Raw genomic sequence first — 57,671 nt, forward strand, 5'->3', positions numbered from 1 at the left:
AAGCTGCCGGTAAGCCGGCGGTTCCTAGCCTCGCGGTTGAGCGATCGCGCTCCCGAGGAGGAACTGTGGAACCGTTGCGCAGGTGGGTGATCCGGCACCGGGTGCTGGTGCTGGCGGCCTGGCTGGTCGTCACCGTGGCCGGCGTCGTCGTGGCGCCGAGCGTGTCGAGTCGGCTGGTGCCGGGAGTTCACACGAACGGGTCGGCCTACGCGGCCGATACGCGGATCGCCGCGCAGTACGGCGGTGCTACCTCTGACCCGGGCGTGCTGGTGCTCGGGCTGCCGCCGGGCGAGACGGTGGGCGCCGCAGCTGTCGGCGCTCAACTACGGGCGGTGGACGCTGCTATCACCAGGGCCGCTCCGCAGCTCCGGCTGGTCTCGTACGCGTCGACCGGCGCCCGGGCACTCGTCGGGACCGGCGGCGCCAGCACCATCGTGCTGGCCTATCCGCCCCACGACGGCGATGACATGACGACCGACCAGGTCGACACGTTGACCGCGGCGGCCAAGGCCGCAGTGCCCTCGCTGAGTGTGAACGGCACGAGCGTGCGGGCACTGGAGGCCGGAAACGCGGCTTCGGGCGGAAACTCGACGGTCACCAGCGAACTCGTCTTCGGAGCGGTCGGCGCGCTGATCGTGCTGGTCTGGGTGTTCGGGTCGCTGCTGGCCGCGCTGCCCATCATCATGGCGCTGATCTCGGTGCTGACGATGCAGCTGCTGATCTACGGACTGACCTACCTGATGCCGTCGTCCTCGCCTCTGAACCCGGCGGTGCAGTACATCGTGGCACTGCTCGGTCTGGGCCTGTCGATCGACTACTCGCTGCTGGTGGTCACGCGCTGGCGGGAGGAACGCGCCTCGGGCAGGAGCAATGACGAGGCGGTGCGGGCGGCGGTCGAGCGCGCCGGGCACTCGGTGTGGTTCAGCGGTCTGGTCGCCTCACTCGGCCTGTTCGCGCTGATCGTCGTGCCGAACTCGGTGGTGCGCGGGATCGGCGTTGCCGGGTTGTTCATTCCGTCGACGGCGACGCTGGTCGCGCTGACGCTGCTGCCGGCACTTCTGTCGAAGGTCGGTGCGCGGGTGGACTGGCCCCGGCGGCGCTCGGCGGGCGCGGCGAGCCGATTCTGGACCTGGTGGGCCGGCCGGGTGATCCGGTTCCGGGTGCTCGCCGCCGTTGTGGGTCTCGGGATCCTCGGCACGCTCGCCGGTGTTGCCGCGACGATCGACATCGGCCTGCCGACCACCTCCCATCTGGCCGGCAGCGGTGCCTACACCGACGGCCTGCGCGCGCTGGAGGCGGACGGCTTCCCCTCCGGGACACTGACCACGGTCCCGGTGTACCTCCCGCACGCGGCGGATGCCGCCTCGGTCGCCTCCTCGCTGGACTCGGTGGCGAGCGTGCGCGGCGCCGTCGCTCCCGCCGGAATCCCTTGGCAGCAGGGCGGGAGTGCGATGGTGTTCGTCATCCCGCAGCACGAGGTGGGCACCTCGCTGGGCGGGACCTCGCTCGCCGACCTCCAGCACACGGTTCCGCGCGGCGTACTCGTCGGAGGCGAGGGTGCGGTCAACATCGATCTGACCAACTCCACCTACGGCGCGTTCCCGGGCCTGTTCGCCGTCGTCGCGCTCGTGACGTTCCTTCTGCTCGCGCGTGGCCTGCGCTCGATCGTGCTGCCGGCGAAGGCGGTGCTGCTGAACATCGCGTCGGTCGCCGCGTCCTACGGCATGCTGGTGCTCGTCTTCCAGCACGGCTTCGGGATGCAGACCCTTTGGGGTGCGCGCGGCTACGGCTCGGTGGACACGCTCGCACCGGTGCTGATCTTCGGGTTCCTGTTCGGGGTCTCGATGGACTACGAGGTGTTCATCCTCGCCCGGGTCCGTGAGGGCTACCAGCGCACCGGCTCCACGGGGGAGGGGCTCGTCGAGGGGATCTCACGGACCGGACGCCTGGTCACCAGCGCCGCGCTGATCCTCTTCCTCGCGCTCGCCTCGCTCTCCACGGCCAACGACATCACCGTGCGGCAGATCGCCGCGGGCCTGGCCTGCGGGGTGCTGCTGGACGCCGTGGTCGTGCGGATGCTGCTGCTTCCCGCACTGGTCTCGTTGCTGGGCCGGCTGAACTGGTGGATGCCACGGAGCGCCGCCCGGCTGCTGAGGATCAAGGAGGAGGCGCCCGGGCCTACGTCCGAGCAGGAGCAGGAGCGTACCGCGATCCCGATCGGGGATGCTGGTTAGATGCGCGTGCTGGTGGTCGAGGACGAACCGGACATGGCCGAGTCACTCGCGTGGGGACTGGAGGCCGAGGGTTACGTCGTGGATGTCGCGTTCAACGGCACCGACGGGCTGTGGAAGGCCCGCGAGACGTCCCCCGACGTGATCATCCTGGACGTGATGCTGCCCGGCATGGACGGCTACCAGATCTGCCGGGCCCTGCGTGAGCAGGGCCGGTGGACCCCGATCCTGATGCTCACCGCCATGGACGAGGACCTCGACCACGCCGAGGGGCTCGACAGCGGGGCCGACGACTACCTGGCCAAGCCCTTCTCCTACCCGGTGCTTCTCGCGCACCTGCGCGCGCTGACCCGGCGCGCCATGGGAGCCAGGCCGACGGTGCTCACCACCGTCGGCCTGGCGCTGGACCCGGCCAGCCGCACGGTGACCCGCGAGGGCGAGGCACTGGATCTGACCGTCCGCGAGGTCGCGGTCCTCGAACACCTGCTGCGCAACGCCGGACGGGCGGTGTCCAAAACCGAACTGCTGGAGCACTGCTGGGACGTCAACTTCGAGGGCGGACCCTCCGTGGTCGAGGTCCACGTCCACCGGCTGCGGCGCAAGCTCGAGGCGGGCGGCAGCCCTCCGGTCATCGAGACGGTGCGCGGCCAGGGCTACCTGATCCGTCTGGTGGACCGGTGAACGGCCCGGCGGCCGGAGAGCCCGGCGCGGTAGGACCGCGCCCGGGCCCGCACACTGCCCGCGCGGGCAGTGTGCGGGCCCGGGTCACCGCGGTCGCCGGACTCGCGCTCACGCTGGCCGTGGCCCTCGGACTCGTGCTGCTGTACCTCCTTCAGACCGGCTCGGCGCACCGGACCACGGACGACCAGCTGCGTACCTACGCCGCACAGATCGAGCAGTCCGGCCAGGCGGGGGCCTGGCCGCGCCCGTTGCCGCCTTTCGCCCTGGACGCGAACGCCCAGGCCCAGGTCCTCGCCCCGGACGGTACGGTGTTGGCGGCCACCCACGCCCTGGACGGCATCGGCGCCCTCTACACGTTGGCCCCCGGCTCGGACACGCTGGTGCGTCAGAAGGCCGCCCCGGCGCTGTCCGGCGAGGTGCGCGCCGTCGGGACCAGGGCGACCGTGGACGGACGGCCGGTGGACGTCGTCGTCTTCACCACCACCGACCTGCTCGCCCAGGTCAACGAGACCTTCGCCCGGCTGCTGCTGATCGGCCTGCCGGTCATCCTGCTGCTGGCCTGCGGCACCGTCTGGCTGGTCGTGGGCCGGGCGCTGCGTCCCGTCGAGCGGATCCGCCGCTCGGTCACCGAGATCACCGCCGCCGACCTTTCCCGACGGGTCCCCGAACCGGCCGCCCGCGACGAGGTCGGTCAGCTCGCCCGCACCATGAACGACATGCTCGCCCGGCTCGACGACTCGGCCACGAGGCAACGGCGGTTCGCCGCCGACGCCTCGCACGAACTACGCAGCCCGCTTGCGGCGATCCGCACCTCGCTCGAGGTGGGCCTCGCACACCCGGACACCGCACCCTGGCCGCAGATCGCTCAGCGTGCAGCCCGTCAGTCCGCCCGCCTGGAGAAGCTCGTCCAGGAGCTGCTGCTGCTCGCCAGGAGCGACGACCGGCAGTTGGTCGCGCACCGGGCCCCGGTGGATCTCGCCGAATTGATCGAGGAGATCCGCGCGACGACCCCGTCCCCCCGCGTGGAGGTCGCGACTGCGGGCCACGCGCCGGGGGAGCCGGTGGTGCTCGGCGACCGGGAGCACCTGGGCCGGATGGTGCGCAACCTCGTCGACAACGGGGTCCGCTTCGCCCGGCACACTGTCCTGATCGCCGTAAGGGCCCTGCCGAGCGGAGAGCTCGCCATCGAGGTGACCGACGACGGGCCGGGCATTCCCGCCGAGGAGCGCGAACGCGTCTTCGCCCGCTTCGTCCGCCTGGACACCAGCCGCGAACGCGCGAGCGGATCGAGCGGCCTGGGCCTCGCGATCGCGAAGGAGATCGCCACGGCACACGGCGGGCACATCACCATCGCCCAGGCCCCGAGCGGCGGCGCACTGGTCAGGGTCACCCTGCCACGTGCCGCCGATTGAGCGTCCCGGGCGGAGGGGCCACGCAACCGGCGTAGGTCGATGCGGGCGCAAGCAGACCGAAAGGTCGCGGCTCCCAGCGTGACGGTAGGGACCTGTTCGCGCCGCGCTGTACGCCGGCTCGACCCCCTGGACGGCGACGGCCCGATGAACCGCCCCATCACCCGACCCTCGCACGAGCGCCGCCGAGCACAAGTCGGCGGTAGTCCGGGTCGCCGCGGTGGTAGTTGACTGCTCGCCAACCGGTGCTGCCGACCTTGACCAGGGGTGGCGGGGTCAGCAGGAGCCCGATGACGGTTCATGGCGGCGGTGCGCGACGCCACCGCCGACCTGTTCCCGAATGCCGGTCTTCCGGGGCCGGGGATGGTCCAGCGGCCGAAGAGGTGCTGCGACTCGGCGGCGGAAAGCGCGTTGCCGAAGCCGAGGCGGAACTGCTTGGGTCACGATGCCGCTCGAACGCCGGCCTGTCCCACCCCCGAACACCGGCTCGCCGCTGGGTCGCGGTCGGCTGCTCGCGGGTCAGCCCAGCACTTCTCCGATCGGGGCGTCGGCGTCCACGTAGCGCACGAGTTTGCGGTTTGCGAATTCCACGATGCCCACATCGCCGAGTTCGCGACCGTAGCCGGAGCGCTTGATGCCGCCGAAGGGCAGCTCCGGACGGGACGCGGTCGGGTGGTTGATCCACACCATGCCCGCCTCCAGCCGGTCCGCGACCCGGCGGGCACGCTCCGGATCGGCGGCGAAGACCGCGCCTCCCAGGCCGTAGGGGGAGGCGTTGGCCAGTGCCACGGCCTCATCCTCGTCAGCGACCCGGTAGACCGTGGCGACGGGACCGAAGAGCTCTTCCCGGTAGGCCCGCATGTCCGGTGTGACATCGGTGAGCAGGGTTGGCTCCACGAAGGCGCCCGGCAGTTCGGGCCGCCCGCCGCCCAACACGACCGTGGCTCCCTTGTCCGCCGCGTCACGAACCTGCTCCAGCAGTAGGTCGGCCGCAGCCTCGGAGGACATCGGGCCGAGCGTGGTGGCGGGTTCGAGCGGATCTCCCGGTTGCAGTTCGCTCAGCCGGTCACGCAACCCGGTGAGAAAGGCCTCGTAGACATCGGCAAGGGCGATGAAGCGCTGGCCGCCACGCAGCACTGCCCGGTGTTGCCCATCCGTCCGAGGAACGCGGCGTACACGGTGCGCTCGAGGTTGTGGCCGTCCAGCACGATGAATGGATCACTGCCACCCAGCTCGAGGACGGACTTCTTGACATTGCGGCCGGTGGTCTCACCCAGGCTCACGCCCGCCCGCTCGCTTCCGGTCAGTGACGCTCCCTGCACGCGAGAGTCGTCGATGATCTTCCCGACGTCTCTGCCCCGCACAAAAAGATTCGTGTAGACCCCGCTCGGCACACCCGCATCCGTGAACAGTCGTTCAAGTGCCAGTGCGGACTGGGGACAGCTACTCGCGTGCTTGAGCAGGATCGTGTTGCCGAGGACGAGGTTGGGAGCCGCGAATCGGGCTACCTGGTACAGCGGAAAGTTCCACGGCATCACGCCGAGAAGGACGCCGAGCGGTTCGTTCACCAGCACAGCCGTGCCCTCGGGCACCGGCAGCGATCGCTCCTCCAGCAGCTCGGGGCCGTGCTCGCCGTAGTAGGTGAGGATGTCGGACGCGAGGTCGACCTCTGCGCGGCTTGAGTTGATCAGCTTGCCGACCTCAAGTGTCAGGAGGTGCGCCAGTTCCTCCTTGCGCTCCCTCATGAGCCGGCCGGCGCATTGCATGTGGGCCCCCCGGTCGGCCGTCGACCGGGCACGCCAGTTCGGAAAGCTACGGTGGGCCGCGTCGATCGCGCGCCCCACCTCCTCCGCGCTCAGCGCCGGGAACTCACGAAGCCTTTCACCGGTGTACGGGTTGACCGTGGCGATGGGGTTGCCCTGGGCAGTGACATGGGCGTCCATGACGCCTCCCTGGAGTCGGGGCACATCGGGTTCCGCGCCGGGACCTGCTCACACCTGCCGAGGCTGTTCCGCTTCGCCGGGGTCCCGCCGGCAGAACCGAACGGAATGGGTCCGGCGGCGGGAAACCCCGGCGGCGCAATCCTCGACGTCTGTGGTGCAGCTACCCGTACAGGTGGTCGCATTCAGCATCGCCCGCCCAGGATGATCTTCCAGACGCGCGTTGCCACCTGCAGATTGAGCCGCGTGTCCACATCCGCGAGGTCGTGGTCGCTGATCTCGCGAATGCGCTGCAGTCGGTAGCGCAGGGTGCTGCGGTGGACGGTCAGCGCGGCGGCCGCATCGTCGTAGTTGCCTCCGCAGTCGAAGTAGCGCGAGAGTGTCTCCACCAACTCCGTGTTGTGCTCGGCGTCGTAGTCGATCAGCCGGCCAAGCCACTCTCGCACGAAGAACTGCAGCTCCCGGAGATCGTTGCCGGGCCCCAGGATCCGGTACAGCCCCAGATCGTCGAAGAAGGTCGTCCCGCTACGTTGGCGGGAGTTCTGACGCACTTCCAGCGCCCGTAGTGCTTCCAGGTAGCAGCGATGAATGTCGCTCGGTGAGACGCTTCGAGTGCTCACCCCGATCGCTCCCTCGGGCGTCCCCAGTTCCTGGGCCAGCGCCGCATGCACGGCAGGTTCGTTGGGCCTCGCTTCGGACAGCACGACCACTCGGTCGCCGCGACGGGTGATCAGCGGACGGATCGCTGCGGTGGCCATCGCTCGCTCGACAGCACGGGTGCAGGAGTCGTCTGCGGCGTTGCCCGGCCAGTGCACCACGACCACGTAGTGAGGACGTCGCAGGTCATGGCCGAGGGCTTCGGCTCGGGTGTAGGCGTCCGTGTCGTCAGCCCCTTCCAGCAGGTCGTCCATCAGCTGACGGCGCAGACGCAGTTCGACCGCGGTGAGTTCGCGCACACGCAGGAGTTCCTGGGCAAGTGACCGCAGAGCGTGATCCAACGCGAACATCGTGTGCTCGTTGGCCGTCGCTTCCGGGTCCTCGAGGGCGAGTACGCCGAGGAGGTCGCCGCGCGGCTGGGCCAGGACGATCAGCCGGTCCCTGACTTTGACCGGACCCGCCTCGCGCGCGACCCGCCGAAGCATCTCCTCCTGGTCGGACGCGGAGCGCACCGGATAGGGGTCGGGCCGACCGGGACCCGACCAGGACCTCAGGTTGCCGAACCGGTCTTCGATGAGCGAGGGCAGCCCGGTGAGCTCGTACAGCGCTTGGGCGATGGCGTCCTCGCCACCGCCCAGGGCGGCCACGTGGGCGAGGGACTCGTGCACGGTCGTCTGAAAGTGCAGCTCAGAGCGCACTGTGTCCAACTGCTGCAGTGCGGTGTCCCGTTCGCTGCGGAGTCGGCTCAGCTCGTCGGCCGGGTCGTGCCGCGCGGGGCGCCGGACCGCCAGTGAGACGGCTGCCGCCGTGAGCTCCACAAGGGTCGAGAGGAGGAAGTACCCCTGCTCACCGGGGTCGGAGTGGGAGGAGACCACGATGCAGCCGAGCCGACCGCCGAGCCCGTGCAGGCCGAACGCCCAGTTCCAGAAGCGCCCGGGAAGAGGTGCGGGGCCGTCAGCCTCGCCCGCCTCCTCCATCCGTGCGTCGTCGACCGTCGGTGCTCCCGCGTCATCGAGGAAGACGCGGGACAAGCCGTCGCCCGTCCCTAGATATCCGGCCTCTACGTGGTAGGGGCCGAGGGTGCTGACGTGTCGCATGGCCGACCGCACGATCTCACTCTGCTCCACGCAGGTGAACAGCGTGTGGGACAGCGCCAGCAGCCCGTGTGGGTCCAGCGCCGCGAGTCGGGGGGCGTGCTGTTCGGTGCCCCCGGTGTTGCTCGCGTGGCCGGTCACCGCCTCGTGGGAAACGTGAGCGGACAGCCTTTGTGACGGAGGGGAGGCCATAGATCACTCCGTTCTCCTCCGGTCATCGGAGGTGACCGAGCGACTCGTGGGTCCGTGCCTACCCAGCCTGGGCTAAATCAACCGGTTTGTTCGAGTTTACGGCTTGTTCTCGTGGACCGATCAAGTGTGTCGCTTTCTGACCTGCCGGGTGCAGGTGGCGCGCGCCGCTCTCGTGCCAGTCTGGGTCTTTCACGGATCGTCGGACGCGCCGCCAGCCGTGGGAGCACCTTTCGATCAGGGGTTTCCCGTTGTGAGGAGGGCGGCCGTCGGACGGAGTGCGACTTCGGGCTGCTGAACTGGCTGGGCGCGAGCAGCCGAGGAAAGGCCCCCGGTCACCCCGGCAAGTGCGCGAGCCCGAACGACTCCGAGGGAGAACGGGCCGTCGCGGAAGGAGTTCCTCATGGCCAAGGCAGTAGGGATCGACCTCGGCACCACGAACTCGGTGATCGCCGTGTGGGAGGGTGGCGAGCCGACGGTTGTCCCCAACAGCGAGGGCAACCGCACCACGCCGTCCGTGGTGGCCTTCACCGACGCCGGCGAGCGCCTGGTGGGCCAGCTGGCCCGCCGCCAGGCGATCCTCAACCCCAAGGGCACCATCTACTCGGCCAAGCGGTTCATCGGCCGACACTTCGACGAGATCTCCGAAGAGGCCAGGGCGGTCGCGTACGACGTGGTCGAGGGAGACGGCGGCGCCGCCCGGTTCAAGGTGCGCGACAAGCTCTACGCGCCCGAGGAGATCAGCGCGCAGGTGTTGCGCAAGCTCGCCGACGACGCCTCCAAGCAGTTGGGGGAGCGGGTCACGGAGGCGGTCATCACGGTGCCCGCCTACTTCAACGACGCCCAGCGCACCGCCACCAAGGACGCCGGACGGATCGCCGGCCTTGAAGTGCTGCGGATCATCAACGAGCCGACCGCGGCCGCCCTCGCCTATGGCATGGACAAGAAGCAGCACGAGACGGTACTCGTCTTCGACCTGGGCGGTGGCACCTTCGACGTCAGCATCCTCGACGTCGGCGACGGGGTGGTGGAGGTGCGGTCCACGGCGGGCGACAGCCATCTGGGCGGCGACGACTTCGACCGACGGCTGGTCGATCAGCTCGCCGAGGGCTTCCAGAAAGAGAACGGCATCGACCTGCGCAAGGATCCGCAGGCTCTGCAGCGACTCTTCGAGGCCGCCGAGAAGGCCAAGACAGAGCTCAGCTCGGTGACCCAGACGCAGGTCAGCCTGCCGTTCATCACGGCCGACGCCTCTGGCCCCAAGCATCTGACCACGACGATCATGCGGTCCACGTTCGAGCAGATCACCGGCGACCTGGTGGAGCGTTGCCTGGGCCCGGTGCGCCAGGCCATGGACGACGCCAAGGTCAGTGACAACGACATCGACGAGGTCATCCTCGTCGGCGGCTCCACCCGCATCCCTGCCGTCCAGGCCCTGGTGCGGAGGCTGACCGGCGGCAAGGAACCCAACATGAGCGTCAACCCCGACGAGGTCGTGGCGATGGGCGCCGCGATCCAGGCCGGGGTCCTCAAGGGCGAGGTGAAGGATGTCCTGCTGCTCGACGTCACCCCGTTGTCGCTGGGCGTGGAGACACGCGGCGGCGTGATGACGAAGATCATCGAGCGGAACACCACCATTCCGGTGCGCCGCACCGAGACCTTCTCCACCGCCGAGGACAACCAGCCCGCCGTCGACGTCGTCGTCCTGCAGGGCGAGCGTGAGAGGGCTGCGGACAACCGGGTCCTGGGTCGCTTCCAGCTCACGGACATCCGCCCCGCGCCGCGCGGTGAGCCGCAGATCGAGGTCATCTTCGACATCGACGCCAACGGCATCCTCAGCGTCACCGCGCGGGACAAGGACACGGGGAAGGAGCAGAGCATCACCATCAGTGAGAGTTCCAACCTCGACCGCAGCGAGGTGGAACGGATGGTCCAGGAGGCGGAGAGCAACCGCGGCCAGGACCAGGCCCTGCGCGAGGCGGTCGACGCCCGGAACGAACTGGATGCCATCGCCTACCAGGTCGAAAAGCGCCTCGGAGAGCTCGGCGACGCCGCCCCCGCACACGAGAAGGCCCGCGCCGAGATGCTCGTGGCCGAGGCTCGCGAGGCGGTCAAGAACGAGGCCGGGGTGGACAAGGTCCGGCCACTGACCTCCGAACTCCAGCAGGTTTTCGCGGGGCTGACGGCCCACCAGGCGGGAGCCGCCGCAGGCGGTCCGGCGGGCACCGGCTCACCGGATGGATCCGGCCCCGGCGCGGCCGCACCGGGGGGTTCCGGGGGCGACGACGATGTGATCGACGCCGAGTTCGACAAGGGCTGAGGTGCCCGCCATGCCCGTCCCACCCCGAGACCGAGAGCCCGACCCGCCGCCGGAGGGCGCCGAAAAGCCGCCGCGTGAGGACCTGGCGAAGCCTGCACCGCCCACCGAGGGGGCCGAGCGGGCGCCCGACGCCGCAGCCGGTACCGCCACACCCGAGGACGCATACGCGGCCGCGCTGCGAGAAGCCGAGGACCGGTGGCGTCGCACTCTGGCCGACCTCGACAACCTGCGCAAACGCCATGCCAAGGAGCTGGAGCGGCAGGCCGCGTCCGAAAGCGCCCGTACAGCCGCGGCCTTCCTGCCCGTCATCGACAACCTGGAACTGGCCCTGAGCCACGCGGCCGCCGACCCCGGCGCGATCGTCGAAGGCGTCCGGGCCGTGCGTGACCAGGCCGTGAACGTCCTGGAGCGGCTGGGCTACCCGCGCCACGCAGAAACGGGCGTGTCGTTCGACCCGGCACAGCACGAGGTCGTCGGCGTGGTCCAGGATCCCGACGCCGAGCCGAACACCGTGGTCCAGGTGCTGCGACCCGGTTACGGGGAGGCCGAGCGGCAACTGCGGCCTGCCGCTGTCACCGTGGCCAAGCGGGAGTGACCGTCCATGGCACGCGACTTCTACGAGGTGCTCGGCGTTTCACGCACCGCCGACCGGGACGAGATCCAGCGGGCCTACCGCACCCTGGCCCGCAGGTACCACCCCGACGTCAACAAGGACCCCCAGGCGGAGGAGCGGTTCAAAGAGATCAACGAGGCCTTCAGCGTCCTGTCCGATCCGGAGCAGCGAGCCCGGTACGACCGCTTCGGCGAGGACTTCCGGAAGGTTCCGGAGGACTGGGAGGAGCGGGTCGCCGCCGGCGGCGGAGCCGGCGGTGGCTTCCGGTGGAGCGCGGGCGGCGGTCCCCGGGTGCGGTACTCCTCGGCAGGCTTCGGGGGCGAGCGGGTCGACGTGGAGGATCTGTTCGGCTCGCTGTTCGGCGGCGCCGGGCGCGTGCCCGGAGCCGACCAGGAGGCCGAACTGCCGCTCACCGTCGAGGAGGCATACCGGGGCGGCCGCCGTACGGTCGCCCTCGCCGGGCCGACCGGGCAGCGTCGCTACCAGGTCGACGTGCCGCCCGGCACGACCGACGGGCAGCGCATCCGGCTGGCCGGGGAGGGCGGCCGTGGGGGTGGCGACGACGCTCCCGCCGGGGACCTGTACCTCAGGGTGCGCATCCAGCCGCACCCCGAGTTCCGACTCGAGGGCCGGGACGTCCACGTGAGGCTTCCGGTCACCCCCTGGGAGGCGGCGCTGGGCGCGACCGTGCCGGTGCGCACGCCGAGCGGCGCCACGGCGAAGGTGACCGTGCCCGCCGGCTCCTCCAGCGGACGGCGTCTTCGGCTGCGCGGCGAGGGCATGCCGAACCCGCGCGGCGCGAACGGAGACCTGTACGCGGAGTTGCGGATCATGGTGCCACCCCGGTTGAACGACCGGGAGCGCGAACTGCTGGAGGAACTCGCCGCCGTCTCCTCGTTCGACCCCAGGAGAACCTGATGAGCGACCGACCGGCCAAGGCCCGCCCGTCCCACGCACGCACGACCGAGGTGGGCGTGCGGTACGCGATCGTGCCCGTGCCCAGGCTCTCCCTGGAGACCGTGGCCCGCCGCTCCGGCCTCCATCCCGACCTGGTCCGTCGGTTCGTCGCCCTCGGACTGGTGGACGCCGTCCCTGACGCCTCCGGACGGCTGGTGTTCGACCCGACGGCCCCGGCTGCCCTGGCCCGCGTCCAGCGGTTGCGCACCGGGCTGTGCCTGAACTACGCATCCCTCGGTCTGGTGCTCGACCTGCTCGACCGCATCAGCCTGCTCGAAGCCGCGCTGCGGCGTGCAGGCATGAGGAGTGATCTACCGCCATGGACATGAACCGCCTGACCCAGAAGTCACAGGAAGCCCTGCAGGAGGCCCAGAGCGCCGCCGGCCGCCTGGGCCACACCGAGGTCGACGGCGAACATCTGCTGCTCGCCCTCCTCGACCAGGAGGAGGGCCTGATCCCGCGGCTGCTGCAGCAGGCGGGCACCGAGCCCGAGGAGTTGCGCGCGGCCGTACGCGAGGACCTCTCCCGCCGGCCCAAGGTGACCGGCCCGGGCGCGGCGCCGGGCCAGGTCTTCGTGACCCAGCGCCTGGCCCGGCTGCTGGACGAGGCCGAGCGGGAGGCCAAACGCCTCAAGGACGAGTACGTGTCCGTGGAACACCTGCTGCTCGCGCTGGTGGAGGAGGGCTCGGCGACCGCTGCCGGGCGGCTGCTGAAGGAGCACGGCGTGACCCGGGACTCGTTCCTCGGCGCGCTCACCCAGGTCCGGGGCAACCAGCGCGTGACCTCCGCCAACCCCGAGGTGGCCTACGAGGCCTTGGAGAAGTACGGCCGGGATCTCGTCGCCGAGGCCAGGACCGGGCGGCTCGACCCCGTCATCGGCCGGGACGCCGAGATCCGCCGCGTCACCCAGATCCTCAGCCGCAAGAGCAAGAACAACCCCGTCCTGATCGGCGACCCCGGCGTCGGCAAGACCGCCATCGTCGAGGGCCTCGCCCAGCGCATCGTCCGCGGCGACGTGCCAGAAGGACTTCGCGACAAGATCGTGTTCGCCCTCGACATGGGCTCCTTGGTCGCCGGCGCGAAGTACCGCGGTGAGTTCGAAGAACGCCTCAAGGCGGTACTGAGCGAGGTCAAGGCCGCCCAGGGGCGCATCCTGCTCTTCGTCGACGAGTTGCACACCGTCGTGGGTGCCGGCGCGGCCGAAGGGGCCATGGACGCGGGCAACATGCTCAAGCCCATGCTCGCCCGTGGCGAGCTCCACATGATCGGCGCCACCACGCTCGACGAATACCGCAAGCACATCGAGAAGGACGCCGCGCTCGAACGCCGCTTCCAGCAGGTCCTGGTCGACGAACCCAGCGTGGAGGACACCATCTCCATCCTGCGCGGCCTGCGCGAACGCCTGGAGGTCTTCCACGGCGTGAAGATCCAGGACACCTCGTTGGTCGCGGCGGCGACGCTTTCCCACCGCTACATCACCGACCGCTTCCTGCCCGACAAGGCCATCGACCTCGTCGACGAGGCGTGCGCCCGGCTGCGTACCGAGATCGACTCCATGCCCGCCGAACTCGACGAGATCACCCGCCGCGTCACCCGCCTGGAGATCGAGGAGGCAGCCCTGTCCAAGGAGACCGACCCCGCCAGCAGGACCCGTCTGGAGGAACTGCGCAGGGAACTGGCCGACCTGCGCGGCGAGGCCGACGCCAAACGCGCCCAGTGGGAGGCCGAACGGCAGGCGATCCGTCGTGTGCAGGAACTGCGCCAGGAGCTGGAGCAGGTCCGCCACGACGCGGAGGAGGCGGAACGCGCCTACGACCTCAACCGCGCCGCGGAGCTCCGCTACGGCCGCCTCCAGGACCTGGAGCGCCGACTCGCGGCAGAGGAGGAGCAGTTGGCGGCCAAGCAAGGGCAGAACCGGCTGCTGCGCGAGGTCGTCACCGAAGAGGAGATCGCCGAGATCGTCGCCGCCTGGACCGGCATCCCCGTCGCGCGTCTCCAGGAGGGCGAACGCGAGAAACTGCTGCGCCTGGACGAGATCCTGCGCGAGCGCGTCATCGGCCAGGACGAGGCCGTCAAGCTCGTCGCCGACGCCATCATCCGCGCCCGCTCCGGGATCCGCGACCCTCGCCGCCCCATCGGCTCGTTCATCTTCCTCGGCCCCACCGGCGTGGGGAAGACCGAGCTGGCCAAGACCCTCGCCCGGGCCCTGTTCGACTCCGAGGAGAACATGGTCCGCCTCGACATGAGTGAGTACCAGGAGCGGCACACCGTCAGCCGGCTCATGGGGGCCCCGCCCGGGTACGTCGGCTACGAGGAAGGCGGCCAGCTCACGGAGGCCGTACGCCGCAAGCCGTACTCGGTCGTGCTGTTCGACGAGATCGAGAAGGCGCACACCGATGTCTTCAACACCCTGCTGCAGATCCTCGACGACGGCCGCATCACCGACGCCCAGGGCCGCACCGTCGACTTCCGCAACACCGTGATCATCATGACGTCCAACATCGGCTCCGAGCACCTCCTCGACGGCGCCACCGCCGAGGGCGAGATCAAGCCGGACGCCCGCGCCCTGGTGATGGGCGAGCTGCGTGGGCACTTCCGCCCGGAGTTCCTCAACCGCGTCGACGACATCGTGCTGTTCAGGCCGCTCGGTGAGCGGCAGATCGAGCGGATCGTGGAGCTGCAGTTCGACGAGCTGCGCCGCCGCCTCGCCGAGCGGCGCATTAGTGTCGAACTCACCCCTGCAGCACGTCAGTTGATTGCGCATCAGGGATACGACCCGGTGTACGGGGCCCGGCCGCTGCGACGCTACATCTCCCACGAGGTCGAGACACTCGTCGGGCGCGCCCTGCTGCGCGGCGACGTCCAGGACGGCGCCAAGGTCCGCGTCGACGCCGATCACGAAGAACTGGTGGTCACCTACGACCAGCCCGAGGACGTGAAGGGAGCGAGGGCGGCATGAGCACCGTGCAAGCCAGCAACGTCACCTGTCCGCACTGCGGGCGCACCAACCGGGTGCCGGCTGTCGCCGAGGGCCGCCCCAGATGCGGCAACTGCAAGCAGCCGCTGCCGTGGATAGCCGACGCCGGCGACGACGACTTCACCGAGGTCGTCGAGCAGTCCACGGTGCCCGTCGTCGTCGACCTGTGGGCCACCTGGTGCGGCCCCTGCCGCATGGTGAGCCCCGCGCTGGAGAAGGTCGCCACTGACCTCGCGGGAAAGATCAAACTGGTCAAGGTCGACATCGACAGGAATCCGCGCCTGGCGCGACGGTTCGAGGTCCAGGCGGTACCGACGCTGCTGGTCCTCGAGCAGGGCGAGACCGTCGCCCGGCAGGCGGGGGCTGCGCCCGCTCCCGCTCTGCGCCAGTGGGTGGAACAGTCGATCACGGCCCGGGAAGGGTGATCCGAATGACTGTGTACGCAGACCCCCACCTCGCGCTGGTCCGGCCGGTCCAGCCGCTGACCCCCCAAGGGTGTCAGGAATGTCTGCTGCTGGGCTCCCCGTGGGTCCATCTCCGGCTCTGCCTGACCTGCGGCCACGTCGGCTGCTGCGATTCCTCGCCGAACCGGCACGCCCGCCGTCACGCCGGCGCCGACGGCCATCCGATCGTGGCGTCGCTGGAGCCCGGCGAGGACTGGCGCTGGTGCTTCGTCCATGAGGCGTTCGTGTGATGTCCGGCGACCAGACGTGGCCGGGCGCGGCGCCTGTGGCGGACGAGCCGGGGGAGAGCGTTCCCTTCGAGACGCCCGACGTCTGCGGCGCCTATCCCCGCCTGTCGGACGACCAGATGGCCCGCCTGGGGCAGCAGGGCCGGCAGCGCGCGGTTGACGCCGGTGATGTGCTGATTCGGGAGGGGGAGCGGTGCGAGACGTTCTACGTCGTCCTCAGTGGCTCGGTCGCCATCGTCGAGGGCTACGGCACGCCCGACGAACACGTGTTGCGGGTGCACGGCCCGGGCCGCTTCATCGGCGAACTCGGACTTCTGAACGGACAGGTGGCCTTCTACACCGCCGTGGTCAGGGACCCCGGCGAGATCCTCGCCCTGTCCATGGATCAACTCCGTGACCTGGTGTCCCGGGACTCCACCCTCGGTGATGTGGTGCTGCGCGCATGCTTGGGCCGCCGTGCGCTGCTCGTCGGGCAGGGCGCCGGTTTCCGCATCATCGGCTCGCGCTACTCGCCCGACACCCGGCGGCTGCGCGAGTTCGCGGCCCGCAACCGGCTGCCGCACCGCTGGATCGATCTGGAGACGGACGAGGAGGCCGAGGCGCTGCTGCGGCGCTTCGGGGTCGGTCCGGAACAGACGCCGCTGGTGATCTGGCGGGACAGGACCTTGCTGCGCAATCCGAGCAACGCCGAACTGGCCCGGTTCATCGGTCTGGCGCCCCTGCCGTCGGGCAACGGCCGCCGCGATGTCCTGATCATCGGCTCCGGTCCGGCCGGTCTCGCCGCCGCGGTGAACGCCGCCTCGGAGGGCCTCAGCACGACCGTGGTGGAGGCGCTGGCCACCGGCGGCCAGGCCGGGACGTCCTCCCGCATCGAGAACTGCTTCGGCTTCCCCTCCGGCATCTCCGGCGCCGAACTCACCGAGCGCGCTGTGCTCCAAGCCGACAAGTTCGGCGCCCGGATCAGCGTGCCTTCGGAGGCGGCCCGGCTCGAACAGCGCGACGGCCACTACGCCGTTGGCTTCGCCGACGGCAGCGAGTTCACCGCACGTACCGTCGTCCTGGCCACCGGCGCCCACTACCGCCGCCTCAATGTACCCGGCATCGAGCCGTTGGAGGGTGCGAGCGTCCACTACTCGGCGACCCTCTTCGAGGCCCAGCAGTGCGGCGCCGACCCGGTGGCGGTCGTCGGCGGCGGCAACTCCGCGGGCCAGGCCGTGCTCTTCCTGGCTGGGCACGCGCCGCAGGTGTATTTGCTCGTCCGCGGGCCGAGCCTCGAGGCTCACATGTCCCGCTACCTGATCGATCAGATCGGGCGCCACCCGCGGGTGCGCGTGCTGCTGCACACCGAGGTGACCGAGGTACTCGGCGACAAGGCGCTGGAGGCGGTCACCGTGGTCGACCACCGCACGGGTGAGCACCGCCAGCTCGCGGTGCGGGCCCTGTTCGTCTTCACCGGTGCCGACCCCCACACCGACTGGCTGTCCGGCGCGCTCGCCCTGGACGCGCGCGGCTACGTGCTCACCGGCGCGGAGGCGCAGGCCTGCTCAGTTCCCGAGCTGTGGCAGAGCCAGGGCCGCGACTGCCTGACGCTGGAGACCAGCATGCCGGGCGTTTTCGCCGCCGGCGACGTCCGCAGCGGCTCGGTGAAGCGCGTGGCCTCCGCGGTCGGCGAAGGCGCGATGAGCATCCACTTCGTGCACCGCTACCTGGGCCACACGGCCGCGCCCGGTGGCACCGACAGCTCCCCGCACACCCGTCCGAAGGAGTCCGCTTGGCTTGCCTGACATCCCGGACCGCGCCCCCAGGCGCGGCCCCCTCGGCGGATGTCACGGCACCTGACGTTCAGGTGTCGGCCCGCCACCCTGCGGATACCTCTCATACCTGGTCCTCGGTCTCCAGACCGCGGAACCCGGGCGGAAACGGCCGGGCCATGTGCTCGGCCGTCATCCGCACTGGCTAATCGCCGCTGTCGGACCAGGTGGTGTCCTGCCGTTGCCCCAGCCGCTGGCGCTCCCCGTAGGCCGCCTGCCGCACCACCTGATCGTGTTCCAGCCCCGCGCCCAACGCACCGCCCACCGTACCCATGGACGTGATGAACCATGCGAGGGACAGGTAGTAGGCCGCGCCGGGTTCGTGCCCGAGAACCGGGGCCAAGGCGCCTGGCGCCAGTAGGAGCGGTGCCGTGAGAGCGATGAGCACGTACAGCGCGGCGTAGAGGAAGGAGATCCCCAAGTAGAGGGTGACGACCGTGGCCACGTTGTAAAGCCGGGCCTGATGCTGGGCCAGACTCCCCTGCGGACGCTCCCACAGTTCGTGGTCGATCACGAGCCAGGCCACCACAGCGGTGATGGACAGGAAGGTGAGCGCCAAGGAGCGGATCGGACCGAGATGGCGGCTGACGTTCCAGACGTCGCTGCTCAGCAGGCCGAAGGAGGCCGTCGCGAAGACGACGGCAAGGACCCTGGACAAGCCGGTGAAGAGCCGCCACGGCCGGTTGGCCCGCACCATTCCGGCGAGCAGGCGCAGCATCCCGCTGCGGCCCGGCAGCACGAGGTATCGCTCCCCTCCGCCCGGCCGCCGCACCTCCTCATCCCGGGCCGACGTCGGTCCGGCGGCCGCGGCGAGGAGTTCGGAGACGGCGTACACCGCTGCGTCGCGCACCTGACCGGAGACCCGGAACCACCCGAGCGAGGGTAGAGAAATCAGGGCGACGCGCTCAGGCGGGCTCACCATAAGAACGACGGGCCGGGCGTTGGCCCGATACGGCAGGTCCGTGACGAACAGGGCCAGATCCCAGGTTCCGCCCTCCAGCCGCCCGGTGAGCGCCCTCACCATGCTCGGCGCGTCTGCCTGCGCGGCGAGGGCGAGAGCACTGGAATTCACCGACACCCGCCAGTCCACGTCCACCCGGACGTCAACGAGATGGCCGACCAGATCAGCCTTAAGACGGCGCGCGACGTCGGTCGGCCAGCCCGGATCGGACATCAGAACGAGATCGAGCGTCATTCGTCCGGCCGGTTCCCCTTGTTCCAAGGTGATCATCATTCCGATGCGTTCGTCCGTCACCGATGGCAGTGAGCGCGAGTTCGGGGCCCGGCCGCGCTCATCGGGTGGGGGTGCTGCGCTGCTCGTCGTCAGCCACGCTAGGTCACACCGGACAGTCCCGCATGGTTTGCCGCGCCGCGCGTCGGCAGCACGCCACGGCCAGAGTGGCGACGGCTCGCAGACTGTGGCTGGTGTCCCCGACCTACGCCGCCTCCGCAACCTTGGGCGCGTTCTCGGCCGGCGCCTCCTCCTTGCAGCGGGCGCCCGCCCCCTCGGCTTGACCGCCCCTCAGCTCCCCAACCCGGACACCGCCGGCCTCTGGGCCTCGGAGCCCGCCAGCCGGGAAAAACCGCAACCCGCACCCCGCTACGACGTCGAGAAGACCGTCAAACGCAAACCCGCGCTCGAAGCCCACCTCGCCAAGATCGCGTCGGCCCCATAGAAATCAAGCTCAGAGCAGAAGGTCGAAGACAGCTCGGGCCTCGTCCCAATGCTGAGACTGGGGGTTCTTCAGCTCGGGGTGGAGGATCTTGAAGCTCTGAGCAAGTGCCAGGCTGAGTCCGCCGATGATGTCCGGGTAGACCGCCTCGGTCTCCTCGTCGGGCGTGCGGTCCAGCGCGGGGTGCGTGGCGAGCTGTTCCAGGATCGGCTTGAGTTCTACTTCTTGGTCGATCTTCTGGAAGTTGTGAATGCTCTCCTGCAGGCCTTTCGTGATCGGTAGGTCACTGGTCCGGATGATGTCGCGCCCGTTGGCCTTGGCTGCGGCCTGGGCGACGATCAGCAGATCGTAGAGCTTGGCGTCCACGAAGTCGCTGTAGCGCTTGAGATCGTTCTTGTGGACGTTCAGCCCTGCGGCCGCGCGGAAGAACCTTTCGAACCTGGCGATGGACATCACAGTCATGACGGCAACCTCCGACTGCCGGCGCCGCAGCGGCTCCCGGCCCTGGGTTTCCAACTCAGCCTGGCCGACCGGGGCGCGCGAACGCATGCGCATGCCGGGCCCAATTAGCCTCCCTGTGTTGCCCTGCCAGGCCGGGGCGTCCGACTGGGGCCAGTCGGACGGGTCGGCCACGAGGACGATGTCAGGCCTCTCATCGGTCGGTCAGGCAGTCCTCCGGGCCACGGTGACACCACCCCAGGTCATGCCGCCGACAGGGGACAACGGTCATGCCGGGCCCGGAGACCGAGAGCCCCGTTTCGGGGCCACGAAGAAGGTCTCGGAGTGTGCTCACCCACTGCCCTGTCCGCGAGGGTGCCCGGCGTCGCGCGGCGAAGGCGACCCGGCAGGGCGTTCCGGCTAGGCTCACATCCGTGACGTGGCTGCGGGCCTTCGGGGAGGTCGTGCGATCCGGGCTCACAATCGAGGAGACGCGGCTGGAGCCCCTGCTTGCGCTGCGCACGGCTGCTGGGGTGGCGATCGTCATCGGCCCGGCGCTGTGGCTGGTCTCTCCTGCGTATGCCGCGTCCGCCGCCCTCGGCGCCTACTCCGCGGGCGGGGCCACCTTCCAGCGCACCTGGCGTCCACGCAAGGTGATCGCGCTCGGCGCGGGCGCGGGTCTGGCGCTCAGCACCTTCGTGGGCTACCTGGCGGCGGGGCGACTCGTGACGTTCCTCCCCCTGCTGGCCGTATGGGCCTTTGCCGCGGGGATGGCGTGGGCCGTTGGATCGACCGCTGGGATCGTTGCAGCGACGACGGTCGGCAGCATGTTGGTGACCGTCACCCTGCCGACCAGCGTCGGGCGAGCCCTGGAGCACGCGGGGGTCATCGCGCTCGGAGGCGTGGTGCAGGCCCTGCTGATCTTGCTGTTCCCGATCCGCCGTTGGGGGGCGCATCGGGACGCGCTCGCTGACGCGCTCGCCGCCGTGGCGGACTACGCCCGCCGACTGCGGCACGACCCGACCGCCCCGTTCGACCCGGAGCCGTTGATGACGGCTCGGGACGCGGCCGCCGTGACGCCATCACAGGCCCGAACCCGCCCCCCGTCCTCCATGGCCCCCGGGGCCTCGCCGAGTGCATTCGGCCGGTCGTCGCCGCGCTCGCCGACCCGGACGTTGGCGCCCCGCCGGAGGGACCCGGCAGGGACCGCGCGCGGGAGTTGCTCAACGCGACCGCCGACGTCCTGGATGCGGCCGCCCGTTCGATCCGCCGTGGCACTCCCGTCGGCGTGCCGCCCGGGAGCGCGGAGGTGCTCCGCGTCGACGCGGAGCACGAGGTGCTGGAGGGGCCCGCCCGGCAGGCCGCCGAGCGGCTCGTGGAACTGGTCGGCGAGGTGTTGGAGATCGCCGGGAGCGGCGACCCCTCCAGGAAGACGCCTCCGCCGCCCAATGCTGCTAGCGGGGCCCCGTTCCTTGTGCGCCCGACGATGTTGCGGCTGCTCCCGGTCGTCGTCCGGGCGGTCCGCGGTGAGCTCCGCCGGGACTCGCCCGTGTTCCGGCACGCCGCCCGCCTGGCGGCGGTGGCCACGCTCGGCTATCTGATCGCCGCCCGGCTACCCGTGGCCCACGGCTACTGGGCGCCCCTGACCTCGGTGATGGTGATGCGGCCGGACTTCCACCGGACGTACGCGCGCGCGGTGGCCCGTCTCGCGGGCACCGTGGCGGGAGTCGCGCTCGGCACCGGGATGGTGCGGGCCTTGGGCCCGGACGCCCACGTGTTCGGCGCACTGGCGGTGATCTCGGCGGGCCTGTCGTACACGCTGATCCGTACCGGCTACGCCTACTCCCAGTGCTTCACTGCCGCGTACGTCGTCTTCCTGCTGGGCATGGGCGGCCACGCATGGGAGCAGACTGTCCCGGAGCGGGTGGTGCTCACCCTGCTCGGCGGCGGCCTGGCAATGCTGGCGTACCTGGTGTTCCCCGCATGGGAGACGCCCCGGCTGCCAGGCCGGCTTGCAGACTGGCTTGCCGCCAACGGCCGTTACGCGGCCGCGGTGCTCCGCAGCTACGCCGAACCGTCTCCGGAGCGTCGCGCCGACATGCGCAGGGCCCTGCTGGCGAGCAGGGAGGCACGCGCTGCCTGGCAGGAGGCTTACGATCGCGCAAGACGGGAACCGGTCCGCCCCAGGGGACTGACGTCGCGCGAGGCGCAGGAGGCGCAGGAGGCGCTCAAGCGCTTCGGCCGGGCGGCGATGCTCATGGAGAGCCACGTCCCGCGCGCCGACAATCGTTTCGTGCCCGAGGCGGAGCGGCTCGCCGAGGCCCTGGAGGCGGACACCGCGCAGGCGGCCGCCGACGTGCGCGAGCACAGGAACCCGGACTGGGGGCGCGTGGAGGAGGCGCTCCACGCATGGGAGGGCTCCGCGGCCAGGGACCGGAGCCCGGTGGCGCGGCGCGGGGCGGAACTGCAGAAACGGGCCTTGGAGGATCTCGCGACGGCCGTGAGCCGCACACCCCTGGAACGGGACGTCGGCTCCGCTCGCGAGGAGCAGCGCGTGCGGGCGGCCGAGGCGGCGGAAGACGACGGATCGGGACCCGTGCCCCAGAGTGTGTGACGAAGGCGGACGCGATCCTGCCCGCTACGCCGCGTGGTCTTGCCCGGCGGGGCCCGCTCGCGAGCGAACCGTGTCGGCCTGATGGTGCGACCGGGGGCGTGGTTCAGCTCAGTCGGTCGGGCCGAGGAGCTTCCATGCCGACCGCCAGGGCCAGCCAAGACGGGCGTTGAGGCTGATGTTCAGGTACGCCAGGTGTTCCAGGTGCCGGGCTGCGGACAGGGGACCGGCGTCGATGGGCCGGAAGCCCATCCCCTCAAGGAGGTCGCGGACGGCGGCCTTGGCCTGCTCGTCGTCGCCCGCATAAAACCCGTCGAGCGGGACCCCGTCAACCGTCGGGTCGGCCATCCGGGAAGCGAGCACGGTGTTGAATGCCTTGACGACCCTCGCACCTGGAAGTTGGGCCTGGATCTCCTCCGCTCCGGAGCGGTCGGTCACAGCGAGCCCGGAGAAGTCGGCGTTGATGGGGTTGGTCGCGTCGATCACCACCTTGCCCGCCGCGGCATCGCGGAGGGCAACGGTGACGTCGGGGACAGCACCGTATGGGACTGCGAGGATCACGAGTTCGGCACCCTGCGCCGCATCCGCAGCACTGTCCGCCGACCTCCCGCCGACCTCGTCAGCGAGCACACGTGCATGATCCTTGTCGCTCGCGCTGATGCTGACCTGGTGACCGGCTCGAACGGCGGTTCGCGCGAGTGCACCACCGACGTTCCCCGCTCCGACGATCGCGATGTTCATGACTATCCTCCCGACGGCGCGAGGCATAGGGATCCAGCCCGTCGAACGGCCGGGCGGGCCGCGCGTTCTCTGGCATTACATCCTCTGCCGGGAGGGGGAGCAGCCCAGAACCGCCAGAAGAATGACTCGCCGCCGCGGTGACCCGATCGGGAAACGCGCACGGAAAGGGCTCTGCGACGCACCGCCCTGGAACTCAAGGCCGACCTCACTCGCGGCACCGCCAGCGATTTCGTGTGGATGTGGGACGCCTTCGCCTCCCGTGCGGGGCGGGCCTTGGAACGGCTCGGCGCGTCGGGATATCCGCGAGTGCGAACGGATTCCACTCATGTTCTGACCCTGGCACGGGAGTTGAACCGGCTGGAGTTCGTGGGCGAGACGCTGCGGTGTGCGTTGGAAGCGCTGACGACGGCGGCCCCCGACTGGTTGCGTGACTGCCGGGTGGTGGACGCGTCCTGGCAGGATCGCTACGGGCCACGAGCGGACGGCGGTCGCAGGGAACCGGACAGACACCGCCGGCGGGAGACGCCCGGGTCGCGGCCCGGGCGTCACAGGGCGATGACGTGGAGGTCGACCAGGTCGAGCAGCGCCCGCAGGGCCGAGCTGGGCCGCCGGGTCGACGACGTCCCGAGATGCATGCTCCAGCGGAGCATGGTGCCGTGGACGTCCAGGACGTCCAAGACATGCAGGCCGGGGGTGCGGGCAACGACGAACGCGGGCAGGAAGGCGATGCCCAGACCGTGCCGGACCAGCGCCGCCCCCATGTCGATGTCGGGCACTTCCAGTGCCACCCGGCGTACGACGCCCGCCGCCGCGAACGCCCGGTCGACGACCTCGCGGTTGCCGTAGCCCGGCGGGAAGTCCACGAAGGGCTCCCCCGCGAGGTCCGCAAGTGCTACTGCCCCCCGCTGCGCGAGCGGATGGGCGGCGCTCACCACCAGGACGAGCGGCACGGTGGCCAGCTCCCGTGCGTCTATCCCGGCGGGTTTGTGCTCGGGGAGCGACAGGAAGGCCACGTCCAGGTCCCCGCTGAGCAGCGCTTGCGCCAGTCCCGCCGATCCGGTCGTCGCCAGCCGCAGCCGGACGTCGATCGCCGGATGCCGCGCGTGCAACTGCCCGAGGAGCGCAGGCAGGTCCACCACCTCGACCGAGGCCATGGCGCCCACGTTCACCGTGCCCCGCAGCGTGTCCTGTGCGGCGCGCACGGCGTCCTGGGCCGCCTGGGCGGCGTGCAGGGTGGCCCGAGCCTCCGGCAGCAGCGCCGCGCCCGCCCCGGTGAGCCGGACCTGCTGTGACGTGCGCTCGAACAGCGCGCAGCCGAGCTCGCGCTCCAGGGAGCGGATCGCGGCGGACACCCCCGACTGCACCACGTGCAGCCGACGGGCGGCACGCGTGAAACTCAGCTCCTCGGCGACCGCGATGAAGTGCTCCAGCTGACGTAGCTCCATAACGGGGAGTATCACTCGCATTGCTCGAGCCCAGCAAAAACATTCGTTGGCACTGATCCTGCCTGGTGAGGAGGATGGAAAACGCATCCACTTCCGCCCGAGGAGGGCTACCCCCTTGCCTGCCGTACCGACGCCGCTGAGCCGTCCCCCAGCCGACGCTCCAGGCGACCCGACCCACCGGATCCCAGCACCCGCTGCCGCCGGCCTGCCGCCCCGTGCCCCCGCCGGGCGCCGTGCCTCGCACGCGACCGGCTTCTGGTTCGTGGCGGTGGCCTTCACCGTGCTGATGGCCTTCGGCACTGCGCCGACCCCGCTGTGGCCGCTCTACGAAGCCCGGGACCACTTCGGCGCGACCACGGTCACGGTGGCGTACGCCTCGATGGTCGTGGGCGCAGCGGCCTCCTTCCTCGGACTGGGTCACCTGTCGGACCGGCTCGGCCGGCGGCGCATCATCGTCCCGGCGCTGCTGGTCGGCATCGTCGCGTCGGTCGTACTGGTCGTGTGGCGGGACCTGCCGGGGCTGATCACGGGCAGGATCCTGAACGGTGTCGGGCTGGGGCTGATGGCCTCGACCGCGACGACGTACCTGCACGACCTCCACCACGAGGCCCGTCCGGAACGGACGGGTTCGGTGCTGCCCGGCATCGTGGCCACCGCCGCCAACCTCGGCGGCCTGGCCTCAGGGCCCCTGGTCGCGGGCGCCGCCGCGGAATGGCTCCCCGCACCCCTGATCACCACCCAGGCGATCTTCACCCTCGCCATGGCAGCGTGCCTGGCGCTGGTCTTGTCCACGCCGGAGACCGTGGACCTGGAGCTGCCCGCGGCCGAACCGCCCAGTAGGTTCGTCCTGCGCCCCGGCGGCCGGCGGACGTTCTGCGCGGCCGGCGCGTTGGGTGCCTTCGCCTTCGCGATCCTCGGCCTGATCTCCTCCCTCGGGGCGAGCGTGCTCCACGGCACCCTGCACACCGACTCCCACCTCGTGGTCGGCCTGGCGGCCTTCCTCATGTTCGGTTCCGCAGCGGCCGCCCAGCTGGTGCTGGGCCGCCTCCCAGTGCCCCGGGTCCTGACCGTGGGGGCGGTGGTCTTCCCGGTCGGCCTGGCCCTGTGCGCCGTCGCCCTCTACCACCCGGCGCTCTGGCTCTACCTGGTCGCCGTGTCCCTGTCGGGCGCCGGCTCCGGGCTGCTGTTCAAGGGAGGGGTCGAACGTGCCGTCTCAGTTGCCGCGCCCGCCTCACGCGCGGGGGTCCTCGCCGTGTTCTTCGTGGTCGCGTACCTGGGAATGGGCCTGCCGTCCGTCCTGTTCAGCATCGCCCTGCGGCACTTCGCCGTGCAGACCGCGATGATCGGCTTCGCGGCGGTTCTCTCCTGCGGCGCCGTGGTGTCGGTCGCCGTCGCCTCGCGCGAACGCGCACTCCGTCCCGGCGCGCTCTCGGCGCAGTCCACGGCTGCCTGAACGCAGCGTGCGTTCTGGCGGAGCGCGATGTGCGCGACTGAACTGGCCCCACAGGGTTGAGGCGGTGCCGCACCGGGCAGTGCGGTGCCGCCTCAACCGGCCGGCCGTAAAGGCCAGCGCTTCTCGCCTCACCGTCACGCCGTGCGTCACACCACGCCGACGGCGACTGCGATCCAGACGCTGGTCAGGTGTGTCAGCGCAGGTCAGCGAGGAGGGTGTGGAGCTGAGCTTCCTGCTGTGCGGGCGGCATGGGCGGGTTGGGGTGGTCGATGCCGAAGGTTTTCAGAACCTGGTCCATCTGTGCGTCGATGGACGTCCAGCCGGTGTCGTCCAGCGGCTGCAGGGAAGCCTGGTCGGCATCCCAGAGATCACGCAGCGACTGGGCGGCTGCGTGGGCCCCGGTCACGTTCCCCGCCTGTGCGTCCTTCAGCGAGGTCGATGCGAGTGTCCGCAGTGCGTCGACCTTCGCGGGCGGGAAGTTCTTCACGGCCTGGCCGGGCGCGAGTTGAACAGTGGAGGTGGCGTCGGTCTCGGGCGCCGGGCCGGTGTGGGGCTGGCCGTGTGCCCAGAAGAGCAAGGCCGCGGTGCCGACGGCGAGAAGGCCGAAGCCGGCCAGCGCGACGCGCTCCCTGGACGGGTCGATGGTGGCCTGGGGGGTGTGCGTGGCCTCGTAGGTCTCGGTCACGTCGGAGCGCGTCACCGTCAGGTAGATCACGGTCGCCAGGATCAGGCCGAGGAAGATCAGGCTGGTGGTGAAGGTGCCGAGCGCGAGGCCGGTCGGGTCCCCGGGGTTCTGCGCGACCTTCGGGGAGGCGAGCCAGTCGCCGATGTTGGCGCCCAGCGGGCGGGTCAGGATGTAGGCGAGCCAGAAGGACAGCACCGGGTTCGCGCCGAACTTCCACAGCAGCGTGATCGCCGCGATCAGGCCGAGCGGCAGCAGGACAGAGACCCCCGGGCTCCAGCCGGTGAGCTCAAGGGTCCAGTCGCCCGTCGCGGTGCCGAGCGCGAAGGTGACCAGAACGGTGAGCCAGTAGAACGACTCACGCGACAGCGTGGTGACCGAGTGGATCGACAGGGTGCGCTCCCGCAGCCACCACACGCCGAAGACCACGGCAAGCAGGACCGAGAACACCGCGGAGCTGATCCACAGCGGCACGTTGAGCTGGTCGGTCAGGATGTCGGTGTACAGCGTGCCCGTGACACTGACAACGACCACAGTCAGCCAGTACGGGAACGGGACGTAGCGCTTCAGCCGCAGTTGGACGCCCAGAACCACCACGAACACGGCGGTGAAGATCCAGGCCGTGTTCACCAGGCCGACGCCCAGCTTCATGTTGATCCAGTCGGCGAAACTCTCACCGACGGTCGTGCAAAGGATCTTGATCACCCAGAACCAGACAGTGACCTCGGGAACCTTGTTCAGCTGCAGCCGCCCCCTGCGGCGCGTGCGGGCTTCGCTTGTCGTTGTCATGCGACGAGGCTGGCTCGATCAACCTGCACATAACCTGACTACGCGGTCGCCGGTGGCGTGGGGAAGGTCACCTCGACGCGGCCGTAACCATCCGCAACCGCACGGACTGCCACTCCTGCGGCCGCGGCGAGGCGTTTGACCACGGCCAGTCCCAATCCGTGACCGCGGCCGCTGGTGACGCCCGCTTCGAAGACGCGATCGACCTCCGCCGGATCGAACCCAGGGCCGTCGTCGAGGACATCGATCACGACGCCATGGGGCTGGATGCACGCCGTGACCCAGACGCGCGACCTCGCATGCCGCAGACCGTTCTCCAGCAGGGGTGACAACATGGCCACGACGAGTTCGGGCGCCACGGCGACGTCGATGTTGGTCGGGATGGCGAGTTCGATGGAGCGGCCGGCGATCGCCTGTCGTGCAGCGGCCCTGAGCTCGCAGCGGGTGCCGCCATCGGCCCGTGTCCGGGCGACGCTCATGATCGTCGTGACTGCCGCGTTCAGGCGGTCGACCTCGGTCAGCACAGACTCCGGGGTGAGATGCCGGCCCGAGAGTTGCGCCAGCTGTGCCTCGCCGCGCAGAACGGTCAGGGGCGTCCGCAGCTCGTGGGCGATCTCATCGGTGAGCCGGCGCTCGTCCGCGAGCGCGTTGTCTATGCGTTCCAGCAGGTGGTCGAGAGTTCGCCCCAGCTCCCCGAATTCATCCCGAGGGGTGCCGAGGTTGAACCGGCGCCCCGGTTCGTGGTCGCCCCAGTCGTCGGCGAGAGCGGCCATCTCGTGTACCACCCGCATGGCACGACGCACCACGAGGTACGCGACGAGGGCCGCGAGCAGGATCGAGATGCCGCCCAACATCAGCGACAACGCGAGGCTTCGCTGCTCCGAGGTCTCATACGGCGTCAGATCCACCCTGACGACGACCGTGACGCGGTGGCCTTCCAGCGGGAGCGGCTGGGCGTACAGGAGGTCGTTGTCGACCGTCATCGTTCGGGACGTCCCGGAGACCGCAAGCGCCTGGACATGGTCTAGGACGCTGCCCGGCACGATCCCATCGATGAGGCGTCCGTCGGCGTACACCCACGAGACTGTGTCCAGCGCCTCGTTTTCGCTCTCGGTCAGCACCACGCGGCCGCTTCGTATGGTGACGTTCGCACCCAGTGCCTCCGCACGCGTATGCGCCAGGGCGTGCGCGTCGGCGTCGGTCACCCGGCTGAGCAACACGTGCGACACCACCACCAGCACCGCGACCACCGATGTCGCGATCAGGACCGTGAGCGCGACGACCCTCCCACGGAAGCCCGTCACTCCCATCGATAGCCCACCCCACGGACCGTCGCGAGGCGATCGGCCACGCCGAGCGCGGCGAGTTTGGCCCGCAGTCGACGAACGAAGGAGTCAAGCGTGTTGTCGCTGACCTGCGCCCCGTGCGGCCAGCCGGCGGCGACGAGTGTGTGGCGGCGCACGGCGTCGCCCTGCGAGGCGATGAGTCTGCCCAGCAAACGGAACTCTGTCGGGGTCAGGTTCTCGCTCATCGTGTCGTAGGCCACGACATGTTTCGCCGGATCGAGAACGACGTCCCTGGGTGGGGCCGCCGCGGTTGTCCTGCGCAGCAGGGCACGGACCCTCACCAGCAATTCGGGGACGTCGAAGGGCTTCGTCATGTAGTCGTCGGCGCCGGCCTCGAAGCCGCCCACCTTGTGGTGCATGCCGTCGAGAGCGGTGAGCATCAACACCGGCGCATCGACGCCACGTGCCCGCAAGGCCAGGCAGACATCGCGACCGTCTGCGTCCGGGAGCCCCAGATCCAGGACGACCAGCTGGGGGGTCGGCTCAAGCTGCTGCAGCAGGCTGTCCGCCGTCGGAGCGACTGCGACCGTATGGTCGTCGTGCTCGAGCGAGCGCCTGAGGACGTCGCGGACCGCCGCGTCGTCTTCGCACACCACAATAAAAGCCACAAGCTGACCCTAGATACTCCCGTGAGACTTCTCCATTTTCACAGGCCGGCGGCCTGCTGGTGGAACTGGCGGGGTCACGGTACAGGTGGGCGCGGCGAGCGCCCCCATCGATTCAGCTGCCCTCCCAGGCGTGCTTGGCTCCCGGCTGGGCTGCGGGCTCAGCAGCTCCAGGCGTGTCCGCCGGTGTTGTGGAACAGGGCGAGGCAGGTGGTCAGCGGCGAGAAGGTAGTCGGCGCGGGAATCGGGCGGCAGCGCCGCGAGCGGCGAGTTCACGCGGTGTGCCAGGGCAAGCACCGAGGTCTAGATGCGACCGGCCAACAACTCCTGCGCTTCATCGGATCCGGCCCCACGCTGAAGGTCCACCTTCGTCACCGCGAGATAGGCGACCACCAGCACGATCAAAGCACTCAGTGCGAGGACCACGGGGCCGTCACCGAGGCCGAGTCCGCCGCTGGAGCGGGGCTTGCCGAGCCCGTCGGCGACGGAGGCGCCGAGCGGGCGGGTGATCACGTAAGCGGCCCAGAAGCAGAACACCGGGTTCCAGCTCAACCACCGGTACCCCACGGCCGGGATGAGGATCAGCCCGGCGAAGACCGCCGCCGAGGTGAAGTAGCCCCAGTGCAGGGTGAAGGCGGTGAGGTCGCCGAGCGCGGTGCCCATCGCGAAGGTCGCCACGACGGTCGCCCAGTAGAACGCCTCGCGGCGCGGCGTGTCGATGCTGTGGATCGACAGCGTGCCCTCGGTGCGCCGCCACAGCCAGAACACGGCCAGCAGCAGCACCGCGTACAGTGCGCTGGACGCGGTGTAGGGCACGCCGATGGCCACGTGCATCACATCGGCGGCCATCGTGCCGAAGACCCCGACCATGGCTACGGCGAACCAGTACGTCCAGGCCCAGTAGCGCCTCATGTGGAACTGCAGTGCGAGGGCGACAAGGAAGGCGACAAAGCCGAGCACCACGGCGATCTGCGGGACCATGGCCTGGACCAGGTAGTCCGAGGCGCCTTCACCCAGCGCGGTCGACAGTCCCTTGGCGATCCAGAATGCGGCGACGATCCCGGGCACCCGCAGAGCGCTCTGCCGGCCGCTTGCGAGAACAGCGCCCGAACGGGCGTGACGAGCGGTCGAAGTCATGCCGCCACCTTAAGGACCCGTGGCTAACGGTGCATGAGCGCCCCCGGCCCTGGCAGGGGCCCGAGTCCGCAGGGCGAGGGCGTGAGGGCGATGGGCGCGAGGGCGATGGGCTGTGCAAAGGGGACGGGAAAGCCTCGAAGCGCGGCACTACGAGCATGTAGTCGTACGGGCGGGGGGCTGGCCTGGGAAGCAGGACCGACCCAGCCAGGGGTGACGGGGCGGGTTCGCGTCCTGAGACCTGCGGCGGGGCGGGAGCCCCATCCGGCCCAGCGCATAGCCTGCGTCGCCTCAGCCGTCGGGCGGGGCAGGCCGCGATCGCATAGCCCGTGGCGGAAGGGAGGGCCATGTCCCTCCCATGGGGCGCGCGTGCGGCTCGGAGGGCAACGTGGTCCCGAGCGCAGACGTGCAGCCCAGGCAGCCGTCGGCGCTGCGCCGGTCACCCCGGTCAACACCGGTTCAGTGAAGCTGGTCAGCCCCAAGGGCCTGCTCTTCATCGGCGCCTGCGGCGGCGAGAGCTGATCTCCCGTCACGGAGGCCCCGGCCCGCACAAGGTGGCCTCCGCCCGACTCCACGCGCGGGGGTCATCCGACTCGGCGGGCACGCGGATGAGGTCCCGCGTGCCCGCCCCACCGTGCACTACCCGGCCGGCCAGAACCGAATCCGGATTCGCTCGACCGCGCCCGTCGGCCCGCCGCCGATCGCCGTCTCCGCGCGCCGCACCGCGGCCCCGCCCATCGACACCGCATCGAACCCGTACGTACCCGGGCCGTGCGACAGCGAGATCGTGTACGGGGTGCGCCCCAGCATCTCCCAAGCGGCCAGCTCACCCGACGGCGACGTGACAGTCCCGGAGGTGCTCTCCTCGACGTTCCCCACCGCGTCCGGTGCAGGCGGCCCAGTCAGAACGTTCACCGTCAACACCACCTCGTGCGTGTGCGCGGCGGTAGTGATGTCCAGGCGCCCGGGCCTGATCTCAACGAACGCAGCCCTGCTCTTGGGAACCAGCCCGGCAGGGAAGATCTCACCCTGCTCCGCTGTGTCCTGCAGCGCGAACGTGTAGAAGGAGACCGGCACCACATACTCCGCCACCGCAACTCCCTCTCAATCGGGCCCCCACGACGGGAAGTGATGCTCTCGTCATCGCAAGGTGCAACGAGGGGCCCCGGCTCGTCCCGGGACCCCTCGCATGCCAGCGTACGCGTGTTCTAACTTCCCGCCGTGCAGATCTTGGTCCCGGATCCGGGCCGCGTCCGGCAGGCGCGCGGCCAAGCCCGAGGCGATCGCCACGATGGCGACGGCCAGCCGGTCCGCGATGGCGGTGACGGTGCAGTCGTGTTCATGGAGCAGATGCGCGGCGCAGTCGCTCAGGCCGCTCACCCTGACCTGCGGCGACTGGATTGATTGGTTGTTCGGGGCCTGCCGACGCACGTGGGAGGCCCTGTGAGAAGAATTCGCGAGCGGGTAGGAGACGATTCAGAAAAGGCCCGCGCGTCGTGGGTCTGCCCGGTCGTCCGCCCGTCGGAGGCCGGGCTCCCTGCGTTGTCGAGCAGTGAGGAGTCATCGTGACCACACGAGTGCTGAAGGACGGTGGCGGGCAGTCCACCCCCACCCTGACGGACGCCGTCGACGATGGCCCGATGACGCTGGCCAGGACCTTGCAGGCAGCGGAGGCGGCCCCGCCGGTGGAGTCCCTCGACGTGGTCGCGCGCATGCTCAGGCAGCAGGTGGGGGCGGCGTCGGTATCGTTTCTGATCACTGACTTCACCGGCAGTTCGGTGGTGCGGCTCGGTGCGGCGGGGAGCATCGAGACCGGCAGGCCCGCCAGCCGCATCCCGTTGTCGGGGACGGTGTACGACGATGTGATCCGCAGCCAGCGTCCCAGCATCCAGGAGCCCGGCGGTCACGGGCTGGTGCGGGTGGTGGCTCCGGTGACCAACCGTGGGGACGCGATAGGGCTCCTGGAGCTGTTCCTGCCCCAGCCCCCGGATGCGGCGGTGATGCAGGAGGTCAGCCAGACGGCACATGCGCTGGCGTACATCGTCATCGCGAACCGCTCCTTCACCGACCTGTACCAGTGGGGGCGCCGCACCGTCCCGCTGAGCCTGGCCGCTGAGATTCAGCACCGGTTGCTGCCGCCGTCGCTGGCGTGCGAGGCCGCGCAGTTCGCCGTCGCAGGGTCGCTGGAGCCTGCGGCCCATGTCGGCGGCGACACGTTCGACTACGTGATCGACCGCGACACCGTGCAGTTGTCGGTCACCGATGCCATGGGCCACGACGTCGGAGCGGCCCTGCTGGCCACGCTGCTGGTCGGTGCGCTGCGCCGGGCCCGGCGTGCCGGCGCCGACCTGCGCGAGCAGGCGCACCAGGCCGACCAGGCCATGCGCGAGCACGGCCAGGAGGGCTATGTCACCGGCCAGCTCCTGCGGATCAGTCTGCTCGACGGCACGACCGAGTTCGTCAATGCCGGACACCCCCGGCCGTGGCGCATGCGCGACGCGGCGGTGGAGGAGCTGGCCCCGAAGGTCGATCTCCCGTTCGGCTTCCAGGTCCCGCACACCTACCGGGTGCAGTCCCTGGACCTGAGACCCGGCGACCGGCTGGTGATGCTGACGGACGGCATGCTGGAGCGCAACGCGCAGAGCCTCCACCTGCCGGGCCTCATCCGCGCCACCCGTGGACTGCACCCCCGCGAAGCCGCCCGAACCATGATCGGAGCGGTCGTTGCCCTCGCCGCCCCCGACGGCCGCCTGCAGGACGATGCCACCGTCATGGTCCTGGACTGGCACGGCACCCACGTCTCCCACCGTGACGCAGCCACCGGCGCCGACCTGGCCAGCGCCTCACCGCCGGCGCTGAAGAGGGTCATCGCGCCCGCGCCCGCGCCCGCGCCGTGAGCCACGGCACCGGTCCTGCCCTGCCGTCTCGTGGCCGCTGTGGAAGGTGTCTTTGGTCTGTCAGGGCGCGCCGGTCGACTGCCACTCGTGGGTGCAACGACGTTTGCAGCGGTGTCGCGTTCGTTGAATCGGTGTGCCGCCGAGAACCAGACTCCGCCGCGCTCTTCAAGAGGCACTGGGACGCGTTTCCGCATGAAAAACCCGCTCATCCCCGGCCAAGGTGACCGTTCCTGGGATGTGTGAGGGCAGGTGAAGGCGACCAGAAGCGCCGAGGCGGGTTACTTGTGAGCGGGGGCCTCGGCGGTGACGACATAGAGCGTCACCGCAGCGAAGAAACAACCCCGTTCGAGGTGGTCCAGCCAACGTTCGGCCTGCTGGCGCGTGAGATAGCCGGCGGCCACGGCGCGCTCGGTGTTGCGCTGGAGACCGAGCACCTGGTCGGCGGCACGGACTTCGCGAAACACCGAGGTGACCGGGACGACGGACGTCAGGGTGAATCCCGCTTGCTCGGCCAGGCGAGGCAGTTGCCGTCCAAGGACGGCATTGCGCACGATCCGGTCGGTGATATGGCGGGTGTACGCCCGGGCGATCTCCAGGTCGGGGTGGTCGACGGCGAGTGAGTCCCAGTCGGGCTCGGCCGTCACGAACCGGCCGCCCGGGCGCAGCACCCGCCGTACCTCCGCCAGAACCCCAGGGACGTCGGCAACATGTTGGAGCGTGCGGTCGGTACGCACTCGATCCGCGGAGCACGGGGAAAGCGGCAGCGCATGAACGTCGGCCGTCAATACATCGACGTGCGGCAGGTCGGCGGTTCGTGTCATCGCCTGACGGGTCATCTGAGGATCGGAGTCAATTCCCAGAACCATCCCTGCGGGCGATGCCGCGCGTGCCAGAGCACCGAGATCTGTGCCCGGGCCGCAGCCCAGATCCAGGACAACGTGGCCTGGTTGGATGTCCAGTGCGTCGAGTACGGCCCGCTTGTAGGAGTGGGCAAGGTCGGTCGTGGCGAGCCGATCCTGATACGCGATCTTGTCCGGGATCACCGTCTCGAACATGCGCCCCGCCACATGAGCAAGGGCTTCGACTTCGCCTTCGAGCACCTCGCGTCCTGCGAGGGTCAGGCGCATCGGGCGCCGTCGGCCCTCTCCATCCAGATACTCGATCAATCCCTTGCCGTGCAGCCGACTCAGTGCGCTGGACAGGCTGCCGCGGCCCAGCCTCTCGCCGGTCATCCGCTCGATCGCGGTGTTGACCGCGTAGCCGTGCAAGGGGCCATCCACCAGCGCAGACAGGACAAGCATCTGGGCGTCGTTGGTACGCACTGGCGCTCCCGGGGCGTTGACGGCACGTTCCCAATGGCACGCGACGCGTGCTATCACTGCCTAGTATGCACGCTGCGGCTCGACGGCCGCTGCCGACCCGACTCGGAAGGGCTCGATGTTGCGCGTCACCGACCCCCTGTACGCCGTGTACTCCCGTCGGCTTCGCCGGCAGCTCCAAGGCGGTGAACTGCCCGGGCACATCGGGCTGATCATGGATGGCAACCGTCGCTGGGCACACCGGCGAGGCATCGAAAACCCGAGCTTGGGTCACAAGTACGGTGCCGAACACGTGGAGAACGTGCTGGCGTGGTGCGAGGGAGTTCAGATCCGACATGTCACTTTGTTCGTCTGCTCCGCAGAGAATCTCCAACGACGCGATGACGCCGAGGTCGCCTTTCTGATGCAGGTGATCGAGGAGGTCCTGGCCCGGCATCTGGCCAGGCCGTTGCCGCGCTGGCGGGTACACATCGCCGGAGCGCTGGACACGCTGCCCGACACCACTGCCCGAGCCCTCAAGGAGGCGGCCGAGGCCACCCGGGATTGCGCCACGGGGGCGCACGTGACTCTCGCTGTCGGGTACGGCGGCCGCCAGGAACTTGTGGACGCCATGCGGGATCTGCTGTACGAGCAGGCGGAGACCGACAGGTCGATGCGGGACCTGGCTGCTCACCTGACCGCGGACGACATCGCCCGCCATCTGTACACCGCGGGCCAGCCGGACCCAGATCTCGTCATCCGCACCAGCGGGGAGCAGCGCATGTCGAACTTCCTGCTGTGGCAGAGTGCCTACTCGGAGCTGTATTTCTGCGAGGCGTACTGGCCGGCCTTCCGTGAGGTCGACTTCTTGCGGGCCCTACGCGCGTATGCCGCCCGCCGGCGCCGTTACGGCGCCTGACGTGCACCTCGCCGCAGAGCGGCGGCCACGGCCGGCGTGATCCCAGACTTCTTGGACTGGTTCGTCCCAGGGCCAGTACATCGTAGCGGCTGCCCGGCCCGAGGCGCTCACCCACCAGCCCCTCGATCGCCGTGTTCACGGCGTAGCCGTGCGGCGGACAGTCGGCCAGGGCACAGGGCACAGGGCACAGGGCACAGGGCACAGGGCACAGGGCACAGGGCACAGGGCACAGGGCACAGGGCACAGGGCACAGGGCACAGGGCACGGAGCACAGAGCACAAAGCACCAGCGTCTGGGCGTCGTGGGCCTGCATGCCGACCGTTCCGTCTCCCCCGTTCGCCTGGACGCGGATTGCTACGCGCAGCGTAGTACGTGGCGTGTACTATTTCGCCATGCGCAACCCTTCCGACGCGCCGCTGGCGGCAGACGCGACGCTCCCCGCCGGCCACCCCGCTCTGGCCGCGGTCCGCCGGGCCGTGCGGGACGGCCTCGCCGCGGCCGTTCTCTTCACCGCCTTCGCCGAGGCCACCTCCCACGTCCGAGCGGTGCGCGTGGGCAGCCCGTGGCAGGACGACCCCTACGACACCGTGGTCTCCTTCACCCTGTTCCTCATCCCGGCACTGGCAGCACTCGCCACAGCCCGATCCGTCCTACTGCGACGGAACGAACCGCAGCCACGCCGCCGGATCAGCCAACTCCTGCGCGCCTGGGGCCTGTGCGCCGGGCTGATCGCCACAACCGCGCTCACCGACTGGACGGCCGTGGCGCTGCGCGCCGACCGAGACCTGTGGAGCAGCATGACGCCCTGGGTCGTCGCATCCCTGATGGTCCCCACAACGGCGACCGCCGTGGCGGGCGCGCGCATCCTGCGCGCTCATCAGCTTCTCCCACCGGGCCCTGGCGGGCACGGGGACGGTCCGGTGGCGGGGGACTGGCTCGATGATCTGGCGCCCATGTTCCGGGCTCTGACCATGCACCTCCCGGCGCCGTTGACACGCGCAGTGGACCGGGTGGTGACGCATCAGCGCTTCGCCTCCGCCGTGAGGTTCACCCGTCGGCACATCGTGGGGCTCGCCGGGACGGCGGCCGTGCTCGGCGGCGCGCTGCTGGCCGCTGCGGAGGCCGTCGGCGAAGGCTGGACCGACCCGCTGCTCTGGCTCACCGCCGCATTCGTCCACGCGGGCGGGTTCTTCGCTTTCGCGATGCTCTGCAATACGACGCTTTCGATCGCCGTACCGCGCGCGAACGGCCGCCCTCGCGGGCCCGCCAGGGCGGCCGCACACCGTGCGATCACGGCGGCGGCCCTTGCCGTCCCGCTCACCGGAGCGCTGCGGGCACCGCTGCGTCCCCTGATCGGCCCGACGGACACCGTTCCGGCCCTCGCCGAGCTGGTCCTCACCGGCGCCGCTACCGCGGGCGCACTCACCTTCGTGGTCGCCCTCGCACTCGGCTCCACCTGACGCCCGCTCCTCACCAGCAGTCCGGTCCGCGGGACCGACCCGTGGCGACCGTCCCGATGGGCACGTCGGTCAGCTCGGCTGTCAGGTCGTGCACGGAGGCGGTCCCCGGGGGAGCTGGGGGAGCTGGGGGAGCGTGGGGCCGTCGGGCTTCGCTCGGCGAGGTGGGCGTCCATGGTGGTGTTCAGATCGGTGATGAACTGCCCGAACTGCCGCAGGAATTGTGGCAGGTGGGGGGCAGGACCGCACGCCACGAGCGGAGCCCGGGCGAAGGCCACTGTCGGATGACGGGGCAGCCTTAGGGCTGGTGCTGTTTGGGGGCCAGCTGTTCCAGGAAGGTGTGGAAGGCGCTGATGTCCGGTCCGGTCAGGGGGGTGCCGTGGGCGAAGCCGGCGGCGGCGATGCCCTGCGGCAGCTGGGTGAGGCTTCCGGCGCGCAGGCGGGGGTCGGCGGCCAGTGCGGCCGGGCCCAGGGCGAGTTCGCCGCGGTGGAAGACGGCGTCGCCCAGCAGCGCGGTGTGGCTGGGCTCGTGGACCAGGACGACGTGTCCTGGGGTGTGGCCGGGGGTGTGCACGACGCGCAGGCCGTCGGATCCCTGGATCAGCTCGCCACCGGCCAGCAGGGCGTCGGGGGTGACCGGCCTCCAGTGCAGGGCGGGCAGTTTGTCGATCAGGCGGCCCGCCGCTCCGGAGCGGCCCTCGGCGGGGACGCGGCCGGCTTCCAGCCAGGCGGCGTCCGCTTGGTGGATGAGGATGTGCGCGCCGGTGCGCTCGCGTAGTTCGGCGGCTCCCTTGACGTGGTCGGGGTGGGCGTGGGTGAGCACGATGCGCTTGATGTCGCCCGGTTTGCGGCCCAGCTCGGCCAGGGCCTTCAGCAGTACTCCGGGGGCTTTGGCCCAGCCGACGTCGACCAGGGTGAAGCCGTCGTCGCCGTCGACGAGGAAGGCGTTGTCGCGCTTGGTGGTGGGGATCAGGGTCACGCCGGGGGCGAGGGTGAGGGTCATGGTCACGCCTTCGTCGGCATCGGGACGTAGCCCTCGCGGGCCAGCTTGGGCAGGATGCCGCCGGCCGCCAGGATCTCCAGCACCAGCGGTGGCAGGGCGCCGCCCTCCAGCCGGGCGCCGCTGGCGGTGTTCTCGATCCAGCCCTCGGCGAAGTCCAGGCGCATGGTGTCGCCGTCCGCGAACGCCGCGGTGACGCCGGGGACGGTCAGGGCGGGCAGGCCGTGGTTGATGGCGTTGCGCAGGAACAGCGAGTTGAACTCCTCGGCGACCAGGGCGGCGACGCCCAGCTCGCGGAAGAGCGCGGCGACCGGGCGGGAGGAGCCGAGGCCGAAGTTGCGGCCCGCGACGACGATGTCGCCGGGGCGGACGTCGTCGGTCCAGCCGGGGCGCAGTTCGTAGAAGATGTGCCGGGCGGCCTGGGGGACGGGCAGTTTCATGGCGAAGGCGGGGTACATGGCGTCGGTGGTGACGCTGTCGCCGACGACCCACACGCGTTCGGTGACGATCGTGTCCATCAGTTCAGCTCCTGCTGCGGGTCGAGCGTTCGCGGGTCGGTGACGTGGCCGGTCAGGGCGGAGGCGGCGACGGTGGCGGGGGAGGCCATGTAGATCTCGGCGTCGGGGCTGCCCATGCGGCCGGTGAAGTTGCGGGTGCTGGAGGTCAGGCAGACCTCGCCGGGGCCGAGCAGGCCCATGTGGTAGCCGAAGCAGGCCCCGCAGGTCGAGTTGGTGACCACCGCGCCGGCGTCGGTGAGGTCTTGCAGGTAGCCGGCCCGCATGGCCTCGCGGTACACCGCCTGGGAGGCCGGGGTGACCAGCAGGCGCACGCCGGGGGCGACCTTGCGGCCCCGGACGATGGCGGCGGCGATCGCCAGGTCCTCCAACTGCCCGTTGGCGCACGAGCCGATGAAGCACTGGTTGACCGGCCGCTGTTCGATGGCGGTGATCGGGAAGGAGTTGCGGCTGACCGTGCCGGGGCGCGCGACGTGCGGCACCAGCGCGTCGAGGTCGACGGTCCGCACCGCGGCGTAGTGCGCGTCCGGGTCGGGGTCGGCGGCGCGGTAGCTGCCGGGGTGGGCGCCTCGGGCGGTGAGGAAGTCGCGGGCCAGGTCGTCGATGGGGAAGGTGGAGTAGTCGGCCGAGATCTCCGCGCCCTGGGTGGCGATGGTGCGCCGGTCGTTCATCGGGATCGAGGCCAGGCCCGGTCCGCCGAACTCCAGGTTGTGGTTGGTGGCATCGCCGTAGGTGCCGGCGATGTACAGGAAGATGTCCTTGCCGCTGACGCCGGCCGGCTTGGTGCCGGTGAACTCGTAGCGGATCGTCGGGGCCACCTGGAACCAGGTCTTGCCGGTGCACAGGATCGAGTAGACCTCGGCCGGGCCCAGGCCCCGCGCGGCGGTGTTGTAGGCGCCACCCGCGCAGGTGTGGGAGTCGGTGCAGGCCAGGACCTCGCCGGGGCGAGCCAGTCCGTTCTCGGCGATGACCTGGTGGCAGATGCCGTGCTGTCCGACGTCGTAGAACTTCTCGATGGCGAAGTCGCGGGCGAACGTACGGGCCCTGGTGCCGCCGGCGGCGTCGCTGACGGAAGGGGCAGGCACGGCGTGGTCCATGATCACGGCGACCTTGGCCGGGTCGTTGATCTTCAGTGGCTGGACCCAGCCGGTGGCGAACTGCAGGTCGATCATGACGGTCATGTCCACGTCGCAGACCACGGTCTGACCGACGCTCACTTCGTCCAGGCCCGCGTTGCGGGCGAGGATCTTCTCAATCATGGTCATGCCCATCAGGCATGCACCTCCGGTATCGGGGCCTGTGGTGGCTGGTGGGTGCTGACGTGGTTCGCGCTGTTCATCGCGCTACGCATCCGGCCGGTCGCGGTCGCGGTCGCGGCCGCGGTGGCGCTCGGCGATGGCGAACCACTCGCGGAGGCCGACCAGCTCGAACAGGCCCTCCGGTCCGGGCGTGAGGTCGGTGGGCAGGGTGCCGCCGAGGCGGGCCAAGGCGTCGAAGCCGGCCAGCACGGTGGGGCCGAGGAGGGCGCCGGGATGGATGGCGATGCGGTAGCCGAGCTTGGCGAGCCGGTCGGGGGCGGTGTCGGGGGTGAGCCCGCCCTGGACCATGTTGATCAGCAGCGGCACGTCGGTGACCTCGGCGGCGATGCGCTCGATCTCCTCGATGCTCTGCGGCGCCTCGACGAAGATGACGTCCGCCCCGGCGCGCGCGTAGCGGTTGGCGCGGTCGATCGCCTCGCACAGGCCGAGCGGCCCCCGGGCGTCGGTGCGGGCGATGACTACCAGGTCGGGGTCGGTGCGGGCGTCGAGCGCGGCGCCGAGCTTGGCCTCGAACTCGACCGCCGGGACCAGTTCCTTGTCGGGCAGGTGGCCGCACCTCTTGGGGAACGCCTGGTCCTCCAACAGGATGGCGGCGACCCCGGCGCGCTCGTACTCGCGCACGGTGCGCACCACGTTCGTCGGCGCGCCGTAGCCGGTGTCGGCGTCGGCGATCAGCGGGACCCCGCCGAGAGCGGTGGCGACGATCCGGGCGCGGTCGGTCATCTCGGTGGCAGTGAGCAGGCCGATGTCGGGGAGGCCGAAGCCGCCGACCGCCACGCCCGCGCCGGTCAGGTACGCGGCGCCGAAGCCGGTGCGGGCGACCAGCGCGGCGGTCAGCCCGTCGTAGACGCCGGGGGCGGTGATCAGGCCGCCGTCGGTGAGCAGCGCGCGCAGCCGTGCGCGCGGCGTGGGTGCGGTGCTGGGGGAGTCGGTGCGCTCGGGCACGCGGGGAGACATGGGCGGGATTCCTCCGGTCATCGGGCAGGGGGATCGGGAGCGGGTCCGGGCGGTGTCAGTCCAGGACGCCGAGCGCCGGGGCGGCGAGCAGGTCGACGAGTTCGGTCAGGTCCTCGGTCTCCTCCAGGCCCAGCACGATCCGCTCGATCCATGCCGCGCGGGCCGGGTCGATGACGTGGGCGGTCAAGGACCGGTACTTGGCTCGGATCTCCTCGTCGGTCAGCGGGTCGTCGGGGCCGCCGTGTGGCTGGTTCAGGGCCTGGGTGAGGACCTCGCCGGTCCGCAGGGTGACGGTGACGCGGGTGTTGTAGCCGACCTGGTCCCAGCTCGGGTCCTGCGGCTCGTTGACCTCGCGGACCTCGGTGCGGGCGATCAGCTCCCAGACGTCGTCGGCGTCGATCCGGGCGGCGGTGAACTGCTCGGGGTGGACCTGGCCGTCGAGCAGGGCCACTGCGGTGGCGTAACCGATGTTCATCTGCGCGCCGATGGTGGTCAGCGGACGTTCGGGAACCCACCAGCCGTGGTGGTAGATCGCGGTGGGCACCTCGATGCGGCTGCTCAGCACGTCGTCGGCGACGAGCTCACGGTCAGCGGCCAGCGCGATGGCGGCGTCGACGGCAGGGTGCAGGCCGCCCATCGCCGCGTGGATCTTCACGGTGATGTCCCCGGTGTTCCAGGTGGCGCCCAGACCCTTGGTGAGCTGGGAGGCGTCGGGGTGGTGGCCCTCGCCGAAGGTGGACAGGAAGCCGCCGTACTCGCGCTCGAAGACCCGCTTGATGCCGGTGTAGCCGCGCTGGGCCAGGCCGGCGGCGTAGAAGCCGTTGCGGGAGGCCAGGCCGTGGTGCATGCGCTTGGACATGGCCTCGTACTGGGCGGCCATCAGCCCGGCCGACTGCGTGCCGGCCAGGCCGAGCGCGTCCTCGAACCCGGCGGCGTCCAGTTGGCGCAGCACGCCGGCGGCGGCGGCCGCGGCGTGGGTGCCGAATACCGATCCCGAGTGCCAGCCGCGCGAGAGCATCTCCGGGCCGTGCAGGGCCAGGCCCACCCGGGTGCCGGTCTCGAAGCCGAGGACGGTGGCGCGCAGGAAGTCCGCGCCGCTGACTGTGTCGAGCTGGGAGAGCGTGGACAGCAGCGCGGGCAGCACCAGGGAGGTGCTGTGCAGCGGCGCGGGCGGGTAGTAGTCGTCGAGCTCGAAGCCCTGGATGAAGGTGCCGTTCAGGACGGCGGCGGCCGGTGCGCTGGTGGTGCGGCCCCAGCCGATCACGGGGGTGTCCCCGGCCCCCTCCAGGGCCAGCACGGCGTCCACCGCGGTCCGTGACCAGGGCAGCTGTGCGCCGATCAGTGCGCACCCCAGCCCGTCCAGCACCAGGTGGGCGGCACGCTCGCGGACGGCGGGCGGGATCTCCTCCAGCGTGGTGGTGGCCAGCCAGGTGGCCAGCTGCCCGGTGGGACCGGTCGGGTCCGTCGGCTGTCCTGTGGTCGCGTTAGTCGGCTTGGGCACCGAGCTCACTTCCTCACGTTCGGGAGGGCTCGACTCCGAGCCATGACGTTACAATTTATAACATCTAGTTTTGCGGGGCGGGAAGATAGGGTGGCCGCGTGGCGCTGAAGCGAACCTCCCTACCCCGTACGGCAGAAGCCGTTGCCCTGGCCGAACTGCGCGACGCGATCGTGCGTGGCGACCTGCCCCCTGGCACGGCGATCCGGCAGAGCGCAGCCGCCGAACAGCTGGGCCTGAGCGTCATCCCGGTCCGCGAGGCACTGAAGACCCTCGCCAGCGAAGGCTTGGTCAGCTACCAGGCCCAGCGGGGCTACACCGTTGCCGAGCTGCGCCCCGAGAGCGTGGACGGGATCTTCCGGCTGCGCGAACTGCTGGAAGCGGAGGCCGAGGCGATCGCCGCCGCCCGCCTGCGCCCGCAGGACATCGCCGCCATGCGTGCCGCTCTCGATGCCCAACGTGCCGCCACCGAGAGCGGCGACGCGCACGCGGCCATCACTGCGAACAGGGACTTCCACTTCGCGCTGCTGGAGCGCTGCGACAACGAGTGGCTGCTGCGCTTCGTCCGCCAGCTCTGGGACGCGCTGGAACCGCACCGCGCCCTGGCCTACCGCCGCACTGCCGCCCAAGGGGACCGAGCCCGCGCCCAGGAGATCCTGGAGGAGCACCGAGAGATTCTCGTGGCCCTTCAACAAGAGGATCCAACGGCAGTACTGCCGATCCTGTCCGCTCACCGCACCAGCGGTCTGGCGGATTTCCACCGACTGCTCGGCCTGGACAACAAGGACCAGAAGCCCGGCGGCTCATGATCCTCGAGCTCGGCCACGAGACAGGCTGCGGACCGCTGCGGCCACAGCGGCAGAAGTGCCGCAGGACCGCCCCGCTCTTCAACGTCCCCCGGGCTGAACTCCTCGCCGACGGCGCCGACGGATGCCTTGCTCGCAGGCCCGTCCCGTGGCGGCCTGCGACACGACTGCGGGCGGCGCCCCGTCTGCCGGGCCGGAGCGGTCCTGCGACGAGCCCCCTACGGCCCGCCACGACCGAGACCTGGGTACCCCACCCAGACCCGGACGGCCGCGCTCCACGGGCCGGCGGACGGCTGTGCTGGCCAAGCTGGAACTGACCAGTGGTTGTCGAAGCGAAAGCGAGGCCCAGCATGGCCGTCATCATCGTGTTCGAGATCCCGGGCGGCACCCAGGCCCAGTACGAGGAGGTCACCGACAAGATGACCGGGGGACGCGGAGGCGTGAAGGCGCGCTCGGACTGGCCGGTCCCCGGTCTGATCTCCCACTGCGCGGGACCCACCCCGGACGGCTGGCATGTCACGGACGTCTGGGAGTCCACCGAAGCGTTCCAGCGGTTCGCCGAGAAGCTCGGGCCGCTGATGCAGGCAGCCGGGATGCCCCAGGCGGAGCCCAGGATCTACGAGGCATTCAACGTGGTGACCTCCTAGCCCAGGCGCCCGCAGTGCCCCGGGCGCACCCGCTGCGCCCCGTTCAGCACGGCGAGCCGACGAAGGTCGCGCCACACGTCACCGCCGAGTGACCTCCGGCGCGCAGTCGGGCGGGGACCGGCACTGGCAGCGCCACCATAGGCCCTACGCCCCCCACCGGCCGGGAACAACCCGGCAGCGCCAAGTCGACCCCAACCGCAGGTACTCGACCTGGCACGCCAGACGCAGCACCCGCAGCCGCCGTCGTGCTGCCCGGTGGAACGCAAGCGGGAACAGGTCGGACAGGCCAACCCGGACCAACGATCCAGGTCCGCCAGCGAGCCAGGCCTACCACTGGGGCTACGGAGGGGCTCAGGGGCCAGACAGGGCGAAGCTCCTGAACATCAAGACGCCTCTCACCGACCCGGGCACAGCGGCGAGCGACTGTGATCGTTTCCTCTGGGAGTACGCGAACGACAACCCCGTGATGATCACGGACATCCAGCCCTGGCATGACGCCGTGAATGTGGGACACCCGCAAGATTCTGGCCCGTCGCGGCCGACGGGGGACCGGCAGGGCCATCGGCGGTGATCTTGGCGGAGCGGGCGGTTCCGGTCAATCCTTAGGCGCGGCCGGGGGATCCACGGTGCAGATGGCCGTCAGCGCCTTGCGGGCCTCCGCGATCCACCCCAAGGAGCTGCGAGCAATGCTCAGATCCTGTGGGATCGCTTGGGAGGGCGTACCTTTCCGCCGCCCAGCAGCGATGGCGAGCCGTGAACGCGCCCCATCGCGCCGCCCTCGTCCGCGCCGGAGCCCGCTTCGAACACGGACACCTCGCCGAACGCCCCGAAACAGCACGCAGCGAAACAGCACGCAGCCTGAACTCCCTTATGAGGCAATGGATTTGACTATTCTTCGGTACCCGTGCCTGGGCCGTGTTGCTCAGGAGATCTCGTAGGTACCGTCAAGCCGCGCTCGTCCGACGACGTGGCCCGCGAGGGCGGTGAGCATCCGGTCGAGGGAGAAGCCGTCCGGCAGTTCCGTGGCCCGGGACAGGGCGAAGAGCTGGAAGACGTAGGCGTGGGGGCCGTGCGACCGGATGGGCATGGGTCCGGCGTAGCCGCGGCGCCCGAGCGGGCCCTTGCCGAGCCGGAGGCCGGGCACGGGGCTGGGGGTTGCGAGGGCGTTCTCCGCGATGCCGGTCAGGGCGGGGTCGATGCCGAGCGCGAGCCCGTGTGTTGCCGGCTTGCCGAAGGGGACGTCGGGGTCCTGCACGATGAGCGCGAGTTCGACGGTGCCCGCCGGGGGCGGGGTCCAGGCGAGGGCCGGCGAGATGTTCGCCCCGAACACGCGGCCGCGGTGTCGGGCCGGGATGGGGGCGCCGTGGGCGAAGGCGGGGCTGGCGAGCGTGAGGTTGCCCGGGGCCTGGAGGTCGGGGTGGGCCCAGGCGAGGGTGTGGTGACCGGCGCGCCGGTTGCGCAGCGCGACACCGAGGGGGTTTGCCGGCATGGCTGGGGCAATTCCTTACGGTCATTGATTAGGCATACGAAACAATCCTTTAGGTATACTAAGCAGCTATGGAGACGCATGCAACCGGCGACGACCCCACGGCCGGGCAGTCCGCCGCCGGGGCCCAGGAGACCGACCTCGGCTGGCAGGTGCGCGTCGCCGTCTGGCGTCTGTTCCGCCGCTTCCGCAGCGAGCGCCCCGACGGGGAGCTGGGCGACGTCGCCCTGGACGTACTCGTCCATCTGCACAAGCGCGGGCCGCAGACACTGACCGCCCTGAGCGAGCGCGGCGGGGTCTCGCCCGCCTCGATGAGTCAGACGGTGAACCGCCTCACCTCGGCCGGTTACGCCGTCCGCTCCCGCGCCCCAGACGATCGCCGAAAGGTGCTCTTCAGCGCCACCGAGGAGGGCGACCGGCTCGGCTGCACCACGCAGGCGCAGCGCAACGCCTGGCTCGACGCGCAACTGGACGCCCTCGACGCCGAAGACCGCGCAGTGATCGCCCGGGCCGCAGCGCTGTTCGCTGCCATCGCCGACTCCTAGGGAGCGGAGCGTATCGAGTTGTGATCATCCTGTGAGTTTCGCTCTCGGTCGCGCCGGATCCGATGGATCGCGTGGTGTGACACAAGTGCGACTAGATGCGGGCACCCATCGAGCACTGCGCGTGGATGGAATGCGCGAGGCCATCGAGGGCGCGCTGATCGCCGAGGAGCAGGCGCAGTTGACGGCTGTGATTCCGCTGCTCGGGCGCGTCTGCGCCGCACTTCCGCGCGATGAGCGTCCCCGAGACGACCACTCGCCGCCTATCGGCGGATCACCCACCCGACGCGCCGCCCGCACGCCCGCCCGCACGACCGCCCCCGCGCGTCGCGGAGACGGCGAAGCCGCCGTCGTCGACCCCATGAGGAGAACACCATGCCATTGAGCGCACTCGACCCCGTTCCGGCACTGATACTCGTTGATCTACAGAAGGGCGTTCTGCGTTCCGAACGACCCGAGATGCTCGCGGTCATCCGCAACGCGGCCGCGCTCGCAGCGGCATTCCGCACGAGGGGCCTGCCCGTCGTCCTGGTCAACGTCGCCGGCGGCGCCCCCGGACGCACCGATGCCCGCGCCACACGCCCACACACACGGCGGCTCAGGCCCGAGAACTGGACCGAGATCGTCCCCGAACTGGGCACCGACCCTGAGGACATCCTCATCACCAAACGCCGTTGGGGAGCCTTCCACGACACCGCGCTCGACGGCGCGCTCCGCTCGCGCGGCGTCACACAGGTCCTGATCGGTGGCGTCGCAACCAGCATCGGCGTCGAATCGACCGCTCGCAGCGCCCACGAACACGGCTACCACGTGGTTCTCCCCATCGACGTCATGTTCGACGGCAATCCCGACAGCCACACGCACAGCATCACCCACATCTTCCCCAGACTCGGCGAGACCACCACCGCCGACCACGCCCTACGAGAACTCAGCCGACGAGATGCCGCATGAGCGCGATGAGCATGGCGGCGGACGCCGTGGCTCTCGGATCGCGGGCAGGGACACTGCGGCGCCAAAGGCCGCCAGCGCGCAGGCGCCGAAGATCCTGCACCTGACTGAGTGGTGTGCATGGTGGAGTCGCAGGTCACGGGTCTGGTGTGAATGGCGAGTTGGGTACTCGTGCCGGTCGGGAGCCGATGACCAGAGCGTAGATCATCTGGCAGATCCCTTCCGGCGGGATGCCGGGTTCGGCTGCGCCCACGACCGGCCGCCGCCCACGATCCGTCAGCAGGTCGGCACGCCATGAGAGCGCGGGAGGGCGCGCCGGGACCTCCACTCCTTTGTGTTGTCGGATGGTCCCACGCATCGAGAGCCTGCAGACCGAGCGCGGCCCGTTGCGATACCGAGGAGCGGCTGAGTGGATGCTCAGTGCCCTAGCGGGGGCCTGAGTCGCTATGGGCGACCGGCTCGGGGTCGGCGTCGAGCGCGTCGAGCACTGCGTCGCTGTTCGCCCTCGCCCACTCGGTCAGCATGTGGATCGGATCGATCAGCGTCGCCCCGAGCGGGGTGAGCTCGTACTCGACGCGGGGCGGCACCTCGGCGTAGGCGTGACGGCGGACGAGTCCGTGTGCCTCGAGCCGTCGGAGTGTCTGGGTGAGCACCTTGCGCGAAATGCCGCCGATCAGCTCGACCAGCTCGCCATGGCGCACCGGGCCCTTGCTGAGGCCGTAGAGCACGACCACCGTCCACTTGTCGGCGATGAGTTCGACCGTCAGACGCCCCGGACAGTCGGCGAGGAAGGGGGCACCGGGGCCGAAAGCGCTCATGGCGCCAAAGGTACCTGCTGGTTCCTGTCGAGTTCATAGCCTGGGTTCTCCGCTCCCCTCCCTACAAAGCAAACGGAGAGTCATGCGAGTCATCACCCAGGAGACGCTCGGCGGTCCCGAGGTGCTCACCATCGTGGACGCGCCCGAGCCCCAGCCCCTCCCGACCGAGGTTCTCGTCCGCGTCAAGGCGATCGGGCTGAATCCGCTGGAGGCACGCCTACGCGCCGGCGAGTTCCCGCTGATTGGCCGACCGCCGTTCGTCCTCGGCTGGGACATCAGCGGCGTGGTCGAGGAGGGGTCGCAGACGTGGCGGTTCCGGCCCGGCGATGAGGTGTTCGGGATGCCGATGTTCCCGCGGGCGGCGAGCGCGTACGCCGAGTTCGTGTCGGTGCCGGCCGTGCACCTGGTACGCAAGCCGGGGTCGCTCTCGCACGTCGAGGCGTCGGCGTTGCCGGTCGTCGGGCTGACGGCGTGGCAGGGCCTCGTCGACATCGCCGGCGTGGGGGAGGGCGACCGCGTCCTGGTCCACGGCGGTGGCGGCGGGGTAGGCCACGTCGCGATCCAGATCGCAAAAGCGCTCGGCGCGCACGTGATCACGACCGCTGGCGGGAGCAAGCGGGAGTTCGTCGAGGGGCTCGGCGCCGACGAGGTGATCGACTACACGACGGTCGACTTCACCAAGGCGGTCCGCGATGTCGACGTCGTGCTCGACACGATCGGCGGCGACACCGTCGAGCGGTCGCTCGAAGTGCTCCGCCCGGGCGGTCACCTGGTCACGGCGGTCGCCGAGGAGGACAAGGAGCTCATAGCCAGGTACGAGGCGGCCGGCATGCGCTTCAGCGGCATCGCGGTCGACCCCGATCCGGTCGGCCTGCGAGGCCTCGTCGAACTCGTCGAACAGGGCAGGCTCCGGGTCCACGTGCAGGAGACGTTCCCGTTCGAGCGCGTCGCCGACGCGCACCGGCGGCTCGATGGCGGTCACCTCCAGGGCAAGCTCGTCCTCACCGTCTGATCTCGTCGTGGAGCCTCGCGTGAGCGAGGGCCCAATGAGTGGTGTGCATCGTGAAGTAGCAGGTCGCGGGCCTGGTGTGCGTCTACTTCGGGGTGCTCATGCTGGTGGCGGGCGGGTGGCTTGGGTGAAGATCGTCGGTCAGCGGGCGACTTCCCGGTTCGTGAGCACGAGCCGAGCCCGCACCAGCGCGGTCGCCCACTTCGGGTCGGAAGGACTGGGTGCCGGCCACGATCCGCTGGATGGCGTCGAACTAGGCGTCCTGGCCGGGGTCTTCGCCGTCCACCTGGTCGAGTACGAGATCTGAAACCCCTTGGACGGCTGCCGGCCCGGCTTGGTGAAATGGCAGGCGGCTGTTGTCGGAGTTGAAGGGGAGGCGGCGATGACCGAGATCACGCTACATCTGTCGGTGCGTGGCCTCACGGAGGCGGACCTGCCGTCCTGCGGCTGGGCGGGCTCCCCCAAGCACGTCCGCGAGCTTGTGCACCAGATCCGCCGCGCTGAGGCGGGCGAGGTCGACTACCTGGCCGTGTGCACCCCGGTGGGGCTCCCCGTCGCTGTCGGCGGCATCGATTACACGGTCAGGCCGGGCGCTGGAACGCTCTGGCAACTGGGCGTCCACCCGGCTCTGCAGTCCTGCGGGATCGGCACGCTGCTGATCCGCTCCGCCGAGCGGAGGATCGTCGGCAAGGGCCTGAGCCGTGCCGAACTGGGCGTCGAGGAGAGCAACCCGCGTGCCCGCGCGCTCTACGAACGCCTGGGTTACCGGGCCTTCGGCCGCGAGCTCGACTCCTGGGACGTGGAGACGGCGGACGGCACGCTCCAGCGCTACGAGACGATGTGCACGCTGATGCGCAGAGACTTGGTGTGACGCTGGTTTCGCGGCGGATCGCCGGTCTCCGTCGCCGGCGCTGTTCGGGGAGGCCGGTGCGAGCCGACATCCGCCTGCGACCCCCGTCGGTTCAGCGAGCCTGGATCCGTGGGGACACGACCTCCTCCAGGACCCCGACGGCGATGGCGACCGGCAGGGCGAGCACCGCGCCGGTGGGGCCGAGCAGCGCCCCGCCTGCCGGCACCGCCAGGATCGTCACCAGCGGGTGCACACGGACGGCCAGGGCCATGGCCTTCGGGGTGATCAGGTAGTCCTCGGCCAGGCGGAACACGATGGAGCCGTGTCGCGGCGCAACAGGACGCCCGGCGCGGACAGCAACGCCCGGGTGATCCGGCACACCGTCGAGATGATCACCCGCGCAGCATCCCAGCCGCTGGCGAACGACTCTCACGCGGGCCCCACCTGCAGCGAAGATTTTACGAGCCCCACAGCTTGTGGCCCCACGGTGCTGGGACGCGTCGTCGCCGTCCTGCGCGGGCTGTAGTCGCTCGCCAACGGATCCGGCAAGGCGGTTGACACGAGGGCCGCCCGTCATTCCCGGAAGTCGGCCGACGTAGGTCGGCGCCTGCCACAGCAGGACCCGCGGGGTGTGATCTGCGTCGGACCGGTTCTATGCATCGACCGAGGTCCCGAGCACGAGGTCCTCCTCGGTCACCACGTGGCCGGCCTCGCACTGGAGCACCGCATGGACCGGTTCCCCGCAGTGGGCGTGTGACTGGCGGGTCGGGTTGTATCCGGAGGGCGCGTAGCGCTCGCCCCACCCCAGTAGCCCGATCACGACGGGCAGCAGCGCGTGGCCGGCTTCAGTGAGCAGGTATTCGTGGCGGGTGCGCTGGCCCGGCTCGCGGTACGGCACCTTGGTGAGGACTCCGGCGGCGACAAGCTCTTTCAGACGCTGCGCCGCCACCGCCTCGCTGACCCCCACTCGCTGGTGCAGTGAGTCGAATCGGGTGGCGCCGTGGAACGCCTCCCTCAGCAGCAGCATCGCCGTCCGGTTGCCGATGAGCTGCATAGTGCGGTCGATGCCGCATCGATCACCGAGGGGGGTGTCCCCGCGGCTCGCGAGCTTGCCTTGGAGCTGAACCGTCATGGATTCATCGTACGACCTGGCTTGCTAATCCCATAGCCAGCCGCCTAGCCTCTGACTATGGCAACCAATAGTCAGCACCGGGGGCCCAGGCTCGCGGTCGCGATCTTGACCGGTTCGGCGTTCCTGGCCAGCCTTGACCTGTTCATCGTCAACGTCGCCTTCGATGAGATCGGACGCGACTTCGGCACCTCCTCGCTCGGCTCGTTGAGCTGGATCCTCAACGCCTACGCGGTCGTCTACGCCGCGCTGCTGGTGCCCATGGGGCGGCTCACTGACCGCTACGGTCGCAAGGCCGGCTTCGTGGCCGGCATGCTCGTCTTCACTCTGGCCAGCCTCGCCTGCGGATTCGCGCCCGGCGTCTGGTGGCTGGTCGGCTTCCGCATCGTCCAGGCGGCAGGGGCCGCCCTCATGACCCCGGCCTCCCTCGGTCTTCTCCTGGCCGCACTCCCAGCGCAACGACGCGCCGCCGGAGCGCGCCTGTGGGCGATGACCGGCGCGGTCGCGGCCGCCTTCGGCCCGGCGGTGGGTGGCGGACTGGTCCAGATCTCCTGGCAGACCGCCTTCTGGATCAACGTGCCGATCGGACTGGCACTGACCTACGCCGCAGTCAAGGCCGTGCCCGACGTACGCCACAACGCCAACGCCTCGCGCCCCGACCTGCTCGGCGGCGCCGTGATCGCCGTGGCCACGGGCGCGCTCGTGCTCGGCCTCGTCCAGGGCAACGACTGGGGCTGGACATCCGGTCGCGTGCTCGCCGCCTGGGGGGTGGCAGCCGCAGGCGCGGCCCTCTTCGTCTGGCTGATCACCCACCACGACGCACCCGTGATCGACCCCGCGCTGCTGCGCATCCCGTCCTTCGCCTGGGCGAACATCGCCCAACTGCTGTTCAACGTCGCCTTCGGCATCGGCCTGCTCTCGCGCATCCTGTGGCTGCAGGAGCACTGGGGCTACTCCGCGGTGCGCACCGGGTTGGCCGTCGCGGTCGGTCCCGCACTGGTGCCGATCACCTCACTGCTGGTCACCCGGCTCGCGCCGCGCGCCGCGCCGGGGCGCCTGATCGCGCTGGGCAGCGTGCTCTTCGCCGCCGGCGGGCTCTGGCAGGCCACAGCGACCGGAGAGCAACCGGCCTACGCCACCCAGATGTTGGGCCCATGGATCGTCTCCGGCATCGCAGTCGGCCTCGCCCTCCCGCAGCTCACCGCCGCCGCGACGGCAGCCTTGCCGCCCCACCAGGCCTCCACCGGCTCCGGGGTCATCAACATGGCGCGCCAACTCGGCATCGTGATCGGCACCTCGATCATGGTCGGCCTGCTCGGCACCGGCGTGGCCTCACTCACGCGCTTCCAGCACGTCTGGCTCTTCATGGCGGCCTCCTCGGTGGCAGCCGCGATCGCGGCCCTCGTCATGGACGCCGTACGTGGTCCGGCGGCCCATTCGCCCCTCGGCTCGGAAGCCGTCCCTCCGGAGTCAAGCCCTGTGGCAGCACAGCCCACCGGCCGCCCCGCCGCATGAGCATGCACGCCTCGCAGACCTGCTGAACCGCGGTCAAAGGTCATCCAGACCAGGCACGTCCCGTAGTTGCGTGCGGCTGGCAATGCCGAGCTTTGGCCTTGAACACACAGTGGAGTACCGCAATGCCCATGATCGACGTCTACGCGACGCGCGGCACCTTCAGCAACCCCCGACAGCTCGCCCAGGACCTGGCCGCCGCCGTCATGGCCGTCTAGCAGGTACCCGACATCCCCTGGACGGATGACATTCTCGGCAGGCGCAGCGTGGCCGGTTCGGCCCTCCCGCCGTCCATTCGCTCTCCGGGTTCCCCCGTCGTGGCCGAAGCCTCCGCCACGACGAGAACCCTACAAGGTGCCGCTGCCGTGAAAGCGGCTACGCGGCTGGGCGGTTGGCGTCCGCGCTATCGGCGGAGGAGTCGCGTCTCCCTGGCCGTGTCAGCAGCACAGCGGAATGTCGTCCGTCGTGGCGGCTCCGGGGACGGACGTCGCCGGTGCTGCCTTGGGGGCTGTGTGGGCGGTGGGCAGGGCTGCCAGGAGAAGGGCGGCGGTGAGCATCAGTCCAGCGGCCGCTGCGGCGGCCGGGCGGTGTCTGGTGGTGTCCGGCTGCAGGCGCTGCGCGTGGGAGGCGGTGGCGCGGGGCACGATGTGCATGTGGAGCTCCTGGGTTCCTGATGGTACGGCCGGGCCGCCCGGCGTTGCCGCGGCGACCCACTGCCTGGGTTTTCAGGAGGTTAGGAGGAGCTCATCTATCCGGACTCTCCACCGGATCTACGCGGTCCCCTCAGCCGATGCCGTGGCCTCGGCCGGGCGGGGCCGCCGGGCGGTGCGTCGGGCGAGGGAGGCGAGGTCACTGCGTTGGCCAAGGCATCGCAGGCTCTGCTGGTAGGCATGGGCGGCGCGCTCGGCGTGGCCGGCCACCTGCATGATCTCGGCGAGGTCGTTCCAGGCTGAGGCGGCCTGCCGTCCGGCGTCGGATGCTTCGAGCAGCAGTGCGGCCCGCTCGGCGTCGGCCTCGGCCGCGTCGTCGCGGCCCAGATGGAACCGGGCGGCAGCCATGACCAGCAGGGCCCGTGCCGTCTGGAGCCGGTGGCCGTCGCCGAGGAGTTCCAGTGCTTGGCGGGCGTGCTCCAAGGCGGCCTCACCCTCCCCGTCGAGGAGCTCGGCCCGCGCCAGCGCCGTGTGGCAGTACGCCTGGTCGACGGTGCTGCCGTGGTCGGCCAGCAGTTCCGCGCTGCGGTTGAGCTGGTCCCTGGCGGCGCCGACGTCAGGGGTGTCGCTCTGCAGCAGGACGACCGCGTAGGCGTTGCGCAGTCGGGCAAGGGCGCGGGCGTCGTCCCCTTCGGCGTAGATGGCGAGGGCCCGTTCGATCAGGGTGAGTGCGTCGCCGGTGTCGCCGCACCGGTGGGCCACGACGCTGGCGTTCCAGTAGGCGGCGCCCAGCGCCTTGCGGTCGCTGACGGCTTCGGCCTGCCCGATGGCGTTCCCGGCCAGGTATCCGGCGCGGTGCAGGTCGCCTCGCTCGCAGTGCAGTCCCACGAGCGTGGAGACGAGTTCGACGCCGAGGACCGTCGGGGCGAGCTGGAGGGCCTCCAGTTCGGCCAGGGCGGCAGTGCCCACGTCGATGGCGTGGGCGAGGTTGCCCAGCTCGCGGTAGCAGCGGCAGAGCGCGACGGTGATCTTCAGTCGGGGCACCAGCGTGGCACCGCGGCCGGCCCGGGCGAGCAGGGCCTCGTAGTGTCCGATGGCCTCCTCCAGGCGCCCGTCGTGCTCCAGGGCCTCGGCGACGCCGAGGTCCGCCGCCAGCCTGGTCGGGTCCTGGCTGTTCTCGGGGGCCCGGTCACGGACGGCGGTGTAGGCCTCCAGTGCGGCCTTGGGGTCGCCGTTGCGCAGGCTGATCTCCGCGTAGCGCAGGTCGATCTGGAGTCGCTCGGGATCGGGCTGGTCGGCCCGGAGGTGGCGTAGCAGCGCCTCGGGCTCGCAGCCGAGGCGTTCGGCGAGCTGGTGCAGGACCTCGTCCGAGGGGGTGCGCTTGCCGGCTTCCAGCAACGAGATGTAGCTGGGGGAAAGGTTGCCCCCGGCGAGGTCGATCTGGGACAGCCCGGCGGCGCGGCGCAGTTGGCGGATATGCGAGCCAAGGTGCTGGGGATCTGCCACGGCGCCTGCCCTTCTGTGACCGGTCGGGGGTCACAGTATGTCAGAGCGTCTGTCAAGGGCCGTCCGGGTCCGGCGGAGGTGTGCGCGGCGGACCGCCCGTCGGGGACAGGCTGTGCGGGACAGCCGCTCGGGGGGCAGTTCCCGCCGACCGGCTGGTGCCGCGACGGCGGCTTAGGAAGATCGACGCACGTCCGCCTAGGATGCGCGAATCGAGCAGGGGTACTGGTCTGGACAGTGGGGGATCCATGGATCCGGCGGAGGACGGGGCCGAAGTCTGCTTCCGGGTCCTCGGGCAGATGCACGGCACGCGGGACGGGGCCGCGATCGCGACCGGGTCGCCCCAGCAGCAGGCCATGCTCGCTGTGCTGTTGCTGCGCGCCGGGCACGACGTGCCCGTGCAGGACCTGATCACCGCGGTCTGGGGGGAGGCGCCCCCGGACACGGCGCTGGCCACCATCCGCACCTACGCCTGGCGTTGGCGGCGGGCGTTGGGCGAGAGCCGAGAGCAGCCTCACACGCTGTTGTCGGCCGGGGACGGGTACCGGCTGGTCCTGGAGCCCTGGCAGGTGGACGCCCTGCGGGCGGAGCGGCTGGCGACGCAGGCCTTCCAGGCACGCGAGGCGGGTCGGCACGACCGAGCCGACGCGCTGGTGTGGCAGGCGCTGGAGCTGTGGAGGGGCGACCCGCTGACGGGGGTGCCGGGCCCGTTCGCCGAACAGCAGCGGCGCAGGCTGGGCGAGTTGCGGCTGTCCCTGCTGGAGGAGCACTTCGAGCTGCAAACCGTGTTGGGGCGTCACCTGCTGACGATTCCGGGGCTGAGTGCGTTCATCGACGAGAACCCGCTGCGGGAGCGGGCCTACGGCCTGTTGATGCGCGCCCTGTACGCGGGGGGTCGGCAGGTGGAGGCACTCGCCGTCTACGCGCGACTGCGGCGGCATCTCAACGAGGAGCTGGGCGTCGACCCGGGCCCGGCCGTCCGCCTCCTGCAGCGTCAGATCCTGGCCAACGACCCCGGACTGCTGGCTGCGGACCGCCCCGGCCCGGCCGACGGAAGCTCCCCCGAGGCCGGTGCCGCGGCCCGACGGGCGGGAGCGGCCGGGGCGGACGCCGGTCCGGGGCCCGGTACGGCGTCGGGCCGGATAGTCGTCCCGGCCCAGCTGCCGCCGGCGGCCGCCGACTTCACCGGCCGCGAGGACGTGCTGACACGGCTGTGCGCGGTCCTCGGCGGTGGGCGCCGCGAGGTGCTGCCGGTCGTCTCGGTCACCGGGATGGGCGGGGTCGGCAAGACGACCCTGGCCCTGCGTGCGGCGCACCGGGCCAAGGACCGCTTCCCCGACGGCCAGCTCTACACCGACCTGCGCGGCAGCGACCGAGACCCGCTGGACCCCGCCGCGGTACTGGCGGCTTTCCTGACCGCGCTGGGCACGGAGGAGCGCCGGGTGCCCGCCGGCGTCGAGGAGCGCTCACGGCTGTTCCGCACCATGGTGGACGGCCGCCGGGTGCTGGTGGTCCTGGACAACGCACGCGACCTGGCGCAGATCGAGCCGCTGTTGCCGGGTGCGGCGAGCTGCGCGGTACTGGTGACGGGCCGGGCGAGGCTGGTCGGCCTGCCGGTGGACGAGCAGGTCGACCTGGCGGGCTTCCGGCCGGACGAGGCGCTGGAGCTGCTGGCAAGGATCGCGGGGCGGCCGCGCGTCGAGGAGGACCTGGCAGGTGCCCGCGAGGTGCTCCGGCTCTGCGGTCACCTGCCGCTGGCGGTGCGGATCGCGGCGGCGCGGCTGGCTGCGCGGCCGGGATGGTCGGTGGCCGAGCTGGCGCGTCGCCTCGCCGACGAGCGGCGGCGGATCGGCGAGCTGCGGGCCGGGGAGCTGGCCGTCGAGGCCGCCTTCGAGGTGGGCCACGAGCAGCTGACCGCGGCGCAGGCGCGGGCCTTTCGGCTCACCGCGGCGGTCGCCGACCCGGACATCGGTACCCCGGCGGCCGCGGCGGTGCTCGCCCTGGATCCGCACCGCGCGGAGGACCTGCTGGAGTCCTTGGTCGACGCCGCCATGCTGGAGAGCCCCGCCGGGGGACGCTACCGGTTCCACAGCCTGATGCGGGCGTTCGCACTCCACCGGCCCGTGCCGCCGGGCGCGCCGGGCGCCGAGGGCGACCGGGAGACGGACGGCCCGGGGACGCGGCAGGGAGCAGAGGGTCCTGAGGGGGCGTTGGGCAGGCTGGTGGACTTCCTGCTGGCGACCGCCGCGGCGGCCTTCGCGGCGGTGGTGCCCGGGGATGCCGCGCGTGACACCTTCGCGTCGACCAGGGCCCGGGTCGAGCACTTCACCGACGCGGGCGCGGCCCGGGCATGGGCGGCCCAGGAGTTCCCCGGCGCGTGCTCGGCGGTGCTGGCCGCCGCCACGCGGACGGTGGCGCACCAGGCGTCCGGCGCGGGTGGCGGGGGCTCCCCGCCGGGGCCCGACGCGACGGTGCTGGGCCCGGCGGTCGACCTGCTGATCGCCTTCAGCGCGTTCGGCGCGGAGGTGCAACGCGAGCGGTTGGCGGCGGTGGCACTGGCGGCGGCGCGGTCGGCGGAGGCGGTCGGTGACCATCGGTCGGTCGGACGGGCACGGTTCCTGTGCGGGAACCTTGCGGTGCAGGGTGTTCGGCTGCAGGAGGCCTCCGCGCACCTGGACGCCGCCGCCGTCGCCTGCCGCCGGGCGGGCGATGTGGTGATCCTGCGGCAGACCCTGAACGACCTGGGCCTGGTGGAGCAGTTCCAGCACCGGCACGAGGAGGCGATCCGCCACTTCGACGAGGCGATCACGCTGGCCCGGGAGCTCGGGCAGCGGTCGGGCGAGTGGGTGACGCGGGTCAACGCCGCCCTGGCCCGGCTGTCCGCAGGGCAGGCCGGGCAGGCGGTGCGCGCCTGCGAGGAGGCGCTGCCGGTGTTTCGGGGGCTGTCCGACACTACGGGTACCGCCTATGCCCTCTACGTGCTGGGCTTGGGCCTGCATCGCCTGGGCCGTGACGGGGAGGCGGAGGCTCGTCTGCGCGAGTGCCTCGGGGTCTGCCAGGCGGCAGGGCTGGACGGCCGCCAGGCGCAGGCCCGCTACCGGCTGGCGGACGTGCTGCGCGCGCTGGGGCGGTTGGACGACGCCGTGGCCGAGGCGGAGCGGTCTTTGGAGCTGTGTGTGGAGCTGCGGGCGGAGCGCGACCAGGGACTCGCGCTGACCGTGCTCGGCCGGGCCTTGGCCGAGCACGGCCGGATCGAGGCGGCTCGCACGCACCTGTGGCAGGCCCGGAGCGTCTTCGAGCGCCTGGGCCTGCCGGAAGCGGCCTGGGTCGGACAGGAGTTGGCCCGCCTGGCCGGTTGACGCCCGGTCGGCCCGCCATGCGTGCCGCCGTTGCGGGGCAGGTCACCGGGCGGGCGCGGCCGGGTGGG

General features: G+C 70.8%; 46 protein-coding genes and 2 pseudogenes. 25 read left to right on the forward strand and 23 right to left on the reverse strand.

All coding sequences use genetic code 11. The annotated features are described in order from the left end of the window. Positions 1–65: 65 nt before the first annotated feature. The 3 genes from TR48_RS07840 to TR48_RS07850 are packed head-to-tail and all read left to right on the forward strand — an operon-like array spanning position 66 to position 4,324. The gene (locus tag TR48_RS07840) at positions 66–2,234 is read left to right on the forward strand and encodes an MMPL family transporter (RefSeq protein WP_084728996.1); all 2,169 of its coding nucleotides are present in this window, start codon (positions 66–68) and stop codon (positions 2,232–2,234) included. After that, positions 2,235–2,912 (forward strand): response regulator transcription factor, encoded by a 678-nt coding sequence (locus TR48_RS07845; protein WP_042365217.1) that lies wholly within the window; start codon positions 2,235–2,237, stop codon positions 2,910–2,912. It begins immediately after the preceding gene. Continuing rightward, entirely contained in the window at positions 2,909–4,324 is a 1,416-nt protein-coding gene (locus TR48_RS07850; protein WP_084728998.1) for a sensor histidine kinase, read from the forward strand. The genes TR48_RS07845 and TR48_RS07850 overlap by 4 nt, the downstream gene beginning before the upstream one ends. A gap of 516 nt (positions 4,325–4,840) precedes the next feature. Here the strand turns inward: TR48_RS07850 and TR48_RS07855 are convergent. Together TR48_RS07855 and TR48_RS07860 are read right to left on the reverse strand one after the other, a co-directional pair. After that, positions 4,841–6,264, reverse strand: a pseudogene (locus TR48_RS07855) (NAD-dependent succinate-semialdehyde dehydrogenase). 182 nt (positions 6,265–6,446) lie between these two features. Next, the gene (locus tag TR48_RS07860) at positions 6,447–7,895 is read right to left on the reverse strand and encodes a PucR family transcriptional regulator (protein ID WP_236652062.1); all 1,449 of its coding nucleotides are present in this window, start codon (positions 7,893–7,895) and stop codon (positions 6,447–6,449) included. 709 nt (positions 7,896–8,604) lie between these two features. On the opposite strand from TR48_RS07860, the gene dnaK reads away from it, so the two are divergent. Genes dnaK through TR48_RS07900 form a run of 8 tightly spaced genes read left to right on the forward strand, consistent with a single transcriptional unit; the run spans position 8,605 to position 17,543 of the window. After that, entirely contained in the window at positions 8,605–10,521 is a 1,917-nt protein-coding gene (gene dnaK / locus TR48_RS07865; protein WP_042365218.1) for a molecular chaperone DnaK, read from the forward strand. Positions 10,522–10,531: 10 nt separating this feature from the next. Beyond that, on the forward strand, positions 10,532–11,116 hold the full coding sequence (locus tag TR48_RS07870; protein WP_042365219.1) for a nucleotide exchange factor GrpE: 585 nt from the start codon (positions 10,532–10,534) through the stop codon (positions 11,114–11,116). 6 nt (positions 11,117–11,122) lie between these two features. Then, positions 11,123–12,052, forward strand: coding sequence for a DnaJ C-terminal domain-containing protein (locus tag TR48_RS07875; RefSeq protein WP_042365220.1), 930 nt, complete (start codon positions 11,123–11,125; stop codon positions 12,050–12,052). Continuing rightward, the gene (locus tag TR48_RS07880; protein WP_174501679.1) at positions 12,052–12,420 is read left to right on the forward strand and encodes a chaperone modulator CbpM; all 369 of its coding nucleotides are present in this window, start codon (positions 12,052–12,054) and stop codon (positions 12,418–12,420) included. Before TR48_RS07875 ends, TR48_RS07880 begins: the two co-directional genes overlap by 1 nt. Continuing rightward, positions 12,411–15,050 (forward strand): ATP-dependent chaperone ClpB, encoded by a 2,640-nt coding sequence (clpB, locus tag TR48_RS07885; protein ID WP_042365221.1) that lies wholly within the window; start codon positions 12,411–12,413, stop codon positions 15,048–15,050. Before TR48_RS07880 ends, clpB begins: the two co-directional genes overlap by 10 nt. After that, positions 15,047–15,493, forward strand: coding sequence for a thioredoxin (gene trxA, locus TR48_RS07890; RefSeq protein ID WP_042365222.1), 447 nt, complete (start codon positions 15,047–15,049; stop codon positions 15,491–15,493). Before clpB ends, trxA begins: the two co-directional genes overlap by 4 nt. Before the next feature lie 5 nt (positions 15,494–15,498). Then, on the forward strand, positions 15,499–15,762 hold the full coding sequence (locus tag TR48_RS07895) for a UBP-type zinc finger domain-containing protein (protein ID WP_042365223.1): 264 nt from the start codon (positions 15,499–15,501) through the stop codon (positions 15,760–15,762). Further along, positions 15,762–17,543, forward strand: a complete 1,782-nt coding sequence (locus tag TR48_RS07900) for an FAD-dependent oxidoreductase (RefSeq protein ID WP_042365224.1) — start codon at positions 15,762–15,764, stop codon at positions 17,541–17,543. Before TR48_RS07895 ends, TR48_RS07900 begins: the two co-directional genes overlap by 1 nt. A gap of 172 nt (positions 17,544–17,715) precedes the next feature. On the opposite strand, the gene TR48_RS07905 is transcribed toward TR48_RS07900, so the two are convergent. Together TR48_RS07905 and TR48_RS07915 are read right to left on the reverse strand one after the other, a co-directional pair. Further along, positions 17,716–18,825: a hypothetical protein gene (locus tag TR48_RS07905; RefSeq protein WP_152627850.1), complete on the reverse strand. Its 1,110-nt coding sequence runs from the start codon at positions 18,823–18,825 to the stop codon at positions 17,716–17,718. A 430-nt stretch (positions 18,826–19,255) separates the two neighbouring features. After that, positions 19,256–19,876 (reverse strand): DUF1931 family protein, encoded by a 621-nt coding sequence (locus TR48_RS07915; protein WP_236652063.1) that lies wholly within the window; start codon positions 19,874–19,876, stop codon positions 19,256–19,258. Positions 19,877–20,115: 239 nt separating this feature from the next. Between TR48_RS07915 and TR48_RS07920 the strand changes: the two are divergent. After that, positions 20,116–22,295, forward strand: a pseudogene (locus TR48_RS07920) (FUSC family protein). A 108-nt stretch (positions 22,296–22,403) separates the two neighbouring features. Here the strand turns inward: TR48_RS07920 and TR48_RS07925 are convergent. Both TR48_RS07925 and TR48_RS07930 read right to left on the reverse strand, forming a co-directional pair. Beyond that, positions 22,404–23,033 carry an NADPH-dependent F420 reductase gene (locus TR48_RS07925; protein WP_042365226.1) on the reverse strand — a complete coding sequence of 210 codons (630 nt, stop codon included), beginning with the start codon at positions 23,031–23,033 and terminating at the stop codon, positions 22,404–22,406. A gap of 545 nt (positions 23,034–23,578) precedes the next feature. Next, positions 23,579–24,478 carry a LysR family transcriptional regulator gene (locus tag TR48_RS07930; RefSeq protein ID WP_042365227.1) on the reverse strand — a complete coding sequence of 300 codons (900 nt, stop codon included), beginning with the start codon at positions 24,476–24,478 and terminating at the stop codon, positions 23,579–23,581. Positions 24,479–24,593: 115 nt separating this feature from the next. Between TR48_RS07930 and TR48_RS07935 the strand changes: the two genes are divergently transcribed. After that, the gene (locus TR48_RS07935) at positions 24,594–25,931 is read left to right on the forward strand and encodes an MFS transporter (RefSeq protein ID WP_236652064.1); all 1,338 of its coding nucleotides are present in this window, start codon (positions 24,594–24,596) and stop codon (positions 25,929–25,931) included. A 193-nt stretch (positions 25,932–26,124) separates the two neighbouring features. Here TR48_RS07935 and TR48_RS07940 read toward each other — a convergent pair whose 3' ends face one another. The 5 genes from TR48_RS07940 to TR48_RS07960 all read right to left on the reverse strand — a co-directional run bounded on the left by TR48_RS07940 (position 26,125) and on the right by TR48_RS07960 (position 31,576). Continuing rightward, positions 26,125–27,402 carry a COG4705 family protein gene (locus TR48_RS07940; protein ID WP_042365228.1) on the reverse strand — a complete coding sequence of 426 codons (1,278 nt, stop codon included), beginning with the start codon at positions 27,400–27,402 and terminating at the stop codon, positions 26,125–26,127. Positions 27,403–27,440: 38 nt separating this feature from the next. Beyond that, entirely contained in the window at positions 27,441–28,709 is a 1,269-nt protein-coding gene (locus TR48_RS07945) for a sensor histidine kinase (protein ID WP_042365229.1), read from the reverse strand. Then, a complete protein-coding gene (locus TR48_RS07950) occupies positions 28,700–29,353 on the reverse strand; it encodes a response regulator transcription factor (RefSeq protein WP_042365230.1) in 654 nt (217 codons plus the stop codon). The genes TR48_RS07945 and TR48_RS07950 overlap by 10 nt, the downstream gene beginning before the upstream one ends. Before the next feature lie 300 nt (positions 29,354–29,653). Then, positions 29,654–30,487: a COG4705 family protein gene (locus TR48_RS07955; RefSeq protein WP_063770934.1), complete on the reverse strand. Its 834-nt coding sequence runs from the start codon at positions 30,485–30,487 to the stop codon at positions 29,654–29,656. 636 nt (positions 30,488–31,123) lie between these two features. Beyond that, positions 31,124–31,576 carry a hypothetical protein gene (locus tag TR48_RS07960; RefSeq protein WP_042365231.1) on the reverse strand — a complete coding sequence of 151 codons (453 nt, stop codon included), beginning with the start codon at positions 31,574–31,576 and terminating at the stop codon, positions 31,124–31,126. Between the two features lie 548 nt (positions 31,577–32,124). Here TR48_RS07960 and TR48_RS07970 point away from each other — a divergent pair. Next, complete coding sequence (locus TR48_RS07970; protein WP_042365312.1) at positions 32,125–33,381, forward strand: PP2C family protein-serine/threonine phosphatase; 1,257 nt, start codon at positions 32,125–32,127, stop codon at positions 33,379–33,381. 278 nt (positions 33,382–33,659) lie between these two features. On the opposite strand, the gene TR48_RS07975 is transcribed toward TR48_RS07970, so the two are convergent. After that, entirely contained in the window at positions 33,660–34,703 is a 1,044-nt protein-coding gene (locus tag TR48_RS07975) for a methyltransferase domain-containing protein (RefSeq protein WP_042365233.1), read from the reverse strand. A 118-nt stretch (positions 34,704–34,821) separates the two neighbouring features. Here TR48_RS07975 and uppS point away from each other — a divergent pair, with 118 nt between their 5' ends. Both uppS and TR48_RS07985 read left to right on the forward strand, forming a co-directional pair. After that, positions 34,822–35,598, forward strand: a complete 777-nt coding sequence (gene uppS, locus TR48_RS07980) for a polyprenyl diphosphate synthase (protein WP_201777099.1) — start codon at positions 34,822–34,824, stop codon at positions 35,596–35,598. Positions 35,599–35,990: 392 nt separating this feature from the next. After that, positions 35,991–37,058, forward strand: coding sequence for a hypothetical protein (locus tag TR48_RS07985; protein ID WP_152627851.1), 1,068 nt, complete (start codon positions 35,991–35,993; stop codon positions 37,056–37,058). A 295-nt stretch (positions 37,059–37,353) separates the two neighbouring features. Here TR48_RS07985 and TR48_RS07990 read toward each other — a convergent pair whose 3' ends face one another. The 5 genes from TR48_RS07990 to TR48_RS08010 all read right to left on the reverse strand — a co-directional run bounded on the left by TR48_RS07990 (position 37,354) and on the right by TR48_RS08010 (position 42,347). Then, positions 37,354–38,058: an MBL fold metallo-hydrolase gene (locus tag TR48_RS07990; RefSeq protein ID WP_052442479.1), complete on the reverse strand. Its 705-nt coding sequence runs from the start codon at positions 38,056–38,058 to the stop codon at positions 37,354–37,356. A gap of 2 nt (positions 38,059–38,060) precedes the next feature. Next, the gene (locus TR48_RS07995; RefSeq protein WP_042365236.1) at positions 38,061–38,573 is read right to left on the reverse strand and encodes a LeuD/DmdB family oxidoreductase small subunit; all 513 of its coding nucleotides are present in this window, start codon (positions 38,571–38,573) and stop codon (positions 38,061–38,063) included. Then, entirely contained in the window at positions 38,573–39,835 is a 1,263-nt protein-coding gene (locus TR48_RS08000) for a 3-isopropylmalate dehydratase large subunit (protein WP_236652065.1), read from the reverse strand. The genes TR48_RS07995 and TR48_RS08000 overlap by 1 nt, the downstream gene beginning before the upstream one ends. Before the next feature lie 78 nt (positions 39,836–39,913). After that, positions 39,914–40,846, reverse strand: coding sequence for an isocitrate lyase/PEP mutase family protein (locus tag TR48_RS08005; protein ID WP_042365238.1), 933 nt, complete (start codon positions 40,844–40,846; stop codon positions 39,914–39,916). Between the two features lie 55 nt (positions 40,847–40,901). After that, positions 40,902–42,347, reverse strand: coding sequence for an MmgE/PrpD family protein (locus tag TR48_RS08010; protein WP_042365239.1), 1,446 nt, complete (start codon positions 42,345–42,347; stop codon positions 40,902–40,904). 98 nt (positions 42,348–42,445) lie between these two features. Here TR48_RS08010 and TR48_RS08015 point away from each other — a divergent pair, with 98 nt between their 5' ends. Both TR48_RS08015 and TR48_RS08020 read left to right on the forward strand, forming a co-directional pair. Then, complete coding sequence (locus TR48_RS08015; protein ID WP_052442480.1) at positions 42,446–43,153, forward strand: GntR family transcriptional regulator; 708 nt, start codon at positions 42,446–42,448, stop codon at positions 43,151–43,153. 347 nt (positions 43,154–43,500) lie between these two features. Continuing rightward, positions 43,501–43,797, forward strand: coding sequence for a hypothetical protein (locus TR48_RS08020; RefSeq protein WP_042365240.1), 297 nt, complete (start codon positions 43,501–43,503; stop codon positions 43,795–43,797). 922 nt (positions 43,798–44,719) lie between these two features. On the opposite strand, the gene TR48_RS08025 is transcribed toward TR48_RS08020, so the two are convergent. After that, on the reverse strand, positions 44,720–45,286 hold the full coding sequence (locus TR48_RS08025) for a YbhB/YbcL family Raf kinase inhibitor-like protein (RefSeq protein ID WP_042365241.1): 567 nt from the start codon (positions 45,284–45,286) through the stop codon (positions 44,720–44,722). Positions 45,287–45,354: 68 nt separating this feature from the next. On the opposite strand from TR48_RS08025, the gene TR48_RS08030 reads away from it, so the two are divergent. Then, positions 45,355–45,828: a MarR family winged helix-turn-helix transcriptional regulator gene (locus TR48_RS08030; protein WP_052442481.1), complete on the forward strand. Its 474-nt coding sequence runs from the start codon at positions 45,355–45,357 to the stop codon at positions 45,826–45,828. Between the two features lie 372 nt (positions 45,829–46,200). Continuing rightward, entirely contained in the window at positions 46,201–46,776 is a 576-nt protein-coding gene (locus TR48_RS08035; protein WP_042365242.1) for an isochorismatase family protein, read from the forward strand. A 422-nt stretch (positions 46,777–47,198) separates the two neighbouring features. On the opposite strand, the gene TR48_RS08040 is transcribed toward TR48_RS08035, so the two are convergent. Then, positions 47,199–47,591 (reverse strand): winged helix-turn-helix transcriptional regulator, encoded by a 393-nt coding sequence (locus TR48_RS08040; RefSeq protein WP_042365243.1) that lies wholly within the window; start codon positions 47,589–47,591, stop codon positions 47,199–47,201. An 82-nt stretch (positions 47,592–47,673) separates the two neighbouring features. Between TR48_RS08040 and TR48_RS08045 the strand changes: the two genes are divergently transcribed. The 3 genes from TR48_RS08045 (at position 47,674) to TR48_RS08055 (ending at position 49,471) form a co-directional block, all read left to right on the forward strand. Next, positions 47,674–48,603 carry an NADP-dependent oxidoreductase gene (locus TR48_RS08045; RefSeq protein WP_042365244.1) on the forward strand — a complete coding sequence of 310 codons (930 nt, stop codon included), beginning with the start codon at positions 47,674–47,676 and terminating at the stop codon, positions 48,601–48,603. A 160-nt stretch (positions 48,604–48,763) separates the two neighbouring features. Then, complete coding sequence (locus tag TR48_RS44255) at positions 48,764–48,907, forward strand: hypothetical protein (RefSeq protein ID WP_170183520.1); 144 nt, start codon at positions 48,764–48,766, stop codon at positions 48,905–48,907. 75 nt (positions 48,908–48,982) lie between these two features. Further along, on the forward strand, positions 48,983–49,471 hold the full coding sequence (locus tag TR48_RS08055; RefSeq protein WP_042365246.1) for a GNAT family N-acetyltransferase: 489 nt from the start codon (positions 48,983–48,985) through the stop codon (positions 49,469–49,471). A gap of 91 nt (positions 49,472–49,562) precedes the next feature. On the opposite strand, the gene TR48_RS38655 is transcribed toward TR48_RS08055, so the two are convergent. After that, positions 49,563–49,763 (reverse strand): AI-2E family transporter, encoded by a 201-nt coding sequence (locus tag TR48_RS38655; protein WP_052442482.1) that lies wholly within the window; start codon positions 49,761–49,763, stop codon positions 49,563–49,565. Between the two features lie 339 nt (positions 49,764–50,102). Beyond that, positions 50,103–50,582, reverse strand: a complete 480-nt coding sequence (locus TR48_RS08060) for a winged helix-turn-helix transcriptional regulator (RefSeq protein WP_042365247.1) — start codon at positions 50,580–50,582, stop codon at positions 50,103–50,105. 57 nt (positions 50,583–50,639) lie between these two features. Between TR48_RS08060 and TR48_RS08065 the strand changes: the two genes are divergently transcribed. Beyond that, complete coding sequence (locus TR48_RS08065; RefSeq protein ID WP_084729004.1) at positions 50,640–52,094, forward strand: MFS transporter; 1,455 nt, start codon at positions 50,640–50,642, stop codon at positions 52,092–52,094. A gap of 434 nt (positions 52,095–52,528) precedes the next feature. Here the strand turns inward: TR48_RS08065 and TR48_RS08070 are convergent, their stop codons facing one another. Together TR48_RS08070 and TR48_RS08075 are read right to left on the reverse strand one after the other, a co-directional pair. Further along, positions 52,529–52,744, reverse strand: a complete 216-nt coding sequence (locus tag TR48_RS08070; protein ID WP_042365248.1) for a hypothetical protein — start codon at positions 52,742–52,744, stop codon at positions 52,529–52,531. Between the two features lie 117 nt (positions 52,745–52,861). Continuing rightward, positions 52,862–54,247, reverse strand: coding sequence for a helix-turn-helix domain-containing protein (locus TR48_RS08075; protein ID WP_063770935.1), 1,386 nt, complete (start codon positions 54,245–54,247; stop codon positions 52,862–52,864). 245 nt (positions 54,248–54,492) lie between these two features. Here TR48_RS08075 and TR48_RS08080 point away from each other — a divergent pair, with 245 nt between their 5' ends. Then, a complete protein-coding gene (locus TR48_RS08080) occupies positions 54,493–57,603 on the forward strand; it encodes an AfsR/SARP family transcriptional regulator (protein WP_236652066.1) in 3,111 nt (1,036 codons plus the stop codon). Positions 57,604–57,671: the final 68 nt, after the last annotated feature.

It is taken from the genome of Streptacidiphilus neutrinimicus (assembly GCF_000787815.1).
In the GTDB taxonomy this organism is placed as follows: Bacteria; Actinomycetota; Actinomycetes; order Streptomycetales; family Streptomycetaceae; genus Streptacidiphilus; species Streptacidiphilus neutrinimicus.

Bases quoted from the DNA above. Each gene is read 5' to 3' on its own strand.
- TR48_RS07845 (WP_042365217.1), top strand. From the start codon at position 2,235: ATGCGCGTGCTGGTGGTCGAGGACGAACCGGACATGGCCGAGTCACTC.
- TR48_RS07860 (WP_236652062.1), bottom strand. From the start codon at position 7,895: ATGGAGGAGGCGGGCGAGGCTGACGGCCCCGCACCTCTTCCCGGGCGC.
- dnaK (WP_042365218.1), top strand. From the start codon at position 8,605: ATGGCCAAGGCAGTAGGGATCGACCTCGGCACCACGAACTCGGTGATC.
- TR48_RS07870 (WP_042365219.1), top strand. From the start codon at position 10,532: ATGCCCGTCCCACCCCGAGACCGAGAGCCCGACCCGCCGCCGGAGGGC.
- TR48_RS07875 (WP_042365220.1), top strand. From the start codon at position 11,123: ATGGCACGCGACTTCTACGAGGTGCTCGGCGTTTCACGCACCGCCGAC.
- TR48_RS07880 (WP_174501679.1), top strand. From the start codon at position 12,052: ATGAGCGACCGACCGGCCAAGGCCCGCCCGTCCCACGCACGCACGACC.
- clpB (WP_042365221.1), top strand. From the start codon at position 12,411: ATGGACATGAACCGCCTGACCCAGAAGTCACAGGAAGCCCTGCAGGAG.
- trxA (WP_042365222.1), top strand. From the start codon at position 15,047: ATGAGCACCGTGCAAGCCAGCAACGTCACCTGTCCGCACTGCGGGCGC.
- TR48_RS07895 (WP_042365223.1), top strand. From the start codon at position 15,499: ATGACTGTGTACGCAGACCCCCACCTCGCGCTGGTCCGGCCGGTCCAG.
- TR48_RS07900 (WP_042365224.1), top strand. From the start codon at position 15,762: ATGTCCGGCGACCAGACGTGGCCGGGCGCGGCGCCTGTGGCGGACGAG.
- TR48_RS07925 (WP_042365226.1), bottom strand. From the start codon at position 23,033: ATGAACATCGCGATCGTCGGAGCGGGGAACGTCGGTGGTGCACTCGCG.
- TR48_RS07930 (WP_042365227.1), bottom strand. From the start codon at position 24,478: ATGGAGCTACGTCAGCTGGAGCACTTCATCGCGGTCGCCGAGGAGCTG.
- TR48_RS07940 (WP_042365228.1), bottom strand. From the start codon at position 27,402: ATGACAACGACAAGCGAAGCCCGCACGCGCCGCAGGGGGCGGCTGCAG.
- TR48_RS07945 (WP_042365229.1), bottom strand. From the start codon at position 28,709: ATGGGAGTGACGGGCTTCCGTGGGAGGGTCGTCGCGCTCACGGTCCTG.
- TR48_RS07955 (WP_063770934.1), bottom strand. From the start codon at position 30,487: ATGACTTCGACCGCTCGTCACGCCCGTTCGGGCGCTGTTCTCGCAAGC.
- TR48_RS07970 (WP_042365312.1), top strand. From the start codon at position 32,125: ATGACGCTGGCCAGGACCTTGCAGGCAGCGGAGGCGGCCCCGCCGGTG.
- TR48_RS07985 (WP_152627851.1), top strand. From the start codon at position 35,991: ATGCGCAACCCTTCCGACGCGCCGCTGGCGGCAGACGCGACGCTCCCC.
- TR48_RS07990 (WP_052442479.1), bottom strand. From the start codon at position 38,058: ATGACCCTCACCCTCGCCCCCGGCGTGACCCTGATCCCCACCACCAAG.
- TR48_RS07995 (WP_042365236.1), bottom strand. From the start codon at position 38,573: ATGGACACGATCGTCACCGAACGCGTGTGGGTCGTCGGCGACAGCGTC.
- TR48_RS08000 (WP_236652065.1), bottom strand. From the start codon at position 39,835: ATGACCATGATTGAGAAGATCCTCGCCCGCAACGCGGGCCTGGACGAA.
- TR48_RS08005 (WP_042365238.1), bottom strand. From the start codon at position 40,846: ATGTCTCCCCGCGTGCCCGAGCGCACCGACTCCCCCAGCACCGCACCC.
- TR48_RS08020 (WP_042365240.1), top strand. From the start codon at position 43,501: ATGGCCGTCATCATCGTGTTCGAGATCCCGGGCGGCACCCAGGCCCAG.
- TR48_RS08025 (WP_042365241.1), bottom strand. From the start codon at position 45,286: ATGCCGGCAAACCCCCTCGGTGTCGCGCTGCGCAACCGGCGCGCCGGT.
- TR48_RS08030 (WP_052442481.1), top strand. From the start codon at position 45,355: ATGGAGACGCATGCAACCGGCGACGACCCCACGGCCGGGCAGTCCGCC.
- TR48_RS08035 (WP_042365242.1), top strand. From the start codon at position 46,201: ATGCCATTGAGCGCACTCGACCCCGTTCCGGCACTGATACTCGTTGAT.
- TR48_RS08040 (WP_042365243.1), bottom strand. From the start codon at position 47,591: ATGAGCGCTTTCGGCCCCGGTGCCCCCTTCCTCGCCGACTGTCCGGGG.
- TR48_RS08045 (WP_042365244.1), top strand. From the start codon at position 47,674: ATGCGAGTCATCACCCAGGAGACGCTCGGCGGTCCCGAGGTGCTCACC.
- TR48_RS08055 (WP_042365246.1), top strand. From the start codon at position 48,983: ATGACCGAGATCACGCTACATCTGTCGGTGCGTGGCCTCACGGAGGCG.
- TR48_RS08060 (WP_042365247.1), bottom strand. From the start codon at position 50,582: ATGACGGTTCAGCTCCAAGGCAAGCTCGCGAGCCGCGGGGACACCCCC.
- TR48_RS08065 (WP_084729004.1), top strand. From the start codon at position 50,640: ATGGCAACCAATAGTCAGCACCGGGGGCCCAGGCTCGCGGTCGCGATC.
- TR48_RS08070 (WP_042365248.1), bottom strand. From the start codon at position 52,744: ATGCACATCGTGCCCCGCGCCACCGCCTCCCACGCGCAGCGCCTGCAG.
- TR48_RS08080 (WP_236652066.1), top strand. From the start codon at position 54,493: ATGGATCCGGCGGAGGACGGGGCCGAAGTCTGCTTCCGGGTCCTCGGG.